Below are 49,959 nucleotides of genomic sequence, written 5' to 3'. Positions count from 1 at the left end.
ACTCAAGGAGCAGCCCGGCAAAAATCTCGTTATCTTCGGCAGCCCGGGAGCGGCAAAGACGCTGCTTAAGCTCGGCCTGATCGACGAATTCCTGCTTACAATTTGTCCGGTCGTCCTGGGCGGCGGAAAATCGGTATTCGACGGCGGCGGCGAGAAAATCAGGCTCAAGCTGCTGTCCAGCCGAACGCTCAAGTCGGGCATTATCGCGGCCCGCTATGAGTTGGAGAAATAGCCGTACAAGGTGTTCCGCTAACGGGCAGCATACCTATAATGAAGAAATACGAGAGTTGAGAAACAAAAAGGCTCCTTGGTATGATGTTATGGGTCCTAGATGCTAGCCAGCGACGGAACCGCATTGAAGGAAATACCAATACCATCTTAACTACCGTTCCAGTAGGTGTACAGGCAGAGGGTGTAGGGGTGAATCTTTAACCGGAAGTTTACGACTGAATAGCAACCGGTTTTGGCTGATGGGGTAATGAAGAGTACGTAACGATGATAGCTGGAAACGAGCTAACGGGTACGTTACTTCAATAAGAATCACCGACTTGCTTCGCAGTCGGATGATCCCTATTTTTGAAAAACTACGGTAAACTATAAGCTTAATATTGAATAAAAGATGAAACCCTCCTATTTTTAGCAAAACTAGAGTTAACGAAACTTGGGAGGGTTTTTATTATGAATTTAATGGATCTGAGGGTGCTAAATAAGGCTGATAAACGTATTCTGGGATTTAGTTCACACAATGAAAGCATACGCTCTACAATTAAAGATGTTAGTTCTTGAACTTGGTGACCTTGAGCTAGAGAAAATATCTCTAATCTTACTTAAAGACTATTTGGCTAGGGTATCAGAGAGATTAAAACCTAGTAGTTTAGGCCATTTGAGGAAGGACATCTCACGCGGAATCTCATCATCCAAAATTCGATATCAAGATGCACTTCTCGTAGCCGCGAAAGCTGTTGGATAAGTTGTTTGCAGTTATTACCAATTGGACTAGAAGAGATGTAGGAACTGTTCTATTTCTATTGGGCAGCTACATATCTCTTATTTAGGCACACGGCCAGCAGAATAAGCGCTGTTGTCATTCAAGCGTAGTGTTTTCCTCTGGTGCGCATTGTTCCGTATTAGGGCAAAGATAATGAGCAGCGTCCCGTAAAATTCATAGTTGCTGATTTGATAGCCTTGAAAGGCCATAATAACGAATGTGGTAATTGGAACACAATTAATAAATAATATGCCGTTAATCGGTGATAGCAATTTAATGCCTGAATTCCAGCAGAGCAAGGCTGCCAGCCCTGGCAATAAGATCATGAAGGACATTTCATATTTAATCGAGAGTATTGTGTGCATGGTAGGAACGGGAAGCAAATGAAAGACGGAGGCCAGTGTAACGATGATGAAGGACACTGCGCTTCCAAGCAAGCAGGTTATCGTAGAATAGCGCAAGATCGACCAATCTCTAAAATGGTTCCCCCCCATCGAGTACACCACCCATCCTATAACTCCCGTAAAAACCAGAAGTAAAGGAATAAGATGTTGTCCAGCCATCATGAAAAATGCCAATTTCCCGTTGGTGATAACGAGTAAAGCACCGGCGAGCGCGATACCTACACTCGTGAGTGTATATGTATTCGGCGCTTTTTTTGTCGTGATCCACAAGACTATAATGGAGATTATCGGCATGAGGACTTCCATTATGGAGGCGACGATTGTACCCGACGCCCCCATGAGTTGCTGTCCGAGGAAGACGCTCATGTTATAGACTGTAAATGCCATTGTTCCCAGAAACAATAATGTCTTACCCCTTCCTTCCAGGCGAAATGACGCTCTTCCCTCCTTCATCCAAAGCAACATACTGAGAATGACGGCAACGGCGAAATAACGGATAAATGAAAAATAGAATGGGTCAATTATCTGCAATGCTATGTGTGCAACAGGAAACATAGCCCCCCACGACATACTTGCAATGAGGCACAGAATGGAACCTATGACGATTTGTTTTTTTAGCATGTATAGTCTCTCCCTAGCAAGAACCTGCCAACTTCTTTGTACATTACCCATTATAGGAGGGAGAAAGGTTATAGTAAAATGATTGATAATAAAGTTTATAATCATTTATAATGATATTTGACAGAAGTTATATATCTAATTATGAGCAGAGGCGAGGTTGAATTGGAGTTTAATGATTTGAAAATTTTTCAGACTGTTGCTACGCATGGAAGTGTCAGTAAAGCCGCATTGGAGCTAAACTACGTTCAATCCAATGTTACAGCAAGAATAAAGCTGCTGGAGAAAGAACTTCGGACGCCATTGTTCTATCGGCATAAGCGAGGGATGATCTTAAACCCGGAAGGAAAGCGGTTGTTAGAACATTCGAGGGCGATATTGTCGAGAATGGAGGAAATGATACACATATTTGAAGATAAGTCGAACCCCTCCGGTGTCCTAGAAATCGGTATCGTGGAGACGGTGATTGCTCTACCAGATATCTTATCCTCTTACTATAGCAAGTACCCCAATGTTGAATTATCTTTAAAAACCGGGGTTACCGATCATTTGTTACAACAAGTAATTGATATGAAGCTGGATGGAGCTTTTGTTACAGGGCCCATTAGGCATCCATTAATAGAACAGGTTGAGGTTATTCAAGAAAAGCTAGTACTTGTAACCAAAGGAGAAACCTTTTCTATCGAGGAAATAACAAAAAGGCCTCTATTGCTATACAATAAAGGTTGCGGATATCGGGAAAGACTGGAAAGGTGGATGAAGGTGGAGGGGATTATCCCGAAACAGATCATGGAATTTGGAACGTTTGGGACAATTAGAGGCAGCGTAGCTGCAGGAATAGGAATCACAATTATTCCGGAATCATCCATTTCCGATCTGGTTGCCAATGGCACCGTGTTTTGTCATAGCATACCTGAACCATATCATGAAATCACGACTATTTTTATTTGGCGAAAAGATTCATATATATCGAGCACACTACACTGCTTTATGGATGAAATTGTTGCTCGAAAGAGGCTAGAACTTGAATCGTTACCAGAGAGCAATTAATGTCGACTTTAATAAAATCATGTATAGCTGGTGAATATGCCGGGTTTTTATCCAAAGTAATCACACGAGGTAATTGATTATATGGAGAGGATAAAGCCTTTGTAAAGAAACGTTTTGCTGCTGGCATATTAAGATTTTCAGATAACATGAAATCAATCGTTTTCTCCATAGAATCCACGGCCCGATATAAATACTTCCATTGACCTTTGACTTTGATGTAGGTTTCGTCCGTGCGCACGAATTTTTTGAGGGTTTCAAATAGCTGCAGATTCGTTTATCTATTTCGGGGCCAAATTCATGGACCCATCTCATGATCGTTGTATGGGATATTTTTAGATCCCGCTAGCTCATCATTTAAACTATATTTCAAATACCATCTCACGGTAATCTCCGGTTTTCTCGGGATTTCTTTGAATAACTACCCAAGACACTGAAAAAGAGGGCTGGGCATCTGTACAAAATAGGGCATTTACTAACAAGGTACAAAAAGAAATATGTAGAAAACAATAAGGGACTTTTAAATCTTCCAATACTGTACTTAAAAGTACCCTTTCAAGCAACGCCAAAGTAAGTAGCTATTAGTATATTAAGGGAGATAGGCATAATACATCGTAATAATCTATCTCTATTTTCAATGACAGACAAGTTATTTCATGGTTTAAAACAGTATAGTGTTGAACTTATTATTGATGGATTTGAACAATTCATTGCTGTTGATAACGGAAAAATAAATCGTGAATCCACGGATTTACTAATAACAGTTATCGATGAAGCGCCAGCAAGTCGTATCGCCTACACTTCGCTTAGCTTGAGAAATGAGCTGTGCAGCTTTCTGTATGCGCGTAGAACCACCAGCTCGCTGCATATGCTCTTTTCAATTTGTCTTTACATCTGACACAGATAAAGATTCGACATCCTGTGGAAAAGAAAGTCCCTAAGTGTAGCCATGGCAAGAGTATGAAAGGAATTCTGAAATACTTCTATAAAACTGGAAAAACTATGATTAGACAAATTACAAAAAAAGAAGAATCATAACCAAATTTTCTGACTAGATCCGATGATATAATGTAAGCAGCTATAGAGGGATTACGTTGTATATTACACATTAAATGATTGACATCACTAGCAGCCATTTGTAAAATAAAAATGCCAAGTCAAGAGATCGGTTTAATCCGTTTCATCAGAAAGGAAGTTTGTAATTCATGTTTTTGCGTTCGCTTATCATTTGCTGCTACCTTATGGCCGCTTATTGGGCGTCAATCCATTTCCCTTCATTGAAGATGGTATTTTATCCAACGCTCGCCGCATTCAGCTTCTTGTTCATACATCGGATAGGCCAGCTTAAAGATGTGTTACGGATCATTATAGGAGCCATCGTTGCAGTATCGCTCGGAAGCTTCTTTTATACCATCAATACCGGGGCCGTCTCATTTTTTGCAACTGCAATTGTTACGATATCGTTGATCCAATTGTTCAAATGGAATGCAGCTCCCATATTAGCGGTTTCGTTAATTCCATACTTCGCCCACCCAGTCAGTCTATGGACACTGCCGATTGCCGTGTTGGCTTCGCTGGCAGGTCTGCTCATCCCTCTATGGCTAATTAGCAGATTGGAGCAGTTCACATGGCTTATCCGCTTAAATCAAGCTGTACTGCAGCTGCGTCGTAAAGCTTTAACTATCACCCGAATTCTAAGAGAACCACCTGCCACGGAGATCGTCCAGAAAACGAGAAACTGAGCGGTACTGGTTACCACCACATACAATACCAACATCCTGTCCTGCTCAAGCGAGCAGAATGGGATGTTTGTGATGTAACTTCCCTGTGAGTCTTGGGCAAAATAACGGCCATCTCTTTCAAGGCAGCGACGGACATACAAAAAGACCGACGGAAAACCCGCCGATTTTATTGCTTTTGCCACTGCCCATGTATTATTGCTAACCCTCTGCAATGGCAGCAAGTCGCTCCTGAATCCGTTCTGTGCAAACACCACCATGATACATGATGACGGTCTCTATGTCATAAATCGAGCAGCTTGGCGACCGAGCTTAGCGCCTGTTCCATATCGGTTGTATAAGCTTTGTTAGGCGGCACCAGCACACCCTCCTGCGAAGTTCCATAAAATACAATGAAGTTTTGTTTTCTTAAATTCTATCAACTGCATCTATGTTGAATCCTGATGCAATTTAATCAATAAGTATATATTCCTCCTTATAATGAGTAGCCCTTTCATCCGAAGGGGCTATTATATGTTAAGTAAAGTGTACTCATTAGATCAGTACAGTATAATCATTAGCTCAGATCGTGTTAAAAGCGCTTCAAATGTTGGTATCTATAATGAAGCCGAGCAAATGATTATTTATGTCATTAGGCAGCCCGGATAAGATATAGAGCGAGACAGGATTCTAACTCAAAACATAAGGAGGTCGGATGTATTTACACGAATCTCGACATGTGGATATAAGTGAACCAGCCAACAGAGATTCAAAAGATGAACATGCTCAAGGATTTGAAAAATGAAAGGAAAGTGGAAAATGAAGCATCGCAAGTTAAACAAGATCTTTGCCATCATTCTTACGATTACTTTAGTGCTGAGTTTTCTGCCGCAGGTTTACGTACCCTCGGCATTGGCAGCCGCAACAAATTTGCCTTCGGGCTGGACCGATGTGGCGATGAATGATGGCATTTCGAGCGGAAACGCAATGGTGAAATCGACCAGCGCAAACTATGATAGCACGACCCAAACATTTACAATCGCCGGTTCGGAAGGCAAGCTTCAATCCACTGGTGATTCCGCTTATTTTGTAAATACAACGATCAGCGGGGATTTTGTCGCTACGGCCAGAGTGGCGTCCTTTGCTCCTTTTGGAACGCAACCCACGACGACTACACCTCAAGCCATGCTGATGCTGAAGAACGGTACGATGAAGGCTGGCAATGGTTTTTTCGCGGTGTTTAACAACACCAATGTTGTGGCATACCAGCGTATTCCATCTACAAAGACTGTAAACGCGTCTCCGGCAATTACGGCTACGGCTCCTTTTTACTTGCGTTTGGAGAAAGTCGGAAATAAATATAATACTTATTATTCGAAAGACGGCAGCTCCTTTGGGACTGCTTATGCTACAGTTACCGACTCTACGTACGTAATTGACAACGATAACAACAACGCCACGTTGAATATTGGTCTTGCGGTTACGGAAGCCAATGTAAAGTTTGACAATATGGTGATCAAAAGACCTGACGGAACGGTGCTTTTCGGTGGGGACCCAGCGCCGCCGCCAAATGCGCCGACCGGTTTAACGGTTGTGAATCCGGGCAGCAATGCGAAGGTCGATTTGTCCTGGACTGCAGCGAGCGGGGCGGCCAACTATACGATTAGACGTGGTACGCAAAGCGGCGTATACACGGACTTGGCTACGATCCCAAGCAGCAGTACAACTTATACCGATACGACAGCCGTAAATGGAACTCAATATTTCTATGTTGTGACGGCGAAAAACTCTACAGGGCTTGAAAGCGCCTCTACATCGAATATGGTTTCGGATACCCCAGTATTGCCGAGGCCTATCGCTCCAACCGGCTTGACCGTCAATGCGGGAGACACCCAGGTTACATTGAATTGGAATGCTGCAGCCGGAGCACAAAGCTACACGGTTAAATATGCAACGGCCAGCGGAGGTCCTTACAACTCTGTGACGGGCATTTCATCCAACTCGTACACGTTAACAGGCTTAACGAACAATACAACGTATTACTTTACGGTTTCTGCTGTGAATGGCGTAGGTCCGAGCCCAGACTCAGCAGAAGTGCAGGCAACACCGGTGACATCGCCGCCGCCACAGGCGCCTATAGGTGTTAAGGCTACTGGGGCCGACACTAAGGTTAACATATCGTGGAGCGCTGTAAACGGAGCGAACAGCTACATTGTGAAGCGGAGTACGGACGGCCAGAAATTTACGACTGTGGCTGCAGGCGAGACAGTGACTAACTATACGGATACCGGCTTGACGAATGGTACGACTTATTACTACGTTGTTACGGCTGTCAACTCCCAGGGCGAGAGTGGAAACTCAGCTGTAGTCTCCGCTGTTCCTGTACAGTTGGTTGTTGGTAGCCCAGTAATATCCAAGAGCGGGGGCGGGTTTGAAACTGCCTATGTGGAATGGGCGCCTGTAAGTAATTCCCAAGGCTATAATGTATACGTTAAACCAGCAAGCGCATCGGATTCTCAATATGTACAAATGGATACTCAATTAATCCGCCAATACCCTACATATTGGAGAGCAGACGCTGTAGGGCTTCCTGCTAGAGATTATGTAATGAAAGTTGAAGCACTATTTCCAGGCGGTTCAAGTAATCATGCTGTTTCTAATATATTATCAGTAGCGCAGAATGACCGATCTGGATTTGCTTTTTCCTCCAAGTCACCATTTAAAACCGGCTCAGGTGCTTATAATGACGATGGTTCACTTAGGAGCGGCGCTCAAGTTATTTATGTAACATCTGCGACTGCAAGAACAGTGACTCTTGATGTCATAACCACTAGCAAAGGTGCTACAACAACAGGCACTGGTATAGGTGAAATTTTAAAGCTAAGGCAAAAAGGCTATGATAAAACACCGCTTGATATCAGATTTATTGGACAAGTTACAAAAGCTGATATGAATTTACAACTTAACTCCACTGGATATCTTGAAGTAAAAGGGAATGCAGCTTATAGCGAAATGAATATGACGCTTGAAGGTATCGGAGAAGATACCTATGCGTATGGATGGGGCTTCCTGGTAAGAAACGCCGGTAATGTAGAATTGAGAAACATAGGCATGATGAGATTCCCTGACGATGGTTTCTCAATGGATACAAGTAATGTGAATGTTTGGGTGCATAATAATGACCTTTTCTATGGAGATGCAGGAAGTGATGCTGACCAAGTAAAAGGTGACGGTTCAACTGATGTTAAAGGCAGCTCGACATATATCACCATCTCGTACAATCACTACTGGGATTCCGGAAAATCCTCTCTGATCGGTTTGAGTGAACCATCTGAATTTTTTGTATCCTACCACCATAACTGGTTTGACCATTCAGACTCTCGTCATCCACGTGTAAGAGTGGGAACTATTCACGTATATAATAACTATTATGATGGAGTCGCAAAATATGGTGTTGGCGCTACAACGGGAAGTTCAATCTTTGTAGAATCAAATTATTGGAGAAACGCTCATGATCCAATGATGATTTCTTTACAAGGCACGGATATTAAAGATGGTGTTGCTAATGGCACATTCTCCAAGGAATCTGGAGGCATGATTAAAGCCTACAATAATATTATTAATAATCCTAATAGCCTTATTTATGCAAACTCTGATGCAGGAACAGCTCCGGCTAATCCAACATCATTTGATGCATATTTAGCAGCGACACGAAATGAAACGGTTCCAAGTTCATACAAAACATTAGTAGGTGGAACAGCTTATAATAACTTCGATACCTTGATCGAAACGGCAGTAAATCCAGCTAACATTGATGACGTAAACAATATTCCACAAATTGTTACGAGAAAAGCTGGACGCCTCAATCAAGGAGACTTTACTTGGCAATTCGATAATTCAGTCGATGACGCATCGTCTGTTGTTAATACAGCACTGAAGAATAAAACTCTTAGTTACACAACTCAACTTATAGCTGTAGGAGGCAACTCAACACAACAAACGATACCGGCACCTAGTGCACCAACGGGCCTGACGGCAACGGCAGGTAACGCGCAGGTAGCACTGACGTGGACGGCAGTGAGCGGCGCGTCAGCCTACAATATCAAGCGCAGCACGACAAACGGAAGCGGGTATAAGCAAGTAGGCACAAGTGCAACGGCTTCGTACACAGATACTAGCGTGACGAACGGCACGACTTACTACTATGTGGTAGAAGCGAACAATGCGAGTGGCACGAGCGCAGCATCCTCGCAAGCAAGCGCAACGCCAACAGCAGCGAACAACGGTGGATCCGGCGGATCGGGCAGCAGTATCATGTTGATTAATGATAATTTTGAAAGTACGGCAACGTTGACGGATTTGGGCTACACGGTAACCGTTCCAGCTCCTTCTTCAGGCACTGCACTCGATGCATCCATTGCTTCTCCATCGACAGCTCTGCCGGGAAGCACCAAAAGCCTGTACCTACACGATACGGATAAGAGTACAAGCACGCAGTTGGTTAAAGTGAGCAAGGCATTTGCACCTCAAAACGGGGTGGTAACGACCGAGTTCGATTACATGCTGACAGCAGCAGCAAGCGCGACCAAAGTCATCCGTCTGTTAAGCTCGACCGGAGCGGTAGCCGTTGAAATTCAAACCGCCAAAGATGGATCGGCTACGGTATTCTCTTACAAGACAGTACCGGTAGGGCAGACTTCGGCGACAGATAATGTTATGGCAGCATATGCAATCAATACCTGGTATCATTTCAAAATCGTAGCGGACGTATCAGCACAAACCGCGGATGTGTACATCAACGGAACGAAGCAAAAAAATATGCCATTGCCATTCTACACGGCAACGACAGTGACGAACATCGGTTCAATCGAAACATCGACGCCAGGCTCCAACACGATTGACCAGTATTTGGATAATATTTCGCTTATTGCTGTTGGAGAAACTCCGGTTGTTCCGGCACCTACCTCACCGACAGGCCTGACGGCAACGGCGGGCAACGCTCAGGTAGCGCTAGCGTGGACAGCAGTCAACGGCGCGATCAGCTATAACATCAAACGCAGCACGACGAGCGGAAGCGGCTATACGCAAGTAGGCACCAGTGCAACGGCGTCTTACACGGATAGAGGTTTGAAGAACGGAACGACCTACTACTATGTGGTAGAAGCAACCAATGCTAGCGGCACGAGCCCAGCATCTGCGGAAGCAAGCGCAACACTAACAGCACCAGTGCAAGCGCCAGCGGCTCCAACGGGCCTGACGGCAACGGCGGGCAACGCTCTGTTAGTACTGGCATGGACAGCGGTCAACGACGCGACCAGCTATAACATCAAACGCAGCACGACGAGCGGAAGCGGCTATACGCAAGTAGGCACCAGTGCAACCGCGTCTTACACGGATAGCGGCTTGACGAACGGAACTACCTACTACTATGTGGTAGAAGCAACCAATGCTAGCGGCACGAGCCCAGCATCTGCGGAAGCAAGCGCAACACCAACAGCACCAGCACCAGTGCAAGCGCCAGCGGCTCCAACGGGCCTGACGGCAACGGCGGGCAACGCTCAGGTAGCATTGGCGTGGACAGCGGTCAACGACGCGACCAGCTATAACATCAAACGCAGCACGACGAGCGGAAGCGGCTATACACAAGTCGGCACCAGTGCAACGGCGTCTTACCCAGATAGCGGCTTGACGAACGGAACGACCTACTACTATGTGGTAGAAGCAACCAATGCTAGTGGCTCGAGCCCAGCATCTGCGGAAGCAAGCGCAACACCAACAGCACCAATGCAAGCGCCAGTGGCTCCAACGGGCCTGACGGCAGCGGCGGGCAACGCTCTGGTAGTACTGGCATGGACAGCGGTCAACGACGCGACCAGCTATAACATCAAACGCAGCACGACGAGCGAAAACGGCTATGACAGCATCGCGACCATAACCGCAGCAACTTACTCGGATACCAGTGTAAGCAACGGAACGACCTACTACTACGTCGTAACGGCTGCTAATACGGCAGGCGAAAGCGCGGTCTCGATTGTGGCAAGTGCAACGCCAAGAAGCAGCTCGAGCAGCAGTACGAGCAGCAGTACGAGCAGCGGCGGCGGCTCGTCAACAGGATCTCCGAGCAGCAGCACTGTAACATCGAATAAAGACGGCTCCGTCTCCATCAACACGACGGCGACGATGCAGAAGACTATGGACGGCAAGACCGCAGCCGTGGTTACGCTGGACAGCGCTACGCTGGATCAAGCGATCAACAACAGTATGTCAAACAACAATAAAGCAGTGGTGGTTGAAGTCAAGAGTGATGGAACGGTGGCACAAGTCAATCTTCCAGCCTCGTTCTTGCTGAATGCTTCCAAGCAATCCTCGAATACGGTATTGGTAGTGAAATTCGATAATGCGACCTATGCCCTTCCGGTGAGCCTGCTGGATATCGATTCGCTGGCCAAATCGATAGGGGCGGACGTGAAAGATGTGAAAGTGAACATTGTGATTGAACAGGTCAGCGGCAGCCTGGCAGATCAGATTGCGAGCGCAACGAAGCAAGTGGGAGCACAGCTACTGACCCCAGCCGTCGATTTCACAGTAACGGTTGAAGCCAACGGAAAGAGTGTCTCCGTCAACGATTTTGGCAACACCTATGTCTCCCGTACGCTGGAGCTGAGCAGTACGGTGGACAACAAGCAAGCGACAGCGGTGATGATCGACCCGGCTACAGGCGAAATGACCTTCGTACCGGCAACCTTCCAGGTAGTCGACGGCAAAACGGAAGTGACGATCAGCCGTCCGGGCAACTCGATCTACTCGGTTGTACAGTTCAACAAATCGTTTGCGGACATGAAGGGCCACTGGGCTAAAGACGACGTCGAATTGCTGGCATCGAAGCTGCTGGTCAAAGGCCGTACGGAAACCACGTTTGATCCGCAAAGCTCCATTTCCCGTGCAGAATTTGCAGCGATGCTGGTGAGAGGCTTGGGACTCGGCGAAGACAAAACAAACAACTTCAAGGATGTATCGGCAAACGATTGGTACATGGGCATCGTCGGAGTTGCTGCAAAAGCGGGCTTGATCGAAGGAGACGAGAGCGGCAAGTTTAACCCGAACGCCTCCATCACCCGCGAGGAAATGGCCGTGATGATCAACCGGGCCATGGCCTTTGTCGGTAAGAAAACGAGCGGTGACGTCAATCAGTTGAATGCGTTCAAGGATGCGAACTCGATCAGCACATGGGCGAAGGATGCGGTAGCCAAAGGGGTAATGGCAGGGCTGTTGAACGGCAAGAGCGCAAATGCGTTTGAGCCTTCCGCAACCGCTAACCGTGCCGAAGCGGCTGTCCTGCTGAAGCGTCTGATGCAAACAGTAGGATTCATAAACTAATCATAATCTAAGAGGGCTGTCCCAAAAGTCAGCTTAGATGACTGATATGCTCCCCATACAGTAGACAGGTGAAATAATAAAAGCCTAATACTGTGAGGGGAGCTTTTTCATATGGAAAGAATAATTTACCGCGTCACAGAAATTCACCATCATCCAAGAGATTGAAAGTGGTCATATTGGCGTTAAGGCTGCGGTTAAACAATACGGTGTTTCGAAAACAACCTTGACGAAATGGCAACGACGGAGAGAACAGGCCGATCTGATCGTAAAATCTCAATGTTCGTATCGTGAGTCCCGTGAGCTTGGCAAGTTCTCCCACCTTCTAAAGCCGCTTCATTGTAAAACGTCAGTAGTCACTTGGCACTAACAAAAAACTGGTTGAACTCATAATACGAATGAATACGATAGTTCAATGTCCTCCGATATTTGAAGGAAGGTATCCTCAATTTGACATTCAGATCCTTTCTCTAAATGCACTTTACTTCAATAAGTTCATCTGAACAGGAGCAGTCCTAGTCTAAAGCCTAGGTTCAGACCCTCCCTAAGACGGTTATGTCAGGCAAATAAGCCGGATATAATGGATTTATAACTTAGAGCATGACATATGAAGCCAAAGGAAGTGTTTGAATATGAAGGCGATAGAAGCGACTGCAAAAACGCCGACAGGTAAAGTAAATTGGGTGCTTTTTAATCCAAAGACCTATGCAACGATCCTCTATCTATTGCTATCTCTCCCGTTAGGGATTATCTATTTTACAGTAGCGATAACGGGACTTACACTATCAATCGGTTTAACTCCTATATTTATCGGAATACCACTGTTTTTTGGAGTAGCTAAGCTGTTGAATGGGATTGTGAATTTTGAACAAAACATGATTAGACAAATTTTAGGTTTACCGACCCCTCCTGTTTCGTATACCTACAAACAACAGTCTGAAGCTGGGCAGAACTGGTTGATGCGAATGGCGAGAGGTTTTGACGGTGGGCTATTCATTCGAAATCTGCTGCTCGTATTACTAAAATTTGTAACAGGCATTGTATTCTTTGTTATTATGGTAACGGTGATTTCACTTGGAATAGGATTTATTGCTCTTCCAGTCGTGCATATCATTTTGATGAATGAAATGCAGCTTGATATTTTAGAAAATAACTTGTTTAGTTATTTTCATATAGATTGGACCTATAATCAGCAATATATGTTGTACGTAGGCGTTGGTCTTGTGCTTTTCTGGATCGCGCTTCGCGTCGTGAATGGACTCATGCAAATTCAGCGCAGAATCATGTATGTGGATGAGCCATATCAGCAGCCGCCAATGCCAGTGGAAGCACAAATACATGCGCCGGTTCAGTCGCAATATTATGAGTACCAAGAGGATCGGCCCACTCAAGGGATGATGCAGCCAGCCTATAGAGAGCTTTAGAAGCTCTCTTTTTTTGATGTTAAAAAATTTCCACTCAGGGCGCCCAATTTCCCTGTTGCAAAAAAGGGAAGTATGAAGTGAAGTTCGAAGGGAAGGGCGACGTAGCTTTTTACGTGAAAGCTAAATCGACGGAGGAATACGTCTTCTTCAGTGAAAACGGCCCTTCCATCTATGAAACTTAGTAAAAGCCGGGATCATCACGTACAAGTAAAGACGTGCTGTTATTGACAGCAACTCGGGTTAGGAGACCCAAAATATGTTAAGGGTATGTGTTGACTCTGTTTACTCTACACATGTGGAGTGCTGTTCACTATTAGTTTGGAACGGAAATAACGAATGAGAAGTTAATGTGGGATTGCCCTCTCTTCATTGAAAGGGTCTTTTTTTTGTCTTCACAAGGGAGCGGGAGTTGGATGCCCTAGGACACTCGGGGGTGGATTACAGCTTACACATCTTCTCAGTAACCAGACGTAAAGATTAGGTCATTGTTCTGATGAAAGTTGTTTGGGGGTTAGATAGAGCGAGAAGGTTTAGGGAAGCCGTGGATGATGAACGGTTCTATCGTTGTGTTTTGGAGACAAAGCATATTAGAAAAATACACCCAATTTCCATGACAGAATTATTGATTTTGGTTATCATTATATGCTTGCTTGGATTTATTAATAAATGGATTGCATTCAAAAGCTGCCTGAACCTCAAGAGCCGCCGCATATCCATAAAATCTTTACTTAGCCATAATATTCCCTTAATAATCGGAAACTAAGATTAGTATTGGGAATAAATAGGGGGGAACAGAATGTACTTATTTGCGCGAAAAATGAAATGGATCAGAATGATCGCCATGCTGCTGACCATCGCGGTCGGCATCAATCCGTTAATGGCGATCCCTTGGCTCGAAGGGGGCGTAGTCCATGCCGCCGATGCCGATAAAATTGTCATCAGCAAAATTTTTGGCGGTGGAAGCCAAAATAGCAGTGCGCTTTATAAAAATGATTTTATTGAATTGTACAACCCCACAGACAGCAATGTGGATGTAACCGGGTGGTCCGTACAGTATGCGGACAGCAATACTACCTCAGACAGCACTACATGGAAAGTTACCCCATTGACCGGCACGATTCCCGCACGCGGGTATTTTTTGATTCAGGAGGCGGGACAAGCTGCACCGTTTGGGCCTGACCTGCCAACTCCCGACGCTACTGGAACGATTGATTTAAACAATAAAGACGGGAAAGTGGCGCTTCTTAAAAATGCGGCGGCGCTCACCATGGCGAATCCGACGACACCAAGCTTAGCTGCAAATGTTGTAGATTTTGTCGGCTATGGAGCGGCAAAAAGCTACTACGGTACATCGGCGGCCCCGGCAAACTCGGCGCAAAAAGGGATCGTTCGAAAAGCAGTGGACCCGCTGAATCCAAGCCAAACCGCAGGACTCACTGCATTGACAGGAACGGTCGCAGACCTGTACGGACATGGCTGGAACAGCCGCGACAATGGTAAGGATTTTGATCAAGCGGGCACCTCCGGAGAGATCGCACCAAGAAATTCATCCTATCGCACCCCGGTTGTGGCAAGAGCGGACAGCGTTGCCAATAAAGTGAGCATGAGTTCGGTTCGCACCGTCAACAGCTCCGGCAACACATTTTCCATTCAAATGACGACCGGCACAGTCAAAGCAGGTGCTCTGGGAGCAGGAGATTATACGGTGAACGGACTTCCTGCCGGAATTGCCGTCACCAGTGCGGTTACAGACGCCGTTTATAAAATTACATTTACCATTGGTGGAACGGCTTCTGCTGACGTGACTACGGACGTTGGTTTAAGCGTCGTCATTAAAAAAACAGCCATCACGGCAGGCGCTTACGCTGATTCCGGTGAGGTTAGTGGAATTACGCTTGCAGCCAACAATTCACCTTATGTTGAACCATCGCCGGAAGATCTGGACGAAGCCAATCAAATTGTGATCAGCAAGCTATTCGGCGGAGGAAGCCAGAACGATAACGCGATGTACAAGTATGATTTTGTCGAGCTGTATAATCCTACAGATATAAATGTAAATATAACCGGTTGGTCGATACAGTATGCTGTCAGCAACGCCACTTCGGACAGCAATCAGTGGAAAGCGACAGCATTGACGGGCACGATTCCCGCTCGTGGTTTTTTTCTGGTTCAAGAAGCTGGGAAAGCAACGCTCATCGGTCCGGAATTGCCAACCCCCGACGCCATAGGAACCATCGACTTGGACAATAAAGACGGCAAAGTAGCCTTGGTCAAAAATTCGACTCCGCTGACTGTTCTGAATCCTGTAAAACCGTCCGCAGATGCTAACGTCGTCGACTTTGTCGGTTACGGCGCCGCAAAAAGCTATAACGGATCAGGGGCAACTCCTGCGCCTTCGGCGCAGAGGGCGATCCTCCGCAAAGCGGTAAACCCGCTGGCTGCAAACCAGACAGCCGGACTTAGCGCATTAACAGGCAGTCCTGGAGAGCTATACGGCCACGGCTGGAACAAAAAAGACAATGAAAGTGATTTTGAGGCTGCGACACTCGGGTTTTTCAGCCCGCACAACGCCGCCTATCTCACTCCGCTTTCAGTGAAGATTGACAGCATCAATAACAAAGTTACTATGGATACACTGCGGACAATAAGCGGCTCCAACAACAGCTTTACCGTGCTTATGACAACCGGCAAAGTCAAAGCAGGAGCATTGGCTGCAAGCGATTATTCCGTTAGCGGACTGCCGAACGGTCTCGTCGTACAATCGGCAATCGGCGATCCGGCGAAAAAGCAAATTGTTTTCACGCTTGGTGGAACAGCCGCTGCCGACGTATCTTCAGACGTGACACTCAGCGTTACGATCAAAAAATCGGCAATCGCCGCAGGCGCTTATGATGATTCGATGGCGATATCCGGCATTACGCTCATCAACAGCGCTCCGAGGGTCAAAGGAACCGTGATCGCCAATTCGTTGAATATGACCGCGCCTAATACGCCGAGCGGGTCGTTCACCGTTCATTTAACGGCGGGAGCGATTAAGAACGGTGCTCTAGCCGACATCGATTTTTCGCTAACCGGCCTGCCAAACGGAATCACGGTGCAAGCAACTGGTGATGCGGTGAACAACTATGTTGTGTTCACTGTGGCCGGCAATACTGCCGCACCTGTCATTGAACCGGCGTCTCTCTCGCTCATGCTCCACGTATCCGCAGTTACCGCAGGCGCTCAGCTTGGCTCCGACTCATTAGCAGGCATCATACTGCCGCGTTATAATACGCCGGTTGACACAAGCGCCGCCCGCAAGGCTGCTTTGATTCAGAGAATTAAAGAAGACAATTCCTTTTTTAATGATAGCGAGATCAAAAAGTTTAAATACAATCAGATGAGCAGCTCGGCGTCCAGCTTTTACCGTGGCAATCCTGAGCTCAATTTCTACGATCTGGGCTCAGTCATCCCTATACCGCAGACTTGGAGCAGCTATTCCAGCTTCAAGACGTGGATCAGCGGAGATGCGCATATTCAAAACGTCGGGTATTACGATGACAAGTTCGGAAATATCATTTTTGATCTGAACGATTTCGACGAATCGTATATCGCACCGTTTTATTTCGACTTGCTGCGTATTACGTCCAGCATCTATTTGACTCGCGACGATCATGGTCTTAATACGGGCAATTCGGCGATTTCCGATACAGAGATGCGCCAAATGACCAAAACGTTTTTAGCCCAGTATATGGAAGCGTTGAAGTCTGTGATAGGCAATAACAATAAGAACAGCGCAGCTTCAAAATTGAATTTAAGCAATTTGCAAGACGGTTTTACGAAAACAATTATGACGAAATTGTCCCAAAATACGCAGCTTGATCTTTTAAACAAATCGACAAAAATCGTCGGCTCCAACCGCGTCTTTAACATCGATGGCAAATCGGACAAATACAGAGCTGCAACCGATTCGGAAAAAGCCGAAATTACGGTGAACTGGCAAACGTATTTGAACAGCTTGTCGCCTGCCATTAAAAATGCAAAGCTGACCGAGAACCCCCGCTATTATGACATTAAAGACATCGCGGTTCGCATCAATCAAGGGCTCGGCAGCCTGGGCGCCATGCGTTACAATGTGTTGCTCGAAGGCTCCACATCCGGCAATAACGACGATATTATTTTGGACGTCAAGGAAGAAAGAAAGCCCGGAATGTTCTCGAACAGCTATACGACACCGTCAGAACCGTATGGAGCATATGAAGGCCAAGAGGGAATGCGCGCCAAAACAGCTTACGAAAAAATGTCTATGGATACGGATGAACATCTCGGTTACCTTGAAAGCTCCAACCGTTCCTTCATCGTACATAAAATATCGCCTTTCAAAGGAGATGTCGCCGATTCGTCCGCCGGAAAATTTTCCAACGCGACCGAATTGGTCGATTACTTGAAGTATATGGCCAAGGTGTTTGCCTATGCACACGCTCGCGCCGCGACCTCTGCCGATTTTGAGCAAAACGTAATGTCGCAAATCTATGAAAATAGCAGCGTTTGGAACAATTTCCAAACGACCTTGGTAAACTTGAGCGAGGATTATTATCGTCAGGTTGCAGCGGATTACCGCCTGCTTAAAAGCGATTTGACATCGGGCAGCCTGATTGACCAAGATAGTCCGTCCATGACGCTGTCAGGACCGAATAATATCGTTTCGGGAAGCCAACTGACCGTGCGAGTGGGACTGATGAATGCTTCGGACAGCGTACGCGCCGAAGATATTACAGTAAGCTACGACAGCAGCTTGTTTGAATTTAAGGATGTCGTTCAGTCGAATACAAATTTTTCAATCGCAGATATAAAGACCGATCCGGGAAAAATAAGAGTATTTTTGGCAAATACAGCGCCAGTGCCTAAAACCGATGTTCCGCTGTTTGACCTTGTATTCAAGGCGAAGGACGTAGCCTCTGCCAAAACCGGGCAAATCGGCATCGATAACGCGGCATTGGGAACTTTCCCGACGGGTGCTGTCGTGCAAGCTGCAACTACTTCCTTATCGGTTCAAGTTTCCAAATTGACCATACCGGGGGATCTTAACGGAGACGGCGTCATCAATGTCGGCGACTTGGCGATTGCGGCTGGTTACTTTGGCGCAAAAGCCGGTGATACGAATTGGAACGAAGCCACCATCGCAGACATAACAGGATCGAATGGAACTCCTGATGGCAAAGTTGATATTTGGGACCTTCGAGACATTGCACAAAAAATTTCATCTCAGCCATAATCGGCAGAAGGGCAGGCTAGCCTGCCCTTCTCTTGTTAGCTATGATCACGAGGGGAAAAGACGATGAAAACAAAAATTTTATTAGGAATCCTGTATCTTTTGTTTGCATTTGGCGCCGGCTTTCATCTACCGGCCGCATCCGCAGCAAACGGCGGACCTGCTTTCTCCCTTTCGTCCGGTGCATCGTTCGTCAATGCGGGCAATACTTACACGGTCACTTTGCGGGGACAAGGCATTAAGGACCTGTACGCTTTTCAAGCGTTATTTGAATACGATACAAACTACTTTGAATTCATCGAAGTAAAAAAATCGTTAACGTCCACAGGAACAACGGTTTATAAGGATCGCGGCACAGAAGTTCTTTTCGGGTTTACCAAAATCGGGAATGCCTCGGCAGAAAGCGGGGATATGGACCTTTGTGCAATTACATTTAAAGCGAAATTATCCGGCGCGACCGCCATCAAACTGAAGTCGGTCGATATATTGGATAACGGAAATTCGGGGCAAACCTATGCGGGGAATTCAGAGCTGCCCGTGCAAATCGTGACGGCAAACCAGCCTGGAGACGGGAATGGCACAGAAAATGGCACAGAAAATGGCACAGGAAATCGACCTGGAAGCGGAACCGGAAATACCGGCACTGCTGCTCCGAGACCGACCACCCCGCAGACAGAAGAGCCGAATCAGGCGATTGCGAAAACATCTGTTACCGCAGAAAACCTGAACGCCGCTTTCAAGCAAGCTAAACAAGACAGCGACGGCGTGAAAAGAGTCGTTATTGAGCTGCTTGGAACGGAAACGGCTAAAGAGTACGCTTTCGAGCTTCCGGCTCAAGCTCTCATAGCCAGCGGAATGGAGCACGAGATCGTGCTGCTCACTCCATTCTGCAGCGTCCAACTGCCAGGAGACATGCTAAATAATACGGGTCTTGAAGGGAATCAAAACATTATTTTCAGCATCGGTCTTGCCGATACTTCCGGTATGGATGCGCACGCGAGAGAAATCATTGGTTATCGGCCGGTCATTGAGCTGAAAATAACAGCGGACGATAAGACGATCCACTGGAACAATCCCGATTCGCCTGTAAAAGTATCCATTAACTATAAACCGACAGCTGACGAGCTTAATCAGACTGAGCACATCGTGATCGTTTACATTAATGAAACTGGAAAGGTGGAAGCCGTACCGACCGGCAACTATGACGCCTTTTCAGGAAAAGTGACCTTCAAGACAACCCATTTTAGCAAATATGCTGTCGCTGTCGTGTATAAAACTTTTGACGATATAAGCGAGTATGCATGGGCGAAAAATGCGATTGACGTGCTGGCTTCAAAAGGAGTTATCAGCGGAATGACGGATGAAGCCTTTGCTCCTTCAAAGAAAATAAGCAGAGCGGACTTTATCGTACTGCTTGTCAGAGGCTTGGGGCTGTCGGCCAAAATCGACTCCAATTTCGACGATATTGCAGAAACGGATTATTTTTATCATTCGGTAGGAATAGCCAAGAAATTAGGCATAACGGGCGGAGTCGGAGCAAACAAGTTCAATCCGCAAGCTGAGATCACAAGGCAAGATATGTTTGTCCTCACGGCCAGAGCGTTTGAATTCACCAAAAAAGTATTCGCCGCAGGGAATACAAGTGAGATTAAACGCTTCAACGACGCCAGCGATGTAGCGGAATATGCCCGTGAAAGCATAGCAACGCTAATTAAGGAAGGCATAATAGAAGGCAGCGGAAGCCTGATTGCTCCAAAAAATCATGCAACAAGAGCGGAAACAGCGGTTATTGTCTACAGATTATATCAACATTGAACCTTGGAAACCATGCACGATAAAATTTCAGACAACAGGAAATCAATCGTATAGCCATTTGAATCCAAGGCTCTGTAAAGTTACATGCCGACGGCTCATTTAATAATAATCTGGGTTTCCCGACAAGCTGGACAAGTGTATATTGCACTTGTCTTTTTTTTGTCGTCAAGTTGTATAGTACGTGAATCAATCCTTCAACAAATCGAGAAGAAAGTCATAATTCTACAAAAGAAAATCAAAATAGTGGCAATGTTATAAAAGCTCATTCCCCTATAATGAACAATATGAAAAAGGCAAGGGAGGTACAGTAAAGCATGAACCAATCAGAAGGAGTTAACAGACAGCCATGAGTGAATTAAGTGAAGAGAAGGCAAAACCGACTATTTACCCTGTAATATTTGCAATAAGCTTGGCCCATTTGATCAATGATGCGCTGCAAGCGGTCATTCCTGCATCTTACCCGATCTTGAGAGATTCGTTGCATTTGTCGTTTACGCAAATAGGTATGATTACGTTCATCTTGTATTTTTCATCCTCGGTTATACAGCCTTTTGTCGGGATGTATGCGGACGCGCGACCTACGCCCAATTTACTGCCACTGGGCATGATAATAGCGGTTCTCGGTATGCTGGGGCTGGCTTTTGCCCCGGGGTATGCGATGGTGCTCGCAGCTGTCGCTTGTGTAGGCTTGGCTTCGGCGATGTTTCATCCGGAAGGATCGCGGATTTCTTATTTGGCTGCCGGGCCGCGCAGAGGCTTGGCACAATCGATTTTCCAGGTTGGAGGCAACACGGGTAATGCGCTTGCGCCGCTCATGACGGCACTGATCTTTTTTCCATACGGACAATTCGGGGCGATTTGGTTCACGCTGTTAGCTGCTGCAGGCATTGCTATTCAGCTATGGGTTGCGCGCTGGTATAGAGCGCATTTATCGCTCATCCCAGTAAAAAAAAGCAGCACGAACGCCAGACAGTTAGACGAAAAGCACAAAAAAACGATTCGCTATGCGATCATTCTGATCATTTTCATTGCTTTTGCCAGGTCTTGGTTTGGATCAAGCATCTCAACCTATTTCGTGTTCTACATGATTGAGCATTTTCAAATATCCGTACCCACGGCACAGTTGTATATTTTCATTTATTTGGGTGCAGGCATTTTCGGAACATTTGTGGGGGGCCCGTTGTCAGACCGAATTGGCCGGAGAAGTGTGATCTTGCTTTCTCTGCTCGGCTCAGCTCCGTTTGCCATGCTGCTTCCACATGCCAATGAGCTGTGGACCTATCCGCTGCTATTTATACTTGGTGTTCTCAATCACAGCAGCTTTTCTGTCACGGTGGTTTATGTCCAGGAACTGGTGCCTGGCAAGGTGGGAACTGTTTCGGGCTTGATTACAGGACTATCCTTCGGTATGGGCGCGATTGGCGCCGTAGCATTGGGAGGGTTGATTGATGCCACCAGCTTGACACTGGTCATTACAGCCTGCTCGTTTATGCCGTTATTGGGCGCTATGGGCTTCTTTCTTCCATCTGACAAAAAGATTCGCGATTGGTCCGCACAGCAATAATAAGATTTTATTAGAGAGGTGAATGCAATGAACCGAAATTCCTCTGTAGTTACCATGGATAGACCGATTCCTAAGCAACGGGCAGGATCGCTGCAGCGAAAAGAATCCCTGGCAGGTTTATTGTTCGTGAGTCCGATGATTATAGGCGTTACTTTTTTAACGCTGATCCCTATTATAGCGACGTTCCTGATATCTTTCTCCGATTGGAACTTTATTATGGGGCTTCAAGGATTCAAATGGGTTGGCCTGAGCAACTTCAAAACGCTTATGAGCGATACAACGTTTTTGAAGTCGATGAAAAATAACGGCATGTTTTTACTGACGGTCCCCATTTACATGGGAATTTCTTTGGTGCTCGCGATTCTTATCGAAAAGCATATTTATTTGAAAAGTTTTTTTAAGGTCGCTTTTTTCATGCCCTATATTTCCAGTGTGGTAGCTGTTGCGACCGTGTGGATGGTGCTATTTAATCCGTCCACAGGACCTGTGAATCAATTCCTGACCTCTATCGGCTTTGACAATCCGCCTAAGTGGATAGCAGACCCGTCCTACGCGCTGCCTTCACTGATGATGGTATCCATATGGATTTCTATCGGCTTCAACATGATCATTTATATTGCCGGACTACAAAACATTCCCAAGGATCTGTATGAAGCGGCCGACATTGATGGTGCCAACGGTTGGGTGAAATTTCAAAGAATTACATTGCCACTCTTGTCGCCTACTACATTCTTTTTACTTGTCTCCGGTATCATTGCAACCTTTAAGGTATTCGATTTGATTGCCATCCTGACAAGGGGCGGGCCGATGAGAGCCACTTCGATGATGGTTTGGGACATGTATGAAATGGCTTTTGTTAATTTGAAAATTGGTTATGCATCCTCGATGGCATCGGTGTTATTCTTTTGTGTTTTACTTATTACGATATTGCAATGGATCGGTCAAAAGAAATGGGTCAATTACTAGAAAGGAGGAAGCAGCGTGCAACTATCATTCAATTTACGTAAATTATCGCTTACAATCATCATGTTTGTGTTCAGCTTACTTTTTCTAATGCCCTTTTTCTGGATGATTTCGGCATCCTTCAAGATTGAAGCCGATGTATTTAATTTCCCGATTCAATGGATTCCTGTCCACTGGAATGCTTGGCAAAATTACACGGAGGTATGGTTTGGCAAATATCCCTTCTATACGTACTATTGGAATTCTATTAAAATTAGTGTACTTACAACGCTGATCTCCTGCACGGTTTCAAGCTTGGCAGCCTATGGCTTCTCCAAAATTCAATTTCCTGCTGGCAAGTGGCTTTTCCTGATCGTACTGGCCACCTATATGGTTCCTGGACAGGCGATTCTCATTCCACAGTTCATTTTATATCGTTCCGTCGGTTTTTTTGATACCCATATGGGATTGATTGTTCTTAATAGCTTTAGTGTACTCGGCACGTTTATGCTGAGACAGTTTTTCATGGGCATCCACAACGAATACATTGAATCAGCTAAAATGGAAGGTGCGGGGCATTTCAGAATTTATTATAGCATCGCGCTTCCTCTGGTGCGTCCGGCTATAGCCACATATGCAATCCTGCGATTCATTTGGACATGGAATGATTATCAGAATCCGTTAATTTTCTTAAGAACAGATAAGTTGTATACGATCCAATTGGCTATGCAGAAATTTTCGAGCATTAATGGCGAATTTTATTCACTCATCATGGCAGCCGCTGTTTCAGCTATTTTCCCGCTGTTGATCGTATTCTTGATTGGACAAAAAAGTGTGATTGAAGGCATCTCAATGGGAGGCGTTAAAGGATAGTCAGATTAAAATAGAACTGGTTGGCGTTATAAAGTCAAAATATTAGAAAAAAAAGTCAATTCTCTTTTAGAGAAGGAACCAAACATATTGTTACAATGAGCGAGAAGTGGAAGCGTTATCACAAATGATGGAGGGGTTCACTTGAAAAACAATAAGTTCAAGGTTGTGCTTGCAGGAACTATGGTACTCAGCTTGCTTGCCGGTTGTTCAACGGAAAGTAAAACGCAATCCAATGAGGGGAGCGGCACACCGTCGGGCGGGAAAGCAAAGGAACCGGTTACGATTCGATTTTTGACGCACGGTATGGACTCGAACTACAACTGGAAGGACACCATTCCCGCTTTTGAGAAAAAATTTCCCGATATTAAGATTGATTTGGTTCAACTTAGCGATAAGGGAGATACGGCTGAGGCTAATAAAAAGCTCGATTTGGCCGCTTCATCCGGGGAAACGATGGATGTATTGATGCTGACGGACCCGGCTAGCTTTGCTAAGCGGGTTGCACTGGGGATCGCCGCACCGATGGATGATTTTATTGCCAAGGAAGGCTTTAAGGTCAGCGAAGAATATAAGGTTGACACGCTGCTTAACGGCAAATATTATGCGCTGCCGACGAAGCTGACTCCTTGGTATGTGGTCCTAAATAAAGACCATTTGGATCAAGCTGGACTGAAGGTACCTACGGATTGGACCTGGGATGAGTTTAGGGACTATGCCAAGAAATTGACGAAGGGCGAGGGCCCAACCAAGCGTTACGGTGCATTCTTTCACGGACCGACCGACGGCGGATTCATGGAGTTTATGAAGCTTGAGCTAGGCAATCAGTCAGATAATATGGAGTTCCTCAAAGCAGATGGCACGTCAAATCTCGATAGCCCGTTATTTAAAAAGACGATTGAGCTGTATCTCAAAATGGAGAAGGAGGACAAATCCTTAACCCCATACGATGAAAGAATTTCGCAAAAGCTGCATTATCGTCCTGCTTTCTTTAACCAAACGACAAGTATGGTTCTGATGGGCAGCTGGTTTACAAGTGAGCTTGGCGGCACAGACCAATTCCCGCTGAATTTTAACGTTGCAGTTGCGCCATATCCCAAAAATGCACCTGGCGATCCAAACGGCTACGCGCCATATATTACAGATTACATGGCTATAGCTGCCAGCTCGAAGCATAAGGAAGAAGCTTATAAGTTCATTCGTTGGTATACGACAGAAGGTCAAATCGTTCAAGGCAAACAAGTTCCATCATGGAGCAAAGTAAAGCCGGAGGAGCTGGGTAAAATTGTCGAAGTCATTCTGAGTAAAACGAAAAATCCGGAAAAGGTGGATAAAGCTTCGATCACGAACGTTATGACTGGTTACAAGTCAGGAAAGACGATTCCTCCGGTTACGTATCAAGCCGAAATTAATAAAGCGATCAATGAGGAATTTGAGCTGTTAATTTTCGGCAAGCAGGATATAGACACCATGATCAAAAAATCTAAAGACCGCGTTCAAAAATTGATTGATACTAATAAAAAATAAAAAGTTATAATAGAAGCAAGTAGGAGGGGGCATATTCTATATCCTTCCTGGGTCCATAAGGGAGGATAGCAGATGTGGAAAATGCTTGCTAGAATGGTGCCACCCCGAACGCTTCGATTTAAACTGATGATTGCCTCCGTTGTCTGCATTTTGATTCCGGCTTGTATAACCATTTCGGTCTACAATTATTTAACGCGAGACGCGGTTAAGGAACAGGCGGTATCCAATGCTGCGGAATCTCTAAAGCTGGTAGACGGCTACGTCACGAATCTTCTGAAATACATGCTTAATATTGCGAATTATATTCAAATTGATTCCGAAATTAATACGATTTTGAATGAGGTTTCAAAGGCAGGGTACCAGGGAGCCGATATTGAATATCGGAGATTTGCGGACAGATACAAGATAACTAGCAAAATAACGAATATTACTTTCACCGGCGAGAAGAGCTATGTGACGATTTTATTGAAAAATGGAACGTATTATACGAACTATCCGCTGTATGAGTATGATCCGGCGCAAATCTTTCAAGAGCCTTGGTTCGGTAAATTAAAAGAATTGAACGGGCTTCAATCCTACTGGGTAGGCACGGCGCCAACGGTGTTTGCGATAGAAAAATCATTAAAAAACACGCATCAAATCTCTGTTGCCCGTACGCTTCGTGGTGATGGCCTCGATATTTATGGCTATGTCATTGTAACGGTCATGGAAAACCAAGTGAACCAAATATTTAACCGAATAGCATCGGGTCAGGAAACCTTACTGCTGGATGAGTCGGATACCATCCTTTCACAAAGGAACAGCGAACATGTCGGCACCCAATTCCCGTATGTGAAGCAAGCAGCAGAGCGTGCCTCGGATATCATTCGTATTGAGAATGAAGATTATTTGCTGACTACGCTCCCGCTAAGCGTTACCGATTGGAAGCTGGTGTCATTAATTCCGTATAAAAAAGCGATTTTCAAAATCGATTCGATCTTTAAGCGGGTACTTATTTATCAAGTCATCTCATTCCTTGTATTTTTATTGCTGCTGCTATATCTTCTGCAAGCTTTTACAAAGCCGCTCGTGCATCTGGGAAGGGTGGCGGCAACGGTACGGCGAGGCAATTTGGAGGTTCGTTCCTACATCCGGGGCCAGGATGAAATCGGAAATCTCGGCATGTCCATAGATCAAATGCTGGATCACATCAAATATATGATTGCTGAAATTACCGAAACCCAGACGCGCAAACGCAAGGCAGAGCTGGCTATGCTGCAGGTGCAGATCAATCCGCATTTCTTGTTTAATGTACTGAATTCGATTCGAATGAAGGTGCTGAGGAAAGGCGATGTGGAAAGCGCGCAAATGATGAGCTCACTCTCAAAGCTTCTCAGAATGACGATCTCTCAGGATCAAGATTTAATCTACCTTCACGAAGAGGTGGGGACCGTCAAGGAGTATGTTCAATTAATGGATATGAGGCAAAAGGAAAAGGTGAATCTTGAAATTGAAGTTTCACCGGATGTGCTTTTTGAAAAGGTACCGAGATTCTTTTTACAGCCAATTATTGAAAATGCGCTTATTCACGGGTTGAACCAATGTGCTGGAACCATTACGCTAAGGGCAACTGTAAATGAACGCCAATTCGTAGTGGTGGTTGAGGATAATGGGCAAGGGATGGAACCCCATGTATTAGCATCACTTCGTCATAATGTGCTTACAGGCAAAGGCTTGGACACATCGGAGGGAGATGACGAATACCGCTTTTCGAGCGTGGGTTTGCCTAATGTATGGGAACGGATGAAGCTGACCTTCGGGGATGCCTTCGAAATGAAGATCGACAGTGAACGTGGAAAAGGGAGCTGGGTAACGATGCTGTTTCCAAGGGAATTGGAGGGTCGCCGCGATGTATAAAGTGATGCTGGTGGATGATGACTATCCCGTTCTTGAGTTATTATCGGAAGCCATAGACTGGGTACGCCTCGGCTTGCAATTAACCAGTGTTCATGAGAATGGGATAAGCGCTCTGGAAGCGTGCGCTGAAGATATGCCGGATATTGTCATTACCGATATTGGCATGCCCAAGATGAACGGTTTGGAGCTCATTCGTGAGCTGCAGCAGCGCAAACCGGATATTCGGGTCGCTATTTTGTCCTGCCATAATGAATTTCGTTTGGCGCAGCAAGCGATGAAGCTGAATGTTCAGGATTACCTGCTGAAGGATACTCTGGATCCTGCAGATCTGGAGAAGCTGCTGCTGCAGTTTAAGGATAAGCTGGACCAAGATCAGCGGCAGGATCAACTCCATACCCATCTGCTGGATTTGGTTGATCGCAGCAAAGAGCTGATGAAGGAAAAGTTTATTCGCCGCACCATCCAGGAACCTATTTTGGATGCAGCCAAGTGGCAGTTGGAGGCGAACGCCTTCGGCTTAAGCTTTCAAGGGCAAGTATGCCTCCCGGTCATGGGCTTTATCAGCAACTACCGAAGTGTTACCCAGCGATTTGTATCCCACGATATTTTGCGTTTTGCTGTCAACAATGTGATTCAGGAGGTATTGGACAAGGAGAGCTCGCGGACGATTCATGTCAGCTATGATGCCAAAGAATCGTTTATGCTGTATTTGTACCCGCCAGGTCTTAAGGTGAATCCTTATGAGCAAACGAAACGAACGATTGAGTTGATACAAGGAGCACTGCACCGTTCCTTGAAAATAACCATGAACTATTTGATCGGAACGATAAGCACCAACCATGAGGAACTGAAGCTGGGTCTCAAAGGGCTGCTAGGAAGCTCAGCACAACGCTTTTATTTAGGTGAGGGAGATATCGCTAGACAACAGGATCGGGGGCTTGTCAAAGCACACGTATTCTCGTTTTACGATAAGGCCAATGAAGAGTTTAGAGACATTCTGATCGATAAACGAGAAGCGGCCTTGCTGCCAACGATCCAACGTTGGATGAACGTATTCAAGGAGCAGGCTTGCCCGCCGGAGATGGTTAAGGATTGGGTATTGAAGCTGCTGCTCGATTTGAAGCTAAAGCTGCAATCCTTGCAGCATTTCCGGTCCACGTATTCCGTCGATGTGATGCACAAGGATATCTTAGAGATCGATACCTTGACGGAGCTGGAAAGCTGGCTCATCGATTACTTCCATTCTGCCATATCGGTGACGGGAGAAATTATGGACCAAAGCAAACGTCTGTCTGTACTGAATGCCTTGCAATATGTGTCCATGAATTTGGATAAACGCATCTCTCTGGAGGAAGTGGCCGAACATCTCTTTTTGAATTCGAGTTACTTCAGCCGTTTGTTTAAGAAGGAAACGGGAGAGACGTTTATTGAGTACGTGACCCGAATGAAGATGGAAAGAGCGAAAGAACTGCTGGATATGACCAATGAGCCGATGTGTAAAATTTGCGAGCTGCTTGGTTATGACAGCCAGAGTTATTTTATCAAAATATTCAAGGCTTATAATGGGCTCACGCCTGTTGAATACAGAAAGCAAAAATCATTTACTAGTGTCAAAGTATGATCTACAGTTAACGAATTCGAATAAGCATGTAGAGAATGATTGCGGGGTGGGTTATCCATGACAAAGTTTGCATTTGTAACCGGAGCGGACCGGGGGTTGGGGTACGAGTTGGTTCTGCAGCTGCTGAACAGGCAATATACCGTATTCGCTGGAAGATATTTGCGTGATTGGGATCAGTTGCACAAGGCGGTTCCTGAGTATGACGGTAGGTTAATCGTGATGGATTTGGACGTATCTGACGAAGCAAGTGTTCAGCAAGCTGCAAGTGTGATCAAGGGCCATACGAGCAAGCTGGATGTCGTTATTAATAATGCGGGCATCGGCGGCCGCAAGGACGATGAGATTTTTGGAGAGATCGATTTTAACAACATCATACAGTTATTCAATGTCAATGCATTGGGTCCACTTAGGGTGACGCAGGCTATCCTACCTCTTCTTATGAACGGTGAAGATAAACTGCTTGTCAATATTTCTTCCGAAGCCGGACAAATTAATCAAACGTGGCGGGAGGGCTGGTATGGCTACTGCATGTCCAAGGCGGCATTAAACATTCAGTCCAACCTTGTCCATAATCAATTGAAGAACAAAGGCGGACGTGTTCTTGTCATCCACCCAGGGTGGATGAAGACGTATATGAGTGGGAAATTAAACGACTCCGCAGATGTCGCAGCAGAGGAAGCGGCTTCACAGATCATAGAAACCCTGCTGCAGTATCAAGAAAACAAAGAAGTATTAACGCACCCGGCTTTCCTTAATTACAAGGCTGAGGAAATGAGTTGGTAAGCAGATCGAAAGGGGCTTGTATACAAATGGAAACTAACAAAAAAGCTTTATTGCTGGGCGACATCATTAACGCCAAATATCATCCGCTTCAAGCAGTTGCAGCTGACATCATCGGCGTGTTCGAGGATCATATTCGCGTAGAAGTTTCGGAAGACCGGGAGAAGCTAACGGTTGAACAGCTCAAAGAATTCGACTTATTCATTTCGTATACCGATAGCTGGCGCGTTCAGGTAACGCCAGAGCAAGTAGCGGGACTATTAACTTATGTAAGCGGTGGCGGCGGGCTGCTAGTTATTCATAATGGGGTGTCGCTGCAAGCCAGATATGAGCTGAGCCAATTGATAGGAGCCAAGTTTACCGGACACCCTCCTTATACATCGTTGGATTTTCATCTTACTTCTGCAGAACACGAAATTACAGAAGGGATTGAACCCTTTACCATGGATGAGGAGCCTTACCGTTATGACATGGATCCATTGTCAGAGAAGACGGTATTGCTCGAATACACGCATGAAGGCGAGAGGTGGCCTGCAGCCTGGGCGCATGAGTATGGTCTGGGCAGAGTTGTCTATCTTATGCCTGGGCATCACGTTGAATCATTTAAGCATCCGACGTACCGGAAGCTGATCCTTCAGGCCGGTCAATGGGCCTTAAGAAAGCAGCTTTAAGCGTCAGGGAAGGCCAATATGGTGAGAAGAAGACCCTCCATCCTGTTGTATCAGGGGTGGAGGGTCTTCCAATTTAAACGAGCTATAGTGTTGCTCCTTTTCCACCGTCGACATTCACCGCTGTGCCAGTAACATAAGAGGCCGCATCGGATACGAGAAACGTAATTACATTTGCTGCCTCCTGCGTATAGCCTATGCGTCCCAACGGAATTTGATGGTCGGGCAGCTGCGAAAATTGCTCCCAGGTAAGCTCAGGATGCTGGTTTTTCCAGCCCTTTTCGATCTGATCGCTTTGAATTAATCCTACGCAAACGGCATTCACGCGAATATGGCTGGAGGCCAAATCTTTACTCATGGCCTTGGTTAACGCCAAGCCTGCTGCACGGCTGACCGAAGTGGGCAGCGTTGACGCGCCAGGGGTTTTGGCGGAGGAGGTAGACATGTTCACAATGGCGCCTTTACCTGATTCTTTTAAGTAAGGCAGCGCTGCTTTGGAACAATGAATAGCACCAAATAATTTCAAGTCGAGATCCTGCGTCCAAACCTCATGCGTAGCTTGCTCGAAAGGGCTGGCGGCGAAGGTGCCGGCATTATTGATTAATATATCTAATCGCCCAAAGTGCCCAACGGCTTCCGCAACAGCTCTCTGACAATCTTCCTCAGATGAAACGTTCGCTTGAATATAGTGAACGTTTGCGCCTGTTATCTCAACAATCTTCGCTGCTGCGCTGCGCAGATCATCCTCATTGCGAGCGCAAATGGCAATATGGGCGCCCTCGGAGGCCAGCGTAATCGCTGTCACCAATCCAATCCCCTTGCTTCCGCCGGTAATGAGAGCTACTTTTCCTGCTAATCCCAAATCCATTTCGTATCCCCCTATCGTTCATAGGCAATATGAACCTTCCATAAAAGAACAATATACCTATCTTCTCTATAATTATAGTTGTAATGCATTACTTTCCTTATCTTTATTTTGATTTTTCGTAGTAATATTTTTACTTTATCGGCAAACGTATCGTCCTATCGACGTTTTGTTTGCTGTGGATAATTATTCAGTGGCTTCATAGAAACTGACATATGAAGGTGGATTTGCTCACATAGTTTGTGATAAGTTATTTGATTTCAATTAATATCTATATATAGTTAATTTTGGTAAAAAATTGATAGACAAATCGGAGAACGATAGTGAAGGTGCTTGCCTCGGCAGTTCTTTTTTTGTTCATTCCAGTAACGAGCAGATATGCTCAACATGGAAATACATGTATAATTATGTCATCCTTAATAAATTTATGAAAGGGGTCTGAACTAATGATAATTTATAAATGCGATGAAACACCATCATTGAAGGAAGTCATAGCACTATTTTAAAACCACAATTAGAAAAGGATACATTGATGTTCCTTATATCCGCCCCTGAATCTAAAGGTTTTTATGAAAAAATCGGATTTAATAATTTTAAAGATATCGAAGATACATGGCACCAAGTTATTAAATAACCCATTACGTCTTTAAGCTAACCAGCTAATAGCTTATCAATAGTTCCAGAATAGTGAATTGAATTCGTGTGTTATAGTGAAAAGTAAGCATGCTAAATTTTCCAACATCTTTTTTTGGCTAATCAACTAATGTGTTACCAAACAGAAGGTGTTTTTTTGCTGTTCAAGCTCTGTATAAAACAGTAATAAACCTTGTTGTATCAATGGTTTGGAGGTGGTTGGTAGCAGCAAAAGTTGAGATAATTACATATGAATCTACTAACTCGAGAGGTGATACCAATGTCATTTAGACTCCGCCCTCCTTGGAGCAAAGGCAAACCAAGCATAAAGACAAGTATGACCGTCCAATTTTCATGTTTATTTATCGGCTGTTTTTTGATTGTCGGTCTGCTCGTCTATCAAAGTGTAGTTAAAGTCATTCAGGACATAGCGACCGACTACATTTTAGTTACGATCAAACAGGAAAACGAGAAGGTCGATAAGATCATCGCCAAGGCAGAGAACAGCGCTTCCACCGTATTAAGCAATAATGAGATGCAGAACATGCTCAATCAAGTCAATTTGGGTCAAGTTTTGAAGTTGAGTGACCGTGATTTAATAAACCATCTGATTTACAATACGGTAAATCAGGAGCCCTACGTAATTGCCGCTCAGGTATACTCACCGCAATTCGGCTATTACGGATTTAACAACAGCTATTTGCAGCAATCCGATATCCGGCAGCTCACGCTGCAGCACCTAGAGAAACTAGCTAATATCGACGATCACATGATATGGATTGAGGTTAAAACAGGCACTGACGACAATGTGTATCCATTTATTTTCGGCGTCCGAACCATTCCAAATTTTATTTCCGACAGCCCGTTAGGTTATTTCATGGTTGTATTGGATAAAAAGCAAATTGAAAACGATCTCATTCATATCGATATTGGACAAGGGGGCAGCATTTCCATCGTCGACGAGTACGGACTTGCCATTATGAGCAGTAACGCCGCCATGGAGAAGGAGACGAAGCGTTATTTGACCGATAATTTCATGGATCGGGATGAAATGTCCGGTCATTTTATTCATTTTGTAAACGGCGTACATTCCCTTGTTACCTACAATAAGCTGACCCGAACGAACTGGACATCCGTCGTTATTTTGCCCGTGTCTTCATTAACGAAAGGGATGGATTATGTAAACTACTTATTAATTTTGACGGGTTGCGTTACTATACTGCTTGTATTTATAACGTCCAGATTATTATCCTCCCGCATAACGAAGCCAATCAGCAACATTCAACGAAATATGAAGCGGGTGGAGTGGGGGAATTTGCAAGTGAATTTGCCGGTGACGCACACGTTGGAAATCAACGATTTAAGCCAATCGTTCAATCACATGGTAGGCAAGCTGAACATTCTCATCAATCAGGTGTACGAAGGAGAGCTGCGCCAGCGGGAAGCCGAGCTTAAAGCATTGCAGGCCAACATTCACCCTCACTTTCTGTACAATACGCTGGATTCTTTATATTGGATGCTCATTATTCGAGAACAGGAGGAAGTGGCGAAGGTGGTCGTTTCCTTATCTCACCTGTTCCGGTATTCGATTGGCGGGAAAGATCAGGCGGTGCCTCTCCGTTCCGAGCTGGAGCATATCTGTAATTACTTGAAGATTCAAAAAATTCGTTTCGAGGATTTGGAGGTTGAATGCATTTGGGATGAAACGATCGGGAATGTGACTATATTAAAGCTATTGCTGCAACCGTTGGTTGAAAATGCTATTTTTCACGGATTGGAGAAAAAGTCGGGGAACCGCAAGCTGACGATTGCGACGAAAGTCGTTGAGGAAGGATTGGTTCTCATTACGATCCGTGATAACGGGGCGGGCATTCGACCGGAGCAGCTTGCGCTCATTCTATCGATGATGCGGACGGCTGATCATCTACAAATATTGGAAGGTCGCCTGGGGATGGGAATCGAAAATGTATATCGTCGCATCAAGCTGTTTTACGGTGAGGCCTATGGTATGGATATTAGCAGTGAGCCCGGTGAGGGCACTGAGATTACAATCCGAATTCCGTTGCACGATCATATGGATAGATCGAAGCCAATTAAAGAGGAGGAGACGAAATGAATATATTGCTGGCTGATGATGAGGTACTGGTAACGAGAGGATTATCGATGCAGTTTCATAAGCACAAGCCGGGCTGGCATATTGTGGGACAAGCTGCCAATGGGGAGGATGCGCTGGATTTGCTTTGGAAGCATCACGTCGATATCTTGATTACGGATATCCGGATGCCGCTTATGGACGGGTTGGAGCTCACCAAAAGAGCGATTGCCGTACAGCCTCCGCTCAAAGTCATTATTTTGACCGGCTATGCCGAATTCGAATATGCGCGAACCGCCCTTCGCTCCGGAGTCCATGATCTGCTGCTGAAACCGGTTGAATATGAGCAGTTGATTGAAATGTGCGAGAGGCTTGAGCCGGACAATGAGACTTCAATATACGAAAGTGCCATCCAGTCTTCAATTCGTTACATCGAATCCCATTATACTTCGCCCTCCTTATCGTTGAACGAGGTCGCCGACCATGCGCGGTTATCCTCCCAATATTTCAGCCGTTTTTTCAAAGAGAAGACAGGTGAGCTGTTTATACGGTATGTGACCCAGCTGCGAATTAATCACGCATGCAGGCTGCTTGAGCAAAGTCGTGATATTAAAATTTATGAAATAGGAGAACTGGTCGGCTATTTGGATCAGCAATATTTCAGTCAAATTTTCAGAAAAATGGTCGGAATGACGCCGAAACAATATCGGGAGTTAAAAAATCAAACCAAATAATCATTTATTTCAAATTTACGTAATATGAGCGTCCCCCTATAATTAAAAATGTGAAGCGCTTTCACAATTATTGATTTTATACTAAATCCCTTGAGATGTAGGAGGAAATAAACGATGAAGAAATGGCTGGCGTTGCCTCTCAGCATAGTACTCCCGATCGGCTTATTGGCGGGCTGTAGCGATGGAAGAACGAACGCAGGTGTCAATGACAATGAGAAATCAAGTGGCGGTCAGGTTACGATCAAAATGACGATCAGTGGCAGCGATCAAGAAATGAAGCTGAGAAAAGAAACGGCAGAGCTGTTCATGAAACAGCATCCGAATATCAAAATCGATTGGGTGGATATCGGGAAAGACCGTTATCAAAAAACGTTGACTTTGATCGCCGGCGGCGATGCGCCCGACATTCTGTACATTAACGACTGGGTGGCGCCACTGGCACAAAAAGGGGTATTAAAGCCGCTAGATGAATTTATCAAGTCTGATCCGGACTTCAAAGTCGACCAATTTTATCCTTCCGTCATCGACGCATTAAAGCTGGAGGGTAAGCTGTATGCGCTACCTCAGGAAATATCGCCGATCGTTATATATTATAACAAAGATCTGTTCGACAAAGCCGGGGTTCCCTATCCGACGAGCAGCTGGACACAGGACGATTTTCTGAATGTAGCCAAGAAGCTCAGCATTCCTGAAAAAAAGCAGTACGGCTTCGTCCTTTCAAACGGTCTGACCTATTGGGGAGGCTGGATGTTGCGAAACGGCAACAATGTTTTCACTCCGGATTTCAAAAAAAGCGGCTTCGGCACTCCAGAAACGCTTAAATCGCTGCAGACGATCAAAAAGATGGTTGTCGATGATCATTTGACGCCGAATACAGCCGAAGTAACCGCGATGGGTCAAGGTACTGATGCGCTGTTCCGCAATCAGCAGGTAGCCATGATCGAGGCCGGCTTATGGTATTTGCCTCCCTTCAAGTCAGAACTGCTGCCATTTAAATGGGATGTTGTCATGCAGCCGAAGGGCGTGAATCAGAACGTAAAGGCAGGTGTGCTCAATTGGGGCATGTCAGCTAAGACGAAGCATCCGAAGGAAGCGTGGGAGGTATTGAAGTTTTTTGAAGGCCACGAAGGAATGATGATCGTAGCGAAATATAACATGGCGCTGCCGGCTACGACGGATAAGGAAGCGAACCAACTGATTATCGATTCCAAGTTTCCGGAAAATGTGAAGGCATTCGTGGACAGCGCTCCGCTGATCAATATGGACGAATTCCGTCATCCCAAGTGGGCGGAAATTCACCAGGCCGTTAAAGAGCAAATGGATCTTCTCATGCTTGGCAAACAAGCTCCAGAAGCGATCCAGAAAAATATCGTAACCAATATGAATCAAATTATGGGTGAGTAAGTAAAGGAGAGGATAACCATGCATACGGGAGCAGTTCGGGCACGCAATTCGTTATCTACAAAGGAAGCGCTCTGGGGGTACATCTTTGTGGCGCCCATCTTTATAGGTTTTCTCGTCTTTACTTGCATACCAGTAATAGTATCCTTCTATTACAGCTTAACCAAATATGACGGGTTAACAGAGCCAACTTTCAACGGGATCAATAACTATGTGCAGTTGGCGACGGATGCCAAATTTCTGGCTTCGCTCGGACATACACTATATTTTACGCTGGGCACCGTTCCTTTGGATGCCGGGATCGCCTTGATTATCGCCATCGTGCTCAACTTGAATCTTCGCTTGAAGGTGTTGTACCGGACAGCCTTCTTCATCCCGGTCGTGACCTCGACGGTTGCCGTAGCGGAAGTATGGAAATGGCTGTACAGCACGGATTATGGCTTGATCAACGGAATATTGTCCGAATGGGGTTTGTATCAGCCTCCATGGCTTACCAGTGATACCTGGGCGATGCCGTCTGTCATGCTGATGAGTATTTGGAAGCATATCGGGTTCAACATGATCATCTTTCTTGCTGGACTTCAAGGAATTTCCGTTTCGCTGTACGAAGCGGCCAAAATAGATGGGGCCGGTGCATTCAAACGGTTTATCTATATTACGGTGCCATTGCTCAGACATACGACACTGTTCGTTCTGGTTTTGTCGACTATCCGCGCGATACAAGTATTCGATCAGGTGTACATTATGACCGCAGGTGGGCCTGCTTCGTCTACAACGACGGTCGTCTACTGGATTTATCAAAATGCGTTTCAATTTTTCAAGCAAGGGTACGCTTCGGCGATGGCTTACGTCTTGTTCGCCATTATATTTATCGCCACCATGATACAAATGAAATTCGCCCAGCGCAAAGATGTTAATTGAGCATAACCGCTGCGCGATGATAGAGGAAAAGAAGGAGGTGAGCTGAATGAACATGACCGGATACAAAGCAATCAGGGTGACGGAGGGAGCTGTCCGCGCGCGCAGAGTCTCATGGGGGAAGCATTCGCTACGGGCTGTGCTGTACCTCATTTTGATGGCAGGCTCGGTGGCGATGATCGTCCCTTTTCTGTGGATGATTTCCACCTCATTGAAAAGCTCGAATGAGATGTATATGTTTCCGCCGATATGGATCCCGAAGCAAATTTTGTGGGCCAATTACAGCTACATGTTTCAAAATGCGCCCTGGGGTCTGTATTTCTTTAATACGGTCAAAATAACGCTGTTCGTCATCATAGGTCAGCTCGTAACCTCTTCGATGGGAGCCTACGCCTTTGCACGGCTGCGATTTCCCGGACGGGATGCGATGTTTTTGATGTTTCTCGGCACGATGATGATTCCTTATCAGGTGACGATGATTCCGATTTTCAAAATTATTAAACTGCTAGGTTGGCTGGATACCCACTATGCGCTTATTATCCCGGGGTTGTTCAGCGCGTTCGGAACGTTTTTGCTGAGGCAATTTATGCTGACGATCCCTAAGGAACTGGAGCAATCGGCGATGATCGACGGATGCGGCTACCCGCGAATTTTTTGGCACGTGATTTTGCCAAATACGAAGCCGGCGCTAACAACATTGGCCATTTTCGCCTTTATGGGGACGTGGAACGATTTCCTGGCCCCGTTAATTTACATTAACAGCGACCAGTTGAAGACGTTGTCGCTTGGGCTTGCAACTTTTCAGGGAACGTATACGAATCAGTGGAGCTATCTGATGGCGGGAGCCGTCATCGTTACGATGCCTGTGCTTATCATGTACGCTTGCGCCCAGCGGTATTTTGTTGAAGGCATTACGATGACTGGATTAAAGGAATAAATAATGATAGGAGGATGTGAGCATGAACAGTAAACCAATACGGATTGCCCTTGTCGGACTTGGGTTCGGCGCCGAATTTATTCCCATTTATCAGCAGCATCCGCATACGGAGATGTATGCCATCTGCCAGCGCTCGGAGGACAAACTTCGACAGATCGGGGATCACTTCGGCGTAGAGGTTCGCTACACCGATTTCGAGGCGATGCTCAAGGATGGGAACATTGATGCGGTGCATATTAATACGCCGATCCCTAATCACGCCGATCAGACCATTAAGGCGTTGATGGCCGGGAAGCATGTCGCATGCACGGTCCCGATGGCGACGACTTTAGAAGACTGCAGACTGATTGTTCAGGCTCAGCAGGCATCGGGGAAAAATTACATGATGATGGAAACCGCCGTATATACGCGTGAATTTCTATTTGTGAAGGAGCTACGGGACTGTCAGCGTCTCGGCCGGATTCAATTTCTTCGCGGCTCGCATCAGCAGGAAATGGGTGGCTGGCCGGGCTATTGGGAAGGACTGCCGCCGATGCATTACGCCACACACGCGGTTAGCCCACTGCTCGCCCTAGCCGACAAAGAGGCTGAGTTCGTCTCGTGCTTTGGTTCAGGCGCCATAGCGGACTCGCTAGTAGCCAAGTACGGATCGCCATTTGCCGTAGAATCCGCCTTGTTCCGTTTGCGAGAGTCGAATCTGGCGATGGAAGTCACCCGATCATTGTTCGAAACGTCCCGAGAATATATCGAAAGCTTCGATATTTACGCGGACCAGATGAGCTTCGAATGGCAGCAGCTGGAGGCGGAAGCGCCAATTATTTTTACGGGAGAAGAAGGCAAACGGGTCGACATTCCGGATTATGCGCATCTGCTACCGGAAAGTATACAAAAGTATACGATGCATGGAGTGTACGATACGGACCAGAACCAGCATTTGTCGTTTTTGCAGGGGAACGGTCACGGGGGAGCGCATCCTCATTTAGTGCATGAGTTCGTGATGAGTATCATGGAGCGGCGTCCCGCCTTTCCAGATGCATATACCGCCGCGAATTGGACCTGTGCAGGCATTTGCGCGCATCAGTCCGCTATGCAGAACGGACGGCAGGTTGAGATTCCGGTATTTCGTTGAGTACGAAGGCCTAATTTAAAAACGGGAGGTTCATTCCATGAACGATATATCCAAGGACGGACTGCGGGCAACATTTTCGGAGCATAAACTTTGTTTTTATAGATCAGGCTGGGAGGAACCGATGCTCGTACAAAACGCAGAACCAGCGAAACGCCCGTTTATTCATCCTATCGTTGCTCCCGATGGAGCGGGTGTATTGACTGAGGATGCACCACCGCATCATTCATGGCAGCATGGACTCTATGTCGGGTTAAACGATGTTAATGGAATTGGGTTCTGGGAAGAAGGAGTACGCGGCAATCCGAACGACGGCACCTTTCATCCGAAGCCGTTGCAGCCTGCCGTCCTGAAGGACAATCAAGCACGGTGGACTGTGGAAACCGACTGGAAGCACCCATCGGGGGAAGTTATGCTTGTGGAGACACAGGCATGGACGCTGCATGATCTTGGAACAGCCTACCTCCTCGACTTGAAATTGACGCTGCAAGCCAAGAAGGAGTTGACCTTCGGCCGACATGAATATGGCGGATTGTTTATCCGTATGCCGTACCGAAAAGAGTCGGGCGGGAATGCATGTAACAGCGAGGGGCTGCAAAATGCGGAAGCAGAAGGAAAGCGGGCCCGCTGGGTCGCGGTAAGCATGCCGATCGAAGGGAGGAACGGAATGGCGGGCGTAGCCTTCATGGATCATCCGGACAACCCCGAGCATCCGGTGCCCTGGCGGGTCGACGGACAGCTCGGCATATCGCCGAGCCGTTGTATCGCAGGGGAATGGAAACTGGGTCAGGGACAATCTCAGCTGTTCAAACATAGAGTATTTGTTTTTGTCGGCGCAGTGGATATGGAGCAGGTGGAAGGGAATTGGAAATTATACATTCATGCTTAATCAACCTAAATTTCAAAGGAGGAAAACAAAATGAGCAGTCTAATCGTTGTGCATCCTAAATTTGATCGCGTATGGCCTTGGGCGGCGGATCATTTACATTCGTTATGGAAGGGCCAGGGTATGGTACAATTTGTTCGGCTTCAGCCGGGGGACACCCGCAGCATCGCCGAGCTTGCTACTCAACCTGAAAGTGTCACGCGACTCGTTACCTTAGCCGTTCCGGTGAGCGAGGATGAGCTGCGCGCATTTACCGGACTGAAGGAGGCGGTAATAGGAATGAATCCGTACAGCGTAGTTTGCCCGGCAGAGCTGAGGAATTACCTGGAGCATACTCAGGTGAATGTCTACAGCCACACGACGGAAGGCTACTGGGGACAATCCGTATCGGAGTTCGGTCTTGCGCTAACGCTGAACGGCTTGAGGCGAATACCGCAGACCCATCACGAAATGATGACGAGCCCAAAGGTGTGGGATTATGAACCGCCTGGTGGCATCGGGCAACCGGGATTGCGGGGCCAACAATTTGGAGACAACCCAAATTTTACGAATGGCACAGTCCAAGGCAAGCGGATCCGCATTGTCGGAGCAGGCAATATTGCCAGCAGGTATGCAAGCTTTGTCCGGATGCTCGGTGCCGATGTTGCGGCTTGGGACCCGTTCGCAAGCGAGCCGAGCTTTCATCGCGCAGGCTCGCGACGGGAGCTGCACTTGGGGCGGCTTGTTGAGGATGCGGAAATTTTCGTCCCGATGGTGCCATTGACCGAGACTACCACAGGGCTTATCCATTCGAAGCTGATCCGATCGCTTCCTGCTGGCTGTCTTGTCGTACTCGTAACACGGGCCGGAATTTGCGATATGGAAGCTTTGCGCGAACGGGTATTGAACGATGAACTGAGTCTTGCAGCGGACGTATTTGATGTCGAGCCGCTGCCGTTGGACGACCCGCTGTTGGGACGGCATAATGTCGTTCATACTCCGCATAATGCCGGCCGAACGATGCAGGCCAACCAAGCGTGGGCGGAAAAGTTGCATGAGCAGTTTTTTCCCGTACCTGTTTATTCCTGAATGGAAAAGTGTCTCCCGAGGAAGATGTTGATTTACCAATTTAAGTAAAAATATAAATGTGTGGAGGTTAATATGACACAGAACAAAAGTGTATTTCCAGTAGACTATCCAGAACGCGTTTATGCAGGATGGCTCGGGAAAGTGATCGGTGTTCGACACGGCGCCAATATCGAGAATTGGACCTATGAGCAGATCGCCCGAACATTCGGCGAGATAACGGGCTATCCGCATACATTCAAGAATTTTGCGGCTGACGATGATACGAACGGACCCATGTTTTTTCTTCGGGCGCTAGAAGATTATACCTATACGAGCGATATTACGCCTGAGCAAATGGGGTTAACGTGGCTGAATTATGCAGCGGATGGACACGGCTTTTATTGGTGGGGAGGCTATGGAAAGTCCACTGAACATACGGCCTATCAAAATTTGAAGAATGGAATGAAAGCACCCCGCTCAGGCTCTATCGAGCAAAATGGGCTCACGGTTGCTGAGCAAATCGGGGGGCAGATTTTTATCGACGTATGGGGCTTGGTTGCTCCAGGTAATCCAAAACTCGCAGCAGAATATGCAGAGAAGGCCGCAAGTGTATCGCACGACGGCAATGGCAAATACGGGGGTATGTTTATCGCAGCATGCATCGCAGCAGCTTTCGATCGGCAGGATATTCTTGAGATTATTCATGCAGGGTTGTCAGTTATTCCAAATGACTGCGAATACGCGCGGATGACCCATGAGGTGATCCAGTATCACGCTGACCATCCGGATGATTGGCGAAAAGCATTCTTGTTTGTAAAAGAGACCTTTGGCTACCATCTCTACCCGGGCGTATGCCATATCATCCCGAACTCGGCGGTAATCATATTGTCTCTGCTTTATGGGCAGGGAGATTTTTCTCGAGCTATCAATATATGCAACATGTGCGGTTGGGATACGGATTGCAATGTTGCGAACGTTGGTACTATTATGGGAGTTCGCAACGGCCTTGATGGAATCGATGATTCTTGGCGTAAACCGATCAACGATTTCCTGTGCTGTTCAAGTGTCATTGGGACATTGAATATTTTAGATATTCCGTGGTGTGCTTCATACATTGCAAGTCTTGGCTATACAATCGCAAACGTGGAAATACCAGAGAGATGGAGGCCGATTCTGGAATGTAGGGAGAGGCACTTTCATTTTGAATATCCGGGCTCGACGCATGCGTTTCGCACGGATACGGACACACTGGAGTCGCATGTCACGTGCGTCCTTTCCAACACAACCGAAGCGTCGGCAAGTGGTGAACGATCTCTGAAAGTGCTTTTTGATCGGGCAAAGGGAGGAGACGGATACCGCGTCTATCATCAGACCTATTATCGACCTGGGGATTTTAACGACAGTCGTTATGACCCGAGCTTCTCGCCGTTACTGTATCCTGGTAATATGATTGAATCCAAAGTGATGGTTCCTGATTTTAATGTCTCCGGCTTGAAGGTACGAATGTATGTAAAGGATATTAATTCAGATACCCGACATTATGGAGATGATGTCGATGCTCAGATAGGCGAATGGGTGACTCTCAGCTATAAGCTGCCTTTCATGAACAATGTATGTATCGGGGAAGCTGGTATTGAATTTGTTCCATATAATGGATTTCTAAATGCCCATCAAAATTTTGTTGCATATATAGACGATTTTAAATTCTCCGGCACGCCGCAGTATGAGATCGACTTCCGTAATGAGCGGATAGAGAGTTGGACAAAGCTGCATAAGGAGATTAGCCAATTTACCTATCTGCGTGGCTTGTGGACATTGGAGGATGGAGAATTATCTGGGAGCTATAGTGGAGAATCGGCGGAATGCTACACAGGCGATTTGAATTGGGGGGATTATATCTTTGAGGCGGATGTTCGTCCTATAGCAGGCGACCACCACCGGATCATGCTAAGGGTACAAGGAGGTATCCGAGCATATGCGGTAGGGCTTGCTCCTGACAACAAGGTAAGTTTCTACAAAAATGAGAATGGCTACAAGGAGTTGGCAGCTTCTGAATTGAAATGGGAACATGATCGTAACTACAGGATTTCGGTTGAAGCAGTGGGGAATCGATTCACGGTTAGTGTTGACGGTCAGCGGGTACTGCAGGTTGAAGACAACGATAATCCCTATATATCCGGTCAGGTTGGTTTATCAAACTACGGTGGCAGCCATACCCACTATCAAAGGTATCGAGTTACAAGCTTATAGATCTGAGTTTTCTATAGTTGTAATATTTTGCTACAGCACCTTATTGCTGTAGCTTTTTTGTGTCTCTTAAGGCAGAGAATAGTGCCTTATCCGTATTAAGCAATAACGAGATGCAGAACATGCGGCTGTGGTGCAAAGAATCGCCATTTTTATGTAGGTAGTCTCTGAAGAATAACATATAATGATTATTAGGTTATACATAAGGCAGGGAACTTAGATGAAGAAACATTCTAGAGTAAATGAAGAAGAGATAGTTATTGATCCTAATAGGCCCACAGCTGAATATATTGAGGCTGCACATATACAAAGAGAAAAATTTCTGCATGCGATACAAGTGTGTGATCGGGATGTAGTTAAAGAATTTGAAAACGAATTATTTCAGAAATTTAGAGATAAGCATCTAAACATTTTGAATAGGGTCCCGAATGATAAAATTCGATCTTATAAGAATATACTGTTGTCCCATAATACGCTCTATAGCTATTCAGCTGAAAAGGGTGGGTTGAGTGCATGGCAGACTCATTTTATTTCAGAGAAATATGCGATTATGATCGAGCACTCAGCAATGATTGCAGAGCTGGATCAGATTCATTCAAATATGGTCAAAGAGTACTCGGATCCAACGATACGAAGGTCTAACAGCGATAAAATGACCATTGCTGAGAAAGTAGAAAAATATATTGAAATGAATTTTGCTGAGGAGATTTCCATGGATGGAATGGCTGCAAAGCTACATGTGCATCCCTCACATCTAATGCGAGCTTTTAAAAAGGAAAAAGGGATTACCATTAGCTTTTATCGAAATCAGCGAAGATTAAAGGAAGCCAAGCAATTGATTCTTTACTCTAATCTATCAATTACAGAAATATCCATTATAGTTGGCTTTAACACCCCTCAATACTTTTCAACATTTTTTAAAGAGGTTGAAGGAGTTACCCCCGTAGAGTATAAAAAAAGCTGGAAAAAAACAAAATGAATAAAAGTTTTTTGGCGTATGAACCTCATGCGCTTTTTTTGTTTGGGCTTATTTTTTAAAAAATAGATGCAATTATAATATAAAAAAGAGCAACTCTAGTGAAAAAGTTTTTTTTATTTTAGTTGTATACTTGATATCAAGCCGTAATTGAAGCGCTTACCACTAAGGGATTTTTTACATTTTCACTCTAGAGTAAGGATATTCATTATCACTATCTTCGCAAGAAATACAGGGGAGGGTCCACACATGAGAAAGTTTGGAGTAAGAGACCAGGTTGGATATGCACTAGGAGATATCGGTGGAAGTTTTGTAAATTTATATATTGGTGGATTTTTCTTGATTTTTTGTACGTATGTTTTAGGTGTAAGCCCTTACTTTATGGGAACATTATTTTTATTAGGCAAATTTTTTGATGCGATCTGCAATGCGATTATGGGAACTATTCCAGACCGTTGGAAGCTTGGAAAGTCTGGTAATAAATTTCTTCCATACATTAGTATTTCAAAATGGATATTGGCAGCTTCCTGCTTATTATCATTTGCTGATGTATCTAACTGGGGATCTGCAGCAACCCATACTTGGGTAGTGTTCGTTTATTTGTTCTTCTGTGTAGCTTACACAGCGGATTCAATACCTTATGGTTCATTAGCTTCTGTAATTACAAATGATCCTATTGAACGCACAAAATTATCTCGTGCCCGTGCAGTAGGCGGAATGGTTGTCGGATTAGGGTTTTTATCCTTTGTTCCAATGTTTATCTATGATAGCTCTGGTGCTGTCATTTCTAAAGCATTCTTTCAGATTGCAATTGTGTTTAGTATTTTATCTGTTGTAGCTTACACAGGACTTGTACGATTAACAACAGAGCGTATACGGGACGATAAATCAGCAGGAAAAAACTCGGATTATAGCTTTAAGGATGCATTTAAAGTTGCGATAAAAAACAGGCCATTAATTGGAATGATGATTGCATCCATCGGCTCCCTTCTGATCATCAATGGCGTAAACCAATTGGCTCCCATCGTTTTTGCTGAGCGCTACCATATGCCAGGGGCCTTTACCATTAACTCTTTTATAAACATTAGCATTACTCTTGTATTATTCATAATTATTCCCAAATTGGTTGCAAGGTTTAATAAAAGAAATTTAGTTATTGCAACCTCATTCTTTAGTATAGCAGCAACGTTAATGATTACGCTGGTTACCATTGAGAACGTATATGTGTTTATGACGTTATATAATGTGGCGACAGTGGGATTGGCTGTATTTGTAATGGTTGTTTGGGCTCTTGTAACGGATTGTATCGACTATGCTGAATTGCAAACAGGTAAACATTATGAAGGGACACTGTATGCACTTTATTCATTCGCACGTAAGGTGGGTATGGGATTAGGCGCTGCAATGGGAAGCTATTCTTTAGGCTGGATCGGCTTTGTTTCAGGTGCACCATCACAAACACCTGAAGTAGCGAACAGCGTGTTGAAGATGTATACAGGTATTCCTGTGATTGCATTCTTATTGATAATAATCGGTATGGGCTTAGTCTATAACCTAAATGCTAAGAAAACAAACGAAATGTATGCGGCCTTAAAGGAAGCGAGAGCCAAAAAAGCAGCTGTGTGATTCAAGATAGCTCTTATTAAACAAAATGACAGGTGGGTATGAGATGCGAACTAGATTTCTTTCTAAAATGACCAATGAAGAGGTTGAACAATATTTAAACCGTAATGATATCATTTATATTCCCGTTGGCGTCACCGAAACTCATGGGGCTTTACCATTGGACTCTGAAACGGTTTTGGCAGAGGCGATTGCTTTAAAAATGGCGAAAGCATCCGATGGACTTGTTTTGCACAACCTGCCTTATTTCTTCGCTGGTGGGACAATTGTTGGCAGAGGTACGATTCAAATGAGTGTACGAGACGGAATGGCTTATTTGGATAAGATCGCAAAGTCGTTATTAAATCAAGGATTTAGACGACAAATATATATTACAACTCATGGTCCAGCATATTTGACTGTCAGCGGTATGGTTCGAGATTTCTTTGATGAAACTAAGGTACCGATTTTATATATGGATATATTAAAAGCTGCGGAGTCAGTAAATTTGAATCTGATTGATCTATTCCACGATGTGACAATTGGGGCATATCAGGTTTTGGGTAGACTAGAAGATGTTCCATTAAATGTGCCGGAATCATCATCTGTCACTTATGATGTTCAGCATATGCTATCAGGGATGAACCAAAATCCTGGTAATAGATTAGGGAAGTATGCGTATCAATCTGGTGCGGTAGGCTCATATTTTTACGAACCCTCTAATCATATGGCTACACCGCTGCTGCAAACGCCTGAAGAAAGGAAAGCATATGCAGATTCGGGTGTTCAAGCGATACATGAGCTTGTTCGAGCATTGGATATGCCCGCTATCGTTGAATCCCTTCGACAGGCAGATATTTATACGAAGGAAACGATACTGCCAAGATATGGGTCTCATTTACCCCATACTGCGAAATAGCTTCTGGTTCAGTAATAATTGAGGGAGATTAAGCAAACGAATTTATTGAGTCCCACTAGCAAAATACTGAATGATGCCTAACATTTTGTAAAAGGATGTTTGACACAACGTAATTAGTGAAGTAAACTTTATTGTAGTTCATAATTGTTCAACAATAATGTTTAATTTATATCACTAAAGGGGTGGATGGTTATATGTCCAAGCGGGAAGTTTTACATGTAAAAGGATCTCATCATCAAAATCCAATACCTACTGCAATAAAGATAGGCAATATGGTATACACTTCCGCCATTATTGGATCAGATCCCGAAACGGGTGAAATGCCGGAAAGCGCTAATGATGAGGTGGCTAATCTATTTCATTACATTAGAGAAATTATGGAGCTTGCTGGTGGAACTACAGACGATATCGCCCATTTAAGTATTTCGCTAACCGACCGCGAATACAAAAAAACGGTGAATGTTGAGTGGCTAAAAATGTTCCCAGATGAGAATAACCGTCCAGCAAGACATAGTACGGTGACAAACCTTAGAGATGGGCTTCGAGTGCAGATTGAAATGACTGCCGTTTTGTAAGAGATCGATTTGCAAGAAAACGAGAATAAATCCAAGGATACTTTCCTTGGATTTATTCTCGTTTTCTTGCCATTGGACATGGAGACGACTTCCTGACAGCTGATCTATTCTAACGTATCCAACTACAACATTTACAACAGTGAAGGCTTGTTAATCGGCAAGACTTCTAGAACATACTATAAGATTCTCGGCTTAACCCCTAACACAACGTACAATTGTATAGTTCGGGCACAAGACGCTTCCGGTATGGTATCACTTGACAGCAACTCAGTACAAATCACTACAAAACCGTTAGGGATTAGAGTTAATGTAAAAGACTTTGGGGCAGTCGGTGACGGGAAACATATGTCCATTCAAGCGGCGTTAAATGCAAGCCCGCCAGGAGGTACTGTATATTTCCCTGCTGGATCCTATTTAACAGGGGCATTATTTTTTAATCGTAGCAAGGGATAGCTCAAATTCTTGGCCATTAAAACTGCTTAATATATCATTTGCACGTTGGAGTGTAAAAACAATTGATGAGACTATCAACTATATAAAGCTGACATATGAAAATGCTATTAAAGAATGAATATTGATTGTTAATCGAACAAGACAATGACGCATTTTGTAGCATATTACTGAACGCACTTAAGCCACTAGGTCTCTTGAATTTATTCGAGCTGTCGATGAGCATATTTTTTGTATGTATAATTTCACGGAAAATATACGAAGAATTTCTGAAACTTAAGAAGTAATGATATTGTAACCTCCCAATTATTGAAAATTTTATATCCCTCTCACCGCCTCCACACATGTGGAGTGCTGTGTGTCGCTCGTAAGGAAGTAGCGTATTCAAGCCGCATTTACCTGTATAGTTTCATATCCTCCTACAGTCATAGCGGGACAGAAGCCATGAAGCTACTTACGTTTTTTGAGCCGGATTTGATTGTACTGGATGTATTGCTGGCTAATGAAAACGGCATTGATTGGTGCAAGAACGCACGTAGCTACACGAGTGCACCGATCGTGTTTCTGAGCAGCCGTGAGGAGGACGAGGTGAAAATCAGCGCGTTATCCTATGGCGGTGACGATTATGTGACCAAGCCGTTTAGTCCAGGAGTACTCATGGCTAAGAACAAGGCACATCTTCGCAGAGTGTCGACGGGCAGAAGGGAACAACTGCTGGAGTTACCGGGTTTGACGCTGGATTTCTACGCACAGTCCGTCAACATGGGTAGTGAACCCATCTTTTTATCGAAGTAAGAGTTCAGTCTACTGTCCTATATGGCACAAAACGTTAATCGTGTCGTCAGTGTCGATGCGTTGTTTCAGCTCGTCTGGGGAATGGAGAGTCTGGAGGATACGAGAACGGTCGCTGTACACATCAGTAATTTACGCAAAAAAATCGAGGTTGACCCTGCCAATCCTGAGAGAATCATTACGATTCGGGGGGCCGGATATATGCTGGTTGCCAGAAGTGCGTTGCAGGCACGAACTTAAAGTTTTCTTTAAGTTTCATATATAGAGCAATCTACCATGATAAATTAGTAGTAATATTTTTAGCTGTCATGGGAGATGGTAGTTGCAACCAGATACTTGGACCAAGGCATCGTTGCATGTGACGATATTTGTAATTAGGGGGGAATGGCGTGAATGTAAAATCCGTGCAGCCGATCAGTGATTATTTCAAAGCGATGCAGCAATGCAAGGACGCACGTGCGACGAAGGATCAGTCGCGTTTGGCATCTATACGAAATATACTCATGCTGGGCAAGCAGCTACGCACCGACGAAATGGACTACTTACAGCGACATGATCTCAATCTACATGATCAAGCAATGAACCTCTCGATGGAACGCCAAGCGTATGAGGACGTATTGCAGTATAGCCGTAGCAAAGCGGATGCGAACGATTACAACACGTTCAAGCTGATTCAGATTGCCGGGCAACTGAAGCATGGTGGTTCCGAGGAACTGCTGATGCGTACGAACGCGATTCAGGAAGCCCATCGCGAGTTCGTGCGATCGAGCAAGTATGCCTCACTGAGGTCAGATGGATACGCACCCCGTAAATTACGATGATGAAGCCATAGCAAATTTATGTTGAAGCAGAAATTAACATTATATATTGTGCGACAGTATGGAGGGATAGACGGATGACGTTATCGATTAACTCGTATAACTTGATGAAATATGCAAGCAACGGCGCAAAAATTAATGCAGAAGGATAATTCATCTTTCCAAGCAAGGACGGCGGAATCATCGGACAGTAAGAAGGTTACTGCAACTGCATCGGCCGGAGCTACGAGCAAAACTTATGAAGTTAAAGTGAATGCGATCGCGACTTCTCAAACGAACAGTGGAACATTTTTTTCTAAAGTAGACACGTCCGTTGTAAGCAAAGGCATCAATCAGTTCAATATTACGATAGGCGGCAAGACTACGAAGGTATCGGCTGTTATCTCCGATAACGATACCAACGATCAAGCGCTGACCAAGCTGAAAGATGCGGT

At 45.3% G+C, this 49,959-nt stretch carries 35 protein-coding genes and 3 pseudogenes; 34 read left to right on the top strand and 4 right to left on the bottom strand.

The features are described from left to right. On the top strand, positions 1-232 hold a 232-nt coding region (locus tag BM210_RS31565), incomplete at its 5' end, for a dihydrofolate reductase family protein (RefSeq protein ID WP_177238114.1). Between the two features lie 815 nt (positions 233-1,047). Here BM210_RS31565 and BM210_RS31555 read toward each other — a convergent pair. Then, positions 1,048-2,013, bottom strand: coding sequence for a DMT family transporter (locus BM210_RS31555; RefSeq protein WP_091176668.1), 966 nt, complete (start codon positions 2,011-2,013; stop codon positions 1,048-1,050). A gap of 162 nt (positions 2,014-2,175) precedes the next feature. Between BM210_RS31555 and BM210_RS31550 the strand changes: the two genes are divergently transcribed. Continuing rightward, a complete protein-coding gene (locus BM210_RS31550) occupies positions 2,176-3,060 on the top strand; it encodes a LysR family transcriptional regulator (protein WP_091176671.1) in 885 nt (294 codons plus the stop codon). A gap of 7 nt (positions 3,061-3,067) precedes the next feature. Here BM210_RS31550 and BM210_RS35970 read toward each other — a convergent pair. Next, positions 3,068-3,466 (bottom strand): annotated as a pseudogene (locus BM210_RS35970) (IS6 family transposase); the annotation flags it as partial. A gap of 796 nt (positions 3,467-4,262) precedes the next feature. On the opposite strand from BM210_RS35970, the gene BM210_RS31540 reads away from it, so the two are divergent. The 3 genes and pseudogenes from BM210_RS31540 to BM210_RS36385 form a co-directional block, all read left to right on the top strand. After that, complete coding sequence (locus tag BM210_RS31540; protein ID WP_091176666.1) at positions 4,263-4,799, top strand: hypothetical protein; 537 nt, start codon at positions 4,263-4,265, stop codon at positions 4,797-4,799. Positions 4,800-5,594: 795 nt separating this feature from the next. Next, positions 5,595-12,152: a fibronectin type III domain-containing protein gene (locus BM210_RS36390; protein ID WP_218184998.1), complete on the top strand. Its 6,558-nt coding sequence runs from the start codon at positions 5,595-5,597 to the stop codon at positions 12,150-12,152. Positions 12,153-12,300: 148 nt separating this feature from the next. Next, positions 12,301-12,351 (top strand): annotated as a pseudogene (locus tag BM210_RS36385) (hypothetical protein); the annotation flags it as partial. A 39-nt stretch (positions 12,352-12,390) separates the two neighbouring features. Here the strand turns inward: BM210_RS36385 and BM210_RS34470 are convergent. Continuing rightward, positions 12,391-12,471 (bottom strand): annotated as a pseudogene (locus BM210_RS34470) (MerR family DNA-binding transcriptional regulator); the annotation flags it as partial. Between the two features lie 310 nt (positions 12,472-12,781). Here BM210_RS34470 and BM210_RS31525 point away from each other — a divergent pair. The 11 genes from BM210_RS31525 (at position 12,782) to BM210_RS31475 (ending at position 30,510) form a co-directional block, all read left to right on the top strand. After that, positions 12,782-13,573 (top strand): sensor domain-containing protein, encoded by a 792-nt coding sequence (locus tag BM210_RS31525; protein ID WP_091176663.1) that lies wholly within the window; start codon positions 12,782-12,784, stop codon positions 13,571-13,573. A 796-nt stretch (positions 13,574-14,369) separates the two neighbouring features. After that, positions 14,370-18,827, top strand: coding sequence for a DUF2252 family protein (locus BM210_RS31520; protein WP_091176662.1), 4,458 nt, complete (start codon positions 14,370-14,372; stop codon positions 18,825-18,827). 63 nt (positions 18,828-18,890) lie between these two features. Then, the gene (locus tag BM210_RS31515; protein WP_091176661.1) at positions 18,891-20,639 is read left to right on the top strand and encodes an S-layer homology domain-containing protein; all 1,749 of its coding nucleotides are present in this window, start codon (positions 18,891-18,893) and stop codon (positions 20,637-20,639) included. A gap of 346 nt (positions 20,640-20,985) precedes the next feature. Then, a complete protein-coding gene (locus BM210_RS31510) occupies positions 20,986-22,203 on the top strand; it encodes an MFS transporter (protein ID WP_091176660.1) in 1,218 nt (405 codons plus the stop codon). A 27-nt stretch (positions 22,204-22,230) separates the two neighbouring features. Further along, positions 22,231-23,169: a carbohydrate ABC transporter permease gene (locus BM210_RS31505; protein ID WP_091176659.1), complete on the top strand. Its 939-nt coding sequence runs from the start codon at positions 22,231-22,233 to the stop codon at positions 23,167-23,169. Between the two features lie 60 nt (positions 23,170-23,229). Next, a complete protein-coding gene (locus BM210_RS31500; RefSeq protein ID WP_177238115.1) occupies positions 23,230-24,018 on the top strand; it encodes a carbohydrate ABC transporter permease in 789 nt (262 codons plus the stop codon). 141 nt (positions 24,019-24,159) lie between these two features. Further along, a complete protein-coding gene (locus BM210_RS31495; RefSeq protein WP_371263573.1) occupies positions 24,160-25,542 on the top strand; it encodes an ABC transporter substrate-binding protein in 1,383 nt (460 codons plus the stop codon). Positions 25,543-25,614: 72 nt separating this feature from the next. Then, positions 25,615-27,438, top strand: a complete 1,824-nt coding sequence (locus BM210_RS31490; RefSeq protein ID WP_091176657.1) for a cache domain-containing sensor histidine kinase — start codon at positions 25,615-25,617, stop codon at positions 27,436-27,438. Then, a complete protein-coding gene (locus tag BM210_RS31485; protein WP_091176656.1) occupies positions 27,431-29,059 on the top strand; it encodes a response regulator transcription factor in 1,629 nt (542 codons plus the stop codon). Before BM210_RS31490 ends, BM210_RS31485 begins: the two co-directional genes overlap by 8 nt. A 57-nt stretch (positions 29,060-29,116) precedes the next feature. Further along, positions 29,117-29,842: an SDR family oxidoreductase gene (locus BM210_RS31480; RefSeq protein WP_091176655.1), complete on the top strand. Its 726-nt coding sequence runs from the start codon at positions 29,117-29,119 to the stop codon at positions 29,840-29,842. 26 nt (positions 29,843-29,868) lie between these two features. Beyond that, positions 29,869-30,510: a ThuA domain-containing protein gene (locus BM210_RS31475; protein WP_091176654.1), complete on the top strand. Its 642-nt coding sequence runs from the start codon at positions 29,869-29,871 to the stop codon at positions 30,508-30,510. 82 nt (positions 30,511-30,592) lie between these two features. On the opposite strand, the gene BM210_RS31470 is transcribed toward BM210_RS31475, so the two are convergent. Beyond that, positions 30,593-31,375 (bottom strand): SDR family NAD(P)-dependent oxidoreductase, encoded by a 783-nt coding sequence (locus BM210_RS31470; protein WP_091176653.1) that lies wholly within the window; start codon positions 31,373-31,375, stop codon positions 30,593-30,595. 910 nt (positions 31,376-32,285) lie between these two features. Here BM210_RS31470 and BM210_RS31465 point away from each other — a divergent pair. The 18 genes from BM210_RS31465 to BM210_RS31385 all read left to right on the top strand — a co-directional run. Beyond that, the gene (locus BM210_RS31465) at positions 32,286-34,121 is read left to right on the top strand and encodes a sensor histidine kinase (RefSeq protein ID WP_218184997.1); all 1,836 of its coding nucleotides are present in this window, start codon (positions 32,286-32,288) and stop codon (positions 34,119-34,121) included. Then, on the top strand, positions 34,118-34,831 hold the full coding sequence (locus BM210_RS31460) for a response regulator transcription factor (RefSeq protein WP_091176651.1): 714 nt from the start codon (positions 34,118-34,120) through the stop codon (positions 34,829-34,831). Before BM210_RS31465 ends, BM210_RS31460 begins: the two co-directional genes overlap by 4 nt. 114 nt (positions 34,832-34,945) lie before the next feature. Continuing rightward, positions 34,946-36,235 carry an ABC transporter substrate-binding protein gene (locus BM210_RS31455; protein WP_091176650.1) on the top strand — a complete coding sequence of 430 codons (1,290 nt, stop codon included), beginning with the start codon at positions 34,946-34,948 and terminating at the stop codon, positions 36,233-36,235. An 18-nt stretch (positions 36,236-36,253) separates the two neighbouring features. Continuing rightward, positions 36,254-37,153, top strand: a complete 900-nt coding sequence (locus tag BM210_RS31450; RefSeq protein ID WP_091176649.1) for a carbohydrate ABC transporter permease — start codon at positions 36,254-36,256, stop codon at positions 37,151-37,153. Between the two features lie 46 nt (positions 37,154-37,199). Beyond that, complete coding sequence (locus tag BM210_RS31445) at positions 37,200-38,087, top strand: carbohydrate ABC transporter permease (protein WP_256224176.1); 888 nt, start codon at positions 37,200-37,202, stop codon at positions 38,085-38,087. 22 nt (positions 38,088-38,109) lie between these two features. After that, positions 38,110-39,216 (top strand): Gfo/Idh/MocA family protein, encoded by a 1,107-nt coding sequence (locus tag BM210_RS31440; protein WP_091176648.1) that lies wholly within the window; start codon positions 38,110-38,112, stop codon positions 39,214-39,216. Positions 39,217-39,253: 37 nt separating this feature from the next. Further along, positions 39,254-40,102 carry a DUF6807 domain-containing protein gene (locus tag BM210_RS31435; protein WP_091176647.1) on the top strand — a complete coding sequence of 283 codons (849 nt, stop codon included), beginning with the start codon at positions 39,254-39,256 and terminating at the stop codon, positions 40,100-40,102. 30 nt (positions 40,103-40,132) lie between these two features. Then, positions 40,133-41,167 carry an NAD(P)-dependent oxidoreductase gene (locus tag BM210_RS31430; RefSeq protein WP_091176646.1) on the top strand — a complete coding sequence of 345 codons (1,035 nt, stop codon included), beginning with the start codon at positions 40,133-40,135 and terminating at the stop codon, positions 41,165-41,167. A 72-nt stretch (positions 41,168-41,239) separates the two neighbouring features. Beyond that, positions 41,240-43,396, top strand: coding sequence for an ADP-ribosylglycohydrolase family protein (locus BM210_RS31425; RefSeq protein ID WP_091176645.1), 2,157 nt, complete (start codon positions 41,240-41,242; stop codon positions 43,394-43,396). A 217-nt stretch (positions 43,397-43,613) separates the two neighbouring features. Then, on the top strand, positions 43,614-44,372 hold the full coding sequence (locus BM210_RS31420; protein ID WP_091176644.1) for a helix-turn-helix transcriptional regulator: 759 nt from the start codon (positions 43,614-43,616) through the stop codon (positions 44,370-44,372). A 246-nt stretch (positions 44,373-44,618) separates the two neighbouring features. Then, complete coding sequence (locus tag BM210_RS31415; RefSeq protein WP_091176643.1) at positions 44,619-45,995, top strand: MFS transporter; 1,377 nt, start codon at positions 44,619-44,621, stop codon at positions 45,993-45,995. 43 nt (positions 45,996-46,038) lie between these two features. Beyond that, complete coding sequence (locus tag BM210_RS31410; protein WP_091176642.1) at positions 46,039-46,890, top strand: creatininase family protein; 852 nt, start codon at positions 46,039-46,041, stop codon at positions 46,888-46,890. Positions 46,891-47,084: 194 nt separating this feature from the next. Next, positions 47,085-47,465, top strand: a complete 381-nt coding sequence (locus BM210_RS31405) for a RidA family protein (RefSeq protein WP_091176641.1) — start codon at positions 47,085-47,087, stop codon at positions 47,463-47,465. 246 nt (positions 47,466-47,711) lie between these two features. After that, on the top strand, positions 47,712-47,918 hold the full coding sequence (locus tag BM210_RS31400; protein WP_091176640.1) for a glycosyl hydrolase family 28-related protein: 207 nt from the start codon (positions 47,712-47,714) through the stop codon (positions 47,916-47,918). Between the two features lie 348 nt (positions 47,919-48,266). Next, positions 48,267-48,710: a response regulator transcription factor gene (locus BM210_RS35950; protein ID WP_256224175.1), complete on the top strand. Its 444-nt coding sequence runs from the start codon at positions 48,267-48,269 to the stop codon at positions 48,708-48,710. A gap of 12 nt (positions 48,711-48,722) precedes the next feature. Beyond that, positions 48,723-48,947 carry a winged helix-turn-helix domain-containing protein gene (locus BM210_RS35945; RefSeq protein ID WP_256224177.1) on the top strand — a complete coding sequence of 75 codons (225 nt, stop codon included), beginning with the start codon at positions 48,723-48,725 and terminating at the stop codon, positions 48,945-48,947. Between the two features lie 149 nt (positions 48,948-49,096). Continuing rightward, the gene (locus BM210_RS31390; protein ID WP_091176639.1) at positions 49,097-49,528 is read left to right on the top strand and encodes a hypothetical protein; all 432 of its coding nucleotides are present in this window, start codon (positions 49,097-49,099) and stop codon (positions 49,526-49,528) included. A 135-nt stretch (positions 49,529-49,663) separates the two neighbouring features. Further along, on the top strand, positions 49,664-49,959 hold a 296-nt coding region (locus tag BM210_RS31385), incomplete at its 3' end, for a flagellar cap protein FliD N-terminal domain-containing protein (RefSeq protein ID WP_218184996.1).

The sequence above is a fragment of the Paenibacillus sp. 1_12 genome (assembly GCF_900114475.1).
Taxonomy (GTDB): Bacteria; Bacillota; Bacilli; order Paenibacillales; family NBRC-103111; genus Paenibacillus_S.
This window is presented reverse-complemented; position numbering and strand designations above follow the sequence as displayed.

Excerpts from the sequence above, each read along its gene's own strand:
- BM210_RS31555 (WP_091176668.1), bottom strand. The coding sequence starts at position 2,013 with ATGCTAAAAAAACAAATCGTCATAGGTTCCATTCTGTGCCTCATTGCA.
- BM210_RS31540 (WP_091176666.1), top strand. The coding sequence starts at position 4,263 with ATGTTTTTGCGTTCGCTTATCATTTGCTGCTACCTTATGGCCGCTTAT.
- BM210_RS36390 (WP_218184998.1), top strand. The coding sequence starts at position 5,595 with ATGAAGCATCGCAAGTTAAACAAGATCTTTGCCATCATTCTTACGATT.
- BM210_RS31525 (WP_091176663.1), top strand. The coding sequence starts at position 12,782 with ATGAAGGCGATAGAAGCGACTGCAAAAACGCCGACAGGTAAAGTAAAT.
- BM210_RS31520 (WP_091176662.1), top strand. The coding sequence starts at position 14,370 with ATGTACTTATTTGCGCGAAAAATGAAATGGATCAGAATGATCGCCATG.
- BM210_RS31515 (WP_091176661.1), top strand. The coding sequence starts at position 18,891 with ATGAAAACAAAAATTTTATTAGGAATCCTGTATCTTTTGTTTGCATTT.
- BM210_RS31510 (WP_091176660.1), top strand. The coding sequence starts at position 20,986 with ATGAGTGAATTAAGTGAAGAGAAGGCAAAACCGACTATTTACCCTGTA.
- BM210_RS31505 (WP_091176659.1), top strand. The coding sequence starts at position 22,231 with ATGAACCGAAATTCCTCTGTAGTTACCATGGATAGACCGATTCCTAAG.
- BM210_RS31500 (WP_177238115.1), top strand. The coding sequence starts at position 23,230 with ATGTTTGTGTTCAGCTTACTTTTTCTAATGCCCTTTTTCTGGATGATT.
- BM210_RS31490 (WP_091176657.1), top strand. The coding sequence starts at position 25,615 with ATGTGGAAAATGCTTGCTAGAATGGTGCCACCCCGAACGCTTCGATTT.
- BM210_RS31485 (WP_091176656.1), top strand. The coding sequence starts at position 27,431 with ATGTATAAAGTGATGCTGGTGGATGATGACTATCCCGTTCTTGAGTTA.
- BM210_RS31480 (WP_091176655.1), top strand. The coding sequence starts at position 29,117 with ATGACAAAGTTTGCATTTGTAACCGGAGCGGACCGGGGGTTGGGGTAC.
- BM210_RS31475 (WP_091176654.1), top strand. The coding sequence starts at position 29,869 with ATGGAAACTAACAAAAAAGCTTTATTGCTGGGCGACATCATTAACGCC.
- BM210_RS31470 (WP_091176653.1), bottom strand. The coding sequence starts at position 31,375 with ATGGATTTGGGATTAGCAGGAAAAGTAGCTCTCATTACCGGCGGAAGC.
- BM210_RS31465 (WP_218184997.1), top strand. The coding sequence starts at position 32,286 with ATGTCATTTAGACTCCGCCCTCCTTGGAGCAAAGGCAAACCAAGCATA.
- BM210_RS31460 (WP_091176651.1), top strand. The coding sequence starts at position 34,118 with ATGAATATATTGCTGGCTGATGATGAGGTACTGGTAACGAGAGGATTA.
- BM210_RS31455 (WP_091176650.1), top strand. The coding sequence starts at position 34,946 with ATGAAGAAATGGCTGGCGTTGCCTCTCAGCATAGTACTCCCGATCGGC.
- BM210_RS31450 (WP_091176649.1), top strand. The coding sequence starts at position 36,254 with ATGCATACGGGAGCAGTTCGGGCACGCAATTCGTTATCTACAAAGGAA.
- BM210_RS31445 (WP_256224176.1), top strand. The coding sequence starts at position 37,200 with ATGAACATGACCGGATACAAAGCAATCAGGGTGACGGAGGGAGCTGTC.
- BM210_RS31440 (WP_091176648.1), top strand. The coding sequence starts at position 38,110 with ATGAACAGTAAACCAATACGGATTGCCCTTGTCGGACTTGGGTTCGGC.
- BM210_RS31435 (WP_091176647.1), top strand. The coding sequence starts at position 39,254 with ATGAACGATATATCCAAGGACGGACTGCGGGCAACATTTTCGGAGCAT.
- BM210_RS31430 (WP_091176646.1), top strand. The coding sequence starts at position 40,133 with ATGAGCAGTCTAATCGTTGTGCATCCTAAATTTGATCGCGTATGGCCT.
- BM210_RS31425 (WP_091176645.1), top strand. The coding sequence starts at position 41,240 with ATGACACAGAACAAAAGTGTATTTCCAGTAGACTATCCAGAACGCGTT.
- BM210_RS31420 (WP_091176644.1), top strand. The coding sequence starts at position 43,614 with ATGAAGAAACATTCTAGAGTAAATGAAGAAGAGATAGTTATTGATCCT.
- BM210_RS31415 (WP_091176643.1), top strand. The coding sequence starts at position 44,619 with ATGAGAAAGTTTGGAGTAAGAGACCAGGTTGGATATGCACTAGGAGAT.
- BM210_RS31410 (WP_091176642.1), top strand. The coding sequence starts at position 46,039 with ATGCGAACTAGATTTCTTTCTAAAATGACCAATGAAGAGGTTGAACAA.
- BM210_RS31405 (WP_091176641.1), top strand. The coding sequence starts at position 47,085 with ATGTCCAAGCGGGAAGTTTTACATGTAAAAGGATCTCATCATCAAAAT.
- BM210_RS31400 (WP_091176640.1), top strand. The coding sequence starts at position 47,712 with ATGGTATCACTTGACAGCAACTCAGTACAAATCACTACAAAACCGTTA.